The sequence below is a fragment of the Rhodococcus sp. KRD197 genome, from assembly GCF_017168235.1.
Taxonomy (GTDB): Bacteria; Actinomycetota; Actinomycetes; order Mycobacteriales; family Mycobacteriaceae; genus Rhodococcoides.
Map to the genome: position 1 here is coordinate 524,824 of NZ_JABFAO010000011.1, position 57,671 is coordinate 582,494.

49 protein-coding genes and 3 pseudogenes (2 of these 52 only partly in view) are annotated in these 57,671 nt (G+C 65.5%); 17 read left to right on the top strand and 35 right to left on the bottom strand.

Going from position 1 to position 57,671, the window contains the following annotated elements; genetic code table 11:
* Nucleotides 1–572, bottom strand: the beginning of a protein-coding gene (gene gatA / locus J1M86_RS18265) for an Asp-tRNA(Asn)/Glu-tRNA(Gln) amidotransferase subunit GatA (protein ID WP_206510874.1). The gene continues 901 nt to the left of window position 1, outside the view; 572 of the gene's 1,473 nt are visible here — the first part of the coding sequence; it begins with the start codon at nucleotides 570–572; its stop codon lies off the left edge, out of view.
* The gene (gene gatC, locus J1M86_RS18270; RefSeq protein ID WP_075840239.1) at nucleotides 569–868 is read right to left on the bottom strand and encodes an Asp-tRNA(Asn)/Glu-tRNA(Gln) amidotransferase subunit GatC; all 300 of its coding nucleotides are present in this window, start codon (nucleotides 866–868) and stop codon (nucleotides 569–571) included. Before gatC ends, gatA begins: the two co-directional genes overlap by 4 nt.
* Before the next feature lie 274 nt (nucleotides 869–1,142).
* On the opposite strand from gatC, the gene J1M86_RS18275 reads away from it, so the two are divergent.
* On the top strand, nucleotides 1,143–1,793 hold the full coding sequence (locus tag J1M86_RS18275; protein WP_206510875.1) for an amino acid-binding protein: 651 nt from the start codon (nucleotides 1,143–1,145) through the stop codon (nucleotides 1,791–1,793).
* Nucleotide 1,794: 1 nt separating this feature from the next.
* On the opposite strand, the gene ligA is transcribed toward J1M86_RS18275, so the two are convergent.
* The 8 genes from ligA to J1M86_RS18315 form a co-directional block, all read right to left on the bottom strand.
* Nucleotides 1,795–3,930, bottom strand: coding sequence for an NAD-dependent DNA ligase LigA (gene ligA / locus J1M86_RS18280; protein ID WP_206511116.1), 2,136 nt, complete (start codon nucleotides 3,928–3,930; stop codon nucleotides 1,795–1,797).
* A 144-nt stretch (nucleotides 3,931–4,074) separates the two neighbouring features.
* Nucleotides 4,075–5,094: a methionine synthase gene (locus J1M86_RS18285; RefSeq protein ID WP_206510876.1), complete on the bottom strand. Its 1,020-nt coding sequence runs from the start codon at nucleotides 5,092–5,094 to the stop codon at nucleotides 4,075–4,077.
* On the bottom strand, nucleotides 5,091–6,179 hold the full coding sequence (gene mnmA, locus J1M86_RS18290; protein ID WP_206510877.1) for a tRNA 2-thiouridine(34) synthase MnmA: 1,089 nt from the start codon (nucleotides 6,177–6,179) through the stop codon (nucleotides 5,091–5,093). Before mnmA ends, J1M86_RS18285 begins: the two co-directional genes overlap by 4 nt.
* The gene (locus J1M86_RS18295) at nucleotides 6,179–7,417 is read right to left on the bottom strand and encodes a cysteine desulfurase family protein (protein ID WP_206510878.1); all 1,239 of its coding nucleotides are present in this window, start codon (nucleotides 7,415–7,417) and stop codon (nucleotides 6,179–6,181) included. The genes mnmA and J1M86_RS18295 overlap by 1 nt, the downstream gene beginning before the upstream one ends.
* Before the next feature lie 76 nt (nucleotides 7,418–7,493).
* A complete protein-coding gene (locus tag J1M86_RS18300; protein WP_241260198.1) occupies nucleotides 7,494–8,354 on the bottom strand; it encodes a 1-acyl-sn-glycerol-3-phosphate acyltransferase in 861 nt (286 codons plus the stop codon).
* A gap of 50 nt (nucleotides 8,355–8,404) precedes the next feature.
* Nucleotides 8,405–9,244, bottom strand: a complete 840-nt coding sequence (locus tag J1M86_RS18305; protein ID WP_206511117.1) for a GNAT family N-acetyltransferase — start codon at nucleotides 9,242–9,244, stop codon at nucleotides 8,405–8,407.
* 147 nt (nucleotides 9,245–9,391) lie between these two features.
* Entirely contained in the window at nucleotides 9,392–10,348 is a 957-nt protein-coding gene (locus J1M86_RS18310) for an electron transfer flavoprotein subunit alpha/FixB family protein (RefSeq protein ID WP_206510879.1), read from the bottom strand.
* 44 nt (nucleotides 10,349–10,392) lie between these two features.
* Complete coding sequence (locus J1M86_RS18315) at nucleotides 10,393–11,193, bottom strand: electron transfer flavoprotein subunit beta/FixA family protein (protein WP_206510880.1); 801 nt, start codon at nucleotides 11,191–11,193, stop codon at nucleotides 10,393–10,395.
* 305 nt (nucleotides 11,194–11,498) lie between these two features.
* On the opposite strand from J1M86_RS18315, the gene J1M86_RS18320 reads away from it, so the two are divergent.
* From J1M86_RS18320 to J1M86_RS18330, 3 genes are read left to right on the top strand one after another with little or no spacing between them, the layout of a single operon-like run.
* A complete protein-coding gene (locus tag J1M86_RS18320; protein WP_241260346.1) occupies nucleotides 11,499–12,254 on the top strand; it encodes a class I SAM-dependent methyltransferase in 756 nt (251 codons plus the stop codon).
* Between the two features lie 32 nt (nucleotides 12,255–12,286).
* Nucleotides 12,287–13,798 (top strand): glycoside hydrolase family 57 protein, encoded by a 1,512-nt coding sequence (locus J1M86_RS18325; protein ID WP_206511118.1) that lies wholly within the window; start codon nucleotides 12,287–12,289, stop codon nucleotides 13,796–13,798.
* A complete protein-coding gene (locus tag J1M86_RS18330) occupies nucleotides 13,799–15,046 on the top strand; it encodes a glycosyltransferase family 4 protein (protein WP_075840163.1) in 1,248 nt (415 codons plus the stop codon). It begins immediately after the preceding gene.
* Here J1M86_RS18330 and J1M86_RS18335 read toward each other — a convergent pair.
* Entirely contained in the window at nucleotides 15,029–15,805 is a 777-nt protein-coding gene (locus J1M86_RS18335) for an acyltransferase (RefSeq protein WP_075840164.1), read from the bottom strand. The genes J1M86_RS18330 and J1M86_RS18335 overlap by 18 nt on opposite strands.
* A gap of 172 nt (nucleotides 15,806–15,977) precedes the next feature.
* Between J1M86_RS18335 and J1M86_RS18340 the strand changes: the two genes are divergently transcribed.
* Entirely contained in the window at nucleotides 15,978–17,288 is a 1,311-nt protein-coding gene (locus J1M86_RS18340) for a PQQ-binding-like beta-propeller repeat protein (RefSeq protein WP_206510882.1), read from the top strand.
* Here J1M86_RS18340 and J1M86_RS18345 read toward each other — a convergent pair.
* The 5 genes from J1M86_RS18345 to J1M86_RS18365 are packed head-to-tail and all read right to left on the bottom strand — an operon-like array spanning nucleotide 17,272 to nucleotide 22,122.
* Nucleotides 17,272–18,453 (bottom strand): class I SAM-dependent methyltransferase, encoded by a 1,182-nt coding sequence (locus J1M86_RS18345; protein WP_206510883.1) that lies wholly within the window; start codon nucleotides 18,451–18,453, stop codon nucleotides 17,272–17,274. The genes J1M86_RS18340 and J1M86_RS18345 overlap by 17 nt on opposite strands.
* 30 nt (nucleotides 18,454–18,483) lie before the next feature.
* Nucleotides 18,484–19,527, bottom strand: a complete 1,044-nt coding sequence (locus tag J1M86_RS18350; RefSeq protein WP_241260199.1) for a class I SAM-dependent methyltransferase — start codon at nucleotides 19,525–19,527, stop codon at nucleotides 18,484–18,486.
* A 55-nt stretch (nucleotides 19,528–19,582) separates the two neighbouring features.
* Complete coding sequence (locus J1M86_RS18355; RefSeq protein WP_206510884.1) at nucleotides 19,583–20,362, bottom strand: enoyl-CoA hydratase/isomerase family protein; 780 nt, start codon at nucleotides 20,360–20,362, stop codon at nucleotides 19,583–19,585.
* A 25-nt stretch (nucleotides 20,363–20,387) separates the two neighbouring features.
* Entirely contained in the window at nucleotides 20,388–21,245 is an 858-nt protein-coding gene (locus J1M86_RS18360) for an NUDIX hydrolase (protein ID WP_075840166.1), read from the bottom strand.
* 34 nt (nucleotides 21,246–21,279) lie between these two features.
* The gene (locus J1M86_RS18365) at nucleotides 21,280–22,122 is read right to left on the bottom strand and encodes an ABC transporter ATP-binding protein (RefSeq protein ID WP_206510885.1); all 843 of its coding nucleotides are present in this window, start codon (nucleotides 22,120–22,122) and stop codon (nucleotides 21,280–21,282) included.
* A 31-nt stretch (nucleotides 22,123–22,153) separates the two neighbouring features.
* On the opposite strand from J1M86_RS18365, the gene glgX reads away from it, so the two are divergent.
* Nucleotides 22,154–24,292, top strand: coding sequence for a glycogen debranching protein GlgX (gene glgX, locus J1M86_RS18370; protein WP_307786674.1), 2,139 nt, complete (start codon nucleotides 22,154–22,156; stop codon nucleotides 24,290–24,292).
* 95 nt (nucleotides 24,293–24,387) lie between these two features.
* On the opposite strand, the gene J1M86_RS18375 is transcribed toward glgX, so the two are convergent.
* From J1M86_RS18375 to J1M86_RS26455, 3 genes and pseudogenes are all read right to left on the bottom strand, one after another.
* Entirely contained in the window at nucleotides 24,388–25,146 is a 759-nt protein-coding gene (locus J1M86_RS18375) for a peptidyl-tRNA hydrolase (protein WP_075840167.1), read from the bottom strand.
* On the bottom strand, nucleotides 25,143–26,360 hold the full coding sequence (gene serB, locus J1M86_RS18380) for a phosphoserine phosphatase SerB (RefSeq protein WP_241260200.1): 1,218 nt from the start codon (nucleotides 26,358–26,360) through the stop codon (nucleotides 25,143–25,145). The genes J1M86_RS18375 and serB overlap by 4 nt, the downstream gene beginning before the upstream one ends.
* 139 nt (nucleotides 26,361–26,499) lie before the next feature.
* A pseudogene (locus J1M86_RS26455) lies at nucleotides 26,500–26,682 on the bottom strand (cytochrome ubiquinol oxidase subunit I); the annotation flags it as partial.
* 135 nt (nucleotides 26,683–26,817) lie between these two features.
* Here J1M86_RS26455 and J1M86_RS18390 point away from each other — a divergent pair.
* The 4 genes and pseudogenes from J1M86_RS18390 to J1M86_RS18405 form a co-directional block, all read left to right on the top strand.
* Nucleotides 26,818–27,525 (top strand): annotated as a pseudogene (locus J1M86_RS18390) (HNH endonuclease); the annotation flags it as partial.
* Nucleotides 27,526–27,752: 227 nt separating this feature from the next.
* Complete coding sequence (locus tag J1M86_RS18395) at nucleotides 27,753–29,060, top strand: DEAD/DEAH box helicase (RefSeq protein ID WP_206510888.1); 1,308 nt, start codon at nucleotides 27,753–27,755, stop codon at nucleotides 29,058–29,060.
* Between the two features lie 111 nt (nucleotides 29,061–29,171).
* Complete coding sequence (locus J1M86_RS18400; protein ID WP_241260201.1) at nucleotides 29,172–31,079, top strand: ABC transporter ATP-binding protein; 1,908 nt, start codon at nucleotides 29,172–29,174, stop codon at nucleotides 31,077–31,079.
* Nucleotides 31,076–31,807, top strand: a complete 732-nt coding sequence (locus J1M86_RS18405) for an energy-coupling factor transporter transmembrane protein EcfT (RefSeq protein WP_075837316.1) — start codon at nucleotides 31,076–31,078, stop codon at nucleotides 31,805–31,807. Before J1M86_RS18400 ends, J1M86_RS18405 begins: the two co-directional genes overlap by 4 nt.
* Before the next feature lies 1 nt (nucleotide 31,808).
* Here J1M86_RS18405 and J1M86_RS18410 read toward each other — a convergent pair whose 3' ends face one another.
* From J1M86_RS18410 to J1M86_RS18435, 6 genes are all read right to left on the bottom strand, one after another.
* A complete protein-coding gene (locus J1M86_RS18410; RefSeq protein ID WP_206510889.1) occupies nucleotides 31,809–33,458 on the bottom strand; it encodes a VWA domain-containing protein in 1,650 nt (549 codons plus the stop codon).
* Nucleotides 33,459–33,516: 58 nt separating this feature from the next.
* On the bottom strand, nucleotides 33,517–35,160 hold the full coding sequence (locus J1M86_RS18415) for a VWA domain-containing protein (protein ID WP_206510890.1): 1,644 nt from the start codon (nucleotides 35,158–35,160) through the stop codon (nucleotides 33,517–33,519).
* A gap of 72 nt (nucleotides 35,161–35,232) precedes the next feature.
* The gene (locus J1M86_RS18420; protein WP_075837318.1) at nucleotides 35,233–35,667 is read right to left on the bottom strand and encodes an SRPBCC family protein; all 435 of its coding nucleotides are present in this window, start codon (nucleotides 35,665–35,667) and stop codon (nucleotides 35,233–35,235) included.
* 172 nt (nucleotides 35,668–35,839) lie between these two features.
* Nucleotides 35,840–37,504: a cation acetate symporter gene (locus tag J1M86_RS18425; RefSeq protein ID WP_075837319.1), complete on the bottom strand. Its 1,665-nt coding sequence runs from the start codon at nucleotides 37,502–37,504 to the stop codon at nucleotides 35,840–35,842.
* Nucleotides 37,501–37,800 carry a DUF485 domain-containing protein gene (locus tag J1M86_RS18430; RefSeq protein WP_083667171.1) on the bottom strand — a complete coding sequence of 100 codons (300 nt, stop codon included), beginning with the start codon at nucleotides 37,798–37,800 and terminating at the stop codon, nucleotides 37,501–37,503. Before J1M86_RS18430 ends, J1M86_RS18425 begins: the two co-directional genes overlap by 4 nt.
* A 238-nt stretch (nucleotides 37,801–38,038) precedes the next feature.
* Nucleotides 38,039–39,781 (bottom strand): cation acetate symporter, encoded by a 1,743-nt coding sequence (locus J1M86_RS18435; RefSeq protein WP_206510891.1) that lies wholly within the window; start codon nucleotides 39,779–39,781, stop codon nucleotides 38,039–38,041.
* Nucleotides 39,782–39,867: 86 nt separating this feature from the next.
* On the opposite strand from J1M86_RS18435, the gene J1M86_RS18440 reads away from it, so the two are divergent.
* The gene (locus J1M86_RS18440; protein ID WP_075837322.1) at nucleotides 39,868–40,530 is read left to right on the top strand and encodes a GAP family protein; all 663 of its coding nucleotides are present in this window, start codon (nucleotides 39,868–39,870) and stop codon (nucleotides 40,528–40,530) included.
* Here J1M86_RS18440 and J1M86_RS18445 read toward each other — a convergent pair.
* The 8 genes from J1M86_RS18445 to J1M86_RS18480 are packed head-to-tail and all read right to left on the bottom strand — an operon-like array spanning nucleotide 40,527 to nucleotide 49,549.
* Nucleotides 40,527–40,904, bottom strand: a complete 378-nt coding sequence (locus J1M86_RS18445; protein WP_075837323.1) for a hypothetical protein — start codon at nucleotides 40,902–40,904, stop codon at nucleotides 40,527–40,529. The genes J1M86_RS18440 and J1M86_RS18445 overlap by 4 nt on opposite strands.
* Nucleotides 40,889–41,695, bottom strand: coding sequence for a LytTR family DNA-binding domain-containing protein (locus J1M86_RS18450; RefSeq protein ID WP_206510892.1), 807 nt, complete (start codon nucleotides 41,693–41,695; stop codon nucleotides 40,889–40,891). The genes J1M86_RS18445 and J1M86_RS18450 overlap by 16 nt, the downstream gene beginning before the upstream one ends.
* A 31-nt stretch (nucleotides 41,696–41,726) precedes the next feature.
* The gene (locus tag J1M86_RS18455) at nucleotides 41,727–42,884 is read right to left on the bottom strand and encodes a sensor histidine kinase (protein WP_206511121.1); all 1,158 of its coding nucleotides are present in this window, start codon (nucleotides 42,882–42,884) and stop codon (nucleotides 41,727–41,729) included.
* 56 nt (nucleotides 42,885–42,940) lie between these two features.
* Nucleotides 42,941–44,125, bottom strand: coding sequence for a lipase family protein (locus J1M86_RS18460; RefSeq protein WP_206510893.1), 1,185 nt, complete (start codon nucleotides 44,123–44,125; stop codon nucleotides 42,941–42,943).
* On the bottom strand, nucleotides 44,122–45,759 hold the full coding sequence (locus J1M86_RS18465) for a Na+/H+ antiporter (protein WP_206510894.1): 1,638 nt from the start codon (nucleotides 45,757–45,759) through the stop codon (nucleotides 44,122–44,124). The genes J1M86_RS18460 and J1M86_RS18465 overlap by 4 nt, the downstream gene beginning before the upstream one ends.
* A 29-nt stretch (nucleotides 45,760–45,788) precedes the next feature.
* Complete coding sequence (locus J1M86_RS18470) at nucleotides 45,789–45,977, bottom strand: antitoxin (protein WP_075837324.1); 189 nt, start codon at nucleotides 45,975–45,977, stop codon at nucleotides 45,789–45,791.
* Nucleotides 45,977–48,421 carry an HAD-IC family P-type ATPase gene (locus tag J1M86_RS18475; protein WP_206510895.1) on the bottom strand — a complete coding sequence of 815 codons (2,445 nt, stop codon included), beginning with the start codon at nucleotides 48,419–48,421 and terminating at the stop codon, nucleotides 45,977–45,979. The genes J1M86_RS18470 and J1M86_RS18475 overlap by 1 nt, the downstream gene beginning before the upstream one ends.
* A 24-nt stretch (nucleotides 48,422–48,445) precedes the next feature.
* Nucleotides 48,446–49,549, bottom strand: coding sequence for an MBL fold metallo-hydrolase (locus J1M86_RS18480; protein WP_206510896.1), 1,104 nt, complete (start codon nucleotides 49,547–49,549; stop codon nucleotides 48,446–48,448).
* A 127-nt stretch (nucleotides 49,550–49,676) separates the two neighbouring features.
* Between J1M86_RS18480 and htpG the strand changes: the two genes are divergently transcribed.
* Nucleotides 49,677–51,602 carry a molecular chaperone HtpG gene (gene htpG / locus J1M86_RS18485; protein ID WP_075837326.1) on the top strand — a complete coding sequence of 642 codons (1,926 nt, stop codon included), beginning with the start codon at nucleotides 49,677–49,679 and terminating at the stop codon, nucleotides 51,600–51,602.
* 91 nt (nucleotides 51,603–51,693) lie between these two features.
* A complete protein-coding gene (locus J1M86_RS18490) occupies nucleotides 51,694–52,494 on the top strand; it encodes a crotonase/enoyl-CoA hydratase family protein (RefSeq protein WP_075837327.1) in 801 nt (266 codons plus the stop codon).
* Nucleotides 52,495–52,567: 73 nt separating this feature from the next.
* Here J1M86_RS18490 and J1M86_RS18495 read toward each other — a convergent pair whose 3' ends face one another.
* A complete protein-coding gene (locus J1M86_RS18495; protein ID WP_206510897.1) occupies nucleotides 52,568–53,299 on the bottom strand; it encodes an enoyl-CoA hydratase in 732 nt (243 codons plus the stop codon).
* 56 nt (nucleotides 53,300–53,355) lie between these two features.
* On the opposite strand from J1M86_RS18495, the gene J1M86_RS18500 reads away from it, so the two are divergent.
* The 4 genes and pseudogenes from J1M86_RS18500 to J1M86_RS18515 all read left to right on the top strand — a co-directional run bounded on the left by J1M86_RS18500 (nucleotide 53,356) and on the right by J1M86_RS18515 (nucleotide 57,382).
* Entirely contained in the window at nucleotides 53,356–54,435 is a 1,080-nt protein-coding gene (locus tag J1M86_RS18500; protein WP_206510898.1) for an NAD(P)-binding domain-containing protein, read from the top strand.
* 156 nt (nucleotides 54,436–54,591) lie between these two features.
* A complete protein-coding gene (locus tag J1M86_RS18505) occupies nucleotides 54,592–55,422 on the top strand; it encodes a mycofactocin-coupled SDR family oxidoreductase (RefSeq protein ID WP_075837328.1) in 831 nt (276 codons plus the stop codon).
* 16 nt (nucleotides 55,423–55,438) lie between these two features.
* A pseudogene (locus J1M86_RS18510) lies at nucleotides 55,439–56,392 on the top strand (AAA family ATPase); the annotation flags it as partial.
* A 69-nt stretch (nucleotides 56,393–56,461) separates the two neighbouring features.
* Nucleotides 56,462–57,382, top strand: coding sequence for a VWA domain-containing protein (locus J1M86_RS18515; RefSeq protein WP_206510899.1), 921 nt, complete (start codon nucleotides 56,462–56,464; stop codon nucleotides 57,380–57,382).
* A gap of 5 nt (nucleotides 57,383–57,387) precedes the next feature.
* Here the strand turns inward: J1M86_RS18515 and J1M86_RS18520 are convergent, their stop codons facing one another.
* Nucleotides 57,388–57,671, bottom strand: the final stretch of a protein-coding gene (locus J1M86_RS18520) for a uroporphyrinogen-III synthase (protein WP_075837330.1). It continues 538 nt past the right edge of the window; only the last 284 of its 822 coding nucleotides appear in the window; its start codon lies beyond the right edge, outside the window — the gene reads right to left on this strand; its stop codon occupies nucleotides 57,388–57,390.

Genomic DNA, 57,671 nt, shown 5'->3' on the forward strand with positions numbered 1-57,671 from the left:
ACGGTTCCTGTCAGAGCAGCGGGCTGTCTGATGGATCCACCGGTATCGGTGCCGATCGCCAGGGGTGCCTGCCGAGAGGCGAGAGCCGCGGCACTACCGCCACCCGAGCCACCCGGTATGCGCGTGGTGTCCCAGGGGTTCTTGGTCGGCCCGTAGGCGGAGTTCTCCGTCGAGGAGCCCATCGCGAACTCGTCCATATTGGTCTTGCCCAGCAACGGAATTCCTGCCGACCGGAGCTTCGAGGTGACCGCCGCATCGTAGGGCGAGATCCACCCCTCGAGCATCTTCGACGCACAGGTGGTGGGCATATCGGTCGTGGTGAACACGTCCTTCAATGCCAGTGGCACCCCTGCCAGTGCCGACGCGGGAGGCTCCCCCGCCGACAGTGCATCGTCGACTTCCTTCGCAGCAACCAGCGCGTTCGCGCCGGACACGTGCAGGAAGGCGTGATACTCACCGTCGACCTGATCGATACGGTCCAGATGCGCCTGGGTGACCTCCACCGCAGACACCTCGCGGGCATGAATACGCCCCGCGAGTTCGGAGGCGTCGAGGGCAGTCAGGTCGGTCATTCGCTCTCTCCCAAAATCTGTGGCACTGCGAAGCGGTCGTCCTCGGCGTTCGGTGCACCCGATAGCGCCTGCAACGGCGTCAGACCGGGCACGATCACGTCCGGGCGCGTTACGTTCGCGATAGCACCGGGGTTAGCGGTCGGAGGCACCTCGTCTGCAGCGACCTCAGCGACTGCCTTCACATGGTGAAGAATCGAATCGAGCTGGCCGGCGAACTCGTCCAACTCGGCTTCGCTCAGAGCCAGCCGGGACAGCCGGGCGAGGTGAGCAACCTCGTCGCGGGAAATATCAGGCACCGCGTAGACCCCTTTCACACATGTATCGAAGCTGCCGCACAGACACGCGACCACGTAATCGTAGTAGCCAACCGGCGCGCCGACTCATCCAGCGGTCGCCGCGCCGTCGGAAGGTGTCCGAAAGATCACCGCCGGAGCCGTCCGTGTCGAGAAGGGGAGCAGACAATGCAAGGATGACTCGCGGTGCTCGCGCATGCGGGTGTGCGCGAAACTCACGCACCCCGATGCCGTCGGTGCCCACGATGTCCGCACTGTGTGATCGAAAGGGAGCGTCATGTCGTACCTGCTCCGCGTTCAACTCCCCGATCGCCCCGGAAGCCTCGGGGCGCTCGCCGTTGCTCTCGGCTCGGTCGGTGCAGACATCCTGTCGCTCGACGTCATCGAACGCGGCCCCGACTTCGCCGTCGACGACCTGGTGGTCGACGTTCCCCCGGGCGCTCTACCCGATACCCTCATCACCGCCGCCGAACGCCTGACCGATGTGCGAGTGGATTCCATTCGGCCGTACACCGGAGTTCTCGACACCCATCGCGAACTCGAGCTGATCGATCGGGTCGCCGCCGCGTTGGACGATCGTCTGCAGGTACTCGTCGACGGCGCGCCCCGGGTGCTCCGAGTGGGATGGTCCATCGTGGTGGCCTCGGGCAGGCACGGCGCGTATCGCGTCGTCGGCAGCTCCGGGGCTCCGGAGACGCACGCAGCCGACATGCCATGGATGCCACTTGCTCACCCCGCGGCGCTGGACTCCGAGGCCGACTGGGTCCCGCAGGTGTGGCGCGACATGGACACCAAGATCGCGGCTGCACCACTCGGTTCGACCGGCACCGTATTGGTCCTCGGCCGCCCCGGTGGTCCGGGGTTCCGCCCGTCGGAAGTGGCGCGGTTGGGCTACCTCGCCGGGATCGTCGCGACCGTGCTCGGGTGACCTAGTCTTTTCGGTTTTCCGTTGCTGGGTTCTCCGTTTCGGCGTCCTCGGTCGTGTCCGGCGGGCGTACTGCGTCCGGCCCCTCGGTCAGCAACAGCGTGAACCCCTCCTCGTCGAGAACGGGAACGCCGAGTTCGAGTGCCTTGTCGTGCTTGCTACCCGGAGACTCGCCGACGACGACGAACGCTGTCTTCTTCGACACCGATCCGGCCGCCTTGCCCCCGCGCGCGAGAATCGCCTCTTTGGCCCCGTCACGCGAGTATTCGACGAGTGAGCCGGTGACGACGATGGACATGCCCTCGAGGTTGCGGACGATCGATTCGTCGCGCTCGTCCTCCATCCGAACGCCCGCGGTCCGCCACTTCTCCACGATGGTTCGGTGCCACGGCACCGAAAACCACTCCGAGACCGCCTTGGCGATGGTGCCGCCGACGCCGTCCACCGCCGCGAGCTCTTCCTCGGTGGCAGTCTCGATACGCTCGAGACTGCCGAACTCGGTGGCCAGAGCGCGAGCGGCAGACGGTCCGACGTGCCGGATCGACAGGCTCACCAGGACCCGCCACAGTGGCCGGTCCTTGGCCTTGTCGAGGTTGGCAAGCAGTCGACGGCCATTTGCGGACAACGAACCCGCCTTGGTCCGAAATATCGACGTCTTCAGCAGGTCTTCCTCGGTGAGCGAGAAGATATCGCCCTCGTCGACGATGGCCTCGGCTTCGAGCAGGTCGGTCGCCGCCTCGTATCCGAGACCCTCGATGTCGAAACGACCGCGCTCTGCCACGAAGAACACCCGCTCGCGGCGCTGTGCCGGGCAGAATTCCGAGTTGGGGCAACGTAGGTCCGCGTCGCCCTCTTTCGCGGGCGCGAGCGGGGTGCCGCATTCGGGACACCTGTCGGGCATGACGAACTCGGTCTCGTCACCGGTTCGGGCGGCGACGACTGGGCCGAGTACCTCGGGAATGACCTCGCCTGCTTTGCGAATGGTGACCGTGTCCCCGATCAGCACACCCTTGCGCTTGACCTCGGACCCGTTGTGCAATGTCGCCAATGCCACCGTGGACCCGGCCACCAATACCGGTTGCATGTAGGCGAATGGGGTGACGCGGCCTGTTCGACCCACGCTGACCCGGATATCGAGCAGTTTCGTCGTGACTTCCTCGGGCGGATACTTGTACGCGATCGCCCAACGAGGCGCGCGCGAGGTGGTTCCGAGCCTGCGATGCAGCGACATCTCGTCGACCTTGACGACAAGCCCGTCGATTTCGTGTTCGACGTCGTGCCGATGATCGTCCCAGTATGCGACCCGCTCGACGACGGCATCGATGCCCTCGACGCGGGCGGTGTGCGCCGAGACCGGCAGCCCCCATGCCTTCAACGCTTCGTAGGCGTGCAGTTGCGAATCGGGCGAGAAGCCCTCCATGCGACCGAATCCGTGACAGATCATGCCCAGCCTACGACGAGAGGTCACTGCGGGATTCTTCTGTCGCAGGGACCCTGCGGCCGAATTGCGCGGATTCGCGAACGGCGGCTTCCCCTCCTCGACGAGCGAAGCATTGAGAGCGGCGAAATCTTCGAGCCGGAAGAACACCTCTCCGCGCACCTCCAACAGGCTCGGCGTCGGATGCTCGGCACTCTCGGCCAACACTTCCGGAATATCGTCGATGGTGCGGGCATTGAGAGTGACGTCCTCACCCGTGCGGCCGTCGCCGCGCGTCGCACCCCGCACCAACTTCCCGTTTTCGTACACGAGATTGAGGGCAACGCCGTCGATCTTGACCTCGCACAGGTAATGCAGATCGGGGCCGGTCTCGGACTCCACGCGTTTGGCCCACGCTCGCAGTTCGTCCTGATCGAATACGTTGTCCAGACTCAACATCCGCTCGAGATGATCGACCGCAGTGAACTCGGTGGCGAACCCGCCGCCGACGAGCTGCGTGGGCGAATCCGCGGCGCGGAGCTCGGGATGCGCCTCCTCGAGATCGTTCAGTTCACCGAGCAGTGCATCGAACTCGCCGTCCGAGACAACAGGTGAGTCGCGAACGTAGTAGCGGAACTGATGCCCGCGAACTTCCTCGGCCAACTCTTGCCAGCGCTCACGATCCCTGCCCGAGGCGGGTGTGCCGGCAGCCCTCGCCGACACGGCGGCACCCGGCGCGCCCGCTTCCTCGGAACCCGGGAGTTCAGTTGTTTCGTCCACGCCAGAAGGTTATCCGACGCGACCGACACCTCCGGCGCGACAACACCGGCCCCGGCCCTGATGCCGACGTCCTCGGCGATGAGGCGCTCAGAGCGAGTCGGGAGCGTCCTGGAAGACCTCGGCGATCGCGGAGGCCAATTCGAGTGCCGTGCGCGCCCACGGCACCGATGCGCCGGCCAACCCGCAGGACGGCGTGACGGAGCACTGTGTAGCCAGCACAGATCGCGGAAACCCGAGCCGATCGACGAGCGAGACTGCCGGTGCCGCCAGCTCGCGCCAGGTCGGTACTCGATCCGGCTCGACGGCGGGCACGAGGCCCAACATCAGTGTCTTGCCCGCTTGCAAGAACTCCCCGACGTCGTCGAGATCACTCGCCCGAAGCAGCGCAGGGTCGATAGCTGCAGCCTCGGCGAGACTGCGACGGAACATCTTCAGCGGAGCGTCGACGGCGCAGCAGTGGATCGCAGCGGGGGCACCGACGTTGCGGAGCACCGTGTCGAGCAGGTCCAGTGCTTCGGGTTCGGGTACTGCGCGGACAGGATCGAGCCGAGTGACCCCGGACAACGAGCCCGCGAGCACCGCAGGCAGGCTCGGCTCGTCGAACTGAACGACTACCTCGACGCCGAGCCGCGCGGTGATCTCCGCGCAGTGCTGGCGTACTCCTTCGGCGAGCGATTCGGCGAAGCCGCGAACCGCGCCTCGATCGGTCAGAATGCGGTGTCCGCCACGCAATTCGACTTGCGCCGCCATGGTGAAGACTCCGGCCGCCTGCACCTTGAACAGACTGCGCGTCCCAGCGTGACCGCCTGTCTCCCAAAGCTCTTCGAGCACATCGAGATCCTCGCGCAGCAAGTCTGTTGCTCGACGACTCGACAACGTTCTGCGCGGTGAGACGCGATATCCCGACGTCCGAACATCGAGTTCGACATCGGCCATCAAAGCGCCGGTCCGCCCGATCAGGTCCGCACCGAGCCCTCTGGCCGGCAGCTCGACGAGGTGCGGCAGAACAGGTAGCTCCCCGAGAACGATTGACACGGACTCACGGATATCCGTGCCCGGCCAGGAACCCAAGCCTGTCGAGAGGGCGCCGAAGACGCTCGCGCTCACGTGTTCTCGGAACGAGTGCCCGCGATGGTCGCACTTCCGATGACGATGTCACCGAGTACGTCCCTCCGGTACAGCACTGCGGCCTGACCTTTCGCGACCCCGGCGAGTGGGGTCCGCAGCTGGATATCCATACCACCCTCGGTTGCCTCGGCGACAGCCTCCGACATACCGCCGTGTGCCCGCACCTGAACCACGCACTCGATCGGCCCGACGGGCGCTGAGCCCTCGGTCCAGATCGCTCGGTCACCAGTTATTCCCCACACATCCAGACGTGTTGCGGAACCGACGATGACATTGCCACTGTCTGGTTCGATTGCCGTCACGTAACGCGGCTTGCCGTCGATCGTCGGTCCTTCGACGCCGAGCCCCTTCCGCTGACCGATCGTGAAGCCGTGCACCCCTTCGTGATCGGCGAGTTCCGCGCCGGTGTCCGCATCGACGACCTTGCCCGGGCGAATACCGATCTTGGCGCCGAGAAACGCGCGAGTGTCACCGGAGGGAATGAAGCAGATGTCGTGACTGTCGGGCTTGTCCGCGACCGCGAGACCTCGCTCAGCGGCTTCGGCTCGAATCTCGGACTTGGGTGTGTCGCCGATCGGGAACATCGCCCGGGACAACTGCGCGGGCGTCAGGACGGCGAGCACATAGGACTGGTCCTTGTCGGCATCGACTGCCCGACGCAGGACACCATCGTGCAACTGGGCATAGTGCCCGGTGGCGACGGCGTCGAATCCCAGAGCCAGCGCACGGTCCGCGAGTGCGGAGAATTTGATCTTCTCGTTGCATCGCAGGCACGGATTCGGTGTTTCACCGGCGGCATAGGACTCGATGAAGTCGTCGATGACGTCTTCCTTGAACCGATCGGCGAAATCCCACACATAGAACGGGATGCCGAGGACGTCGGCGGCACGGCGTGCATCCCCGGCGTCCTCCTTCGAGCAGCAGCCCCGCGAACCGGTACGCAGCGTCCCGGGCTCGGTGGACAGCGCAAGGTGTACACCGACGACATCATGACCGTCGTCGACGGCACGAGCCGCCGCAACAGCCGAATCCACTCCACCGCTCATGGCAGCCAAAATACGCATCAGCGTTGTCCTCCCCGAGCTCCTACGCTCGCCAATCCCGCAGCGCGGGCTCGTTCGATCACGTGCGGCAACGCTGCCAGCAGTGCGTCCACATCCGATTCGGAGGAATCCGACCCCAGCGAAAACCGCAACGAGCCCCGGGCGGTGAACGGATCCGCACCCATCGCGATCAACACGTGACTCGCGCTGGCCACACCTGCGGTGCACGCGGACCCCGTAGAACATTCTATTCCCGCGGCGTCGAGCAACATCAACAGGGAATCACCCTCGCAGCCGGGGAAGGTGAAGTGCGCGTTTCCTGCGAGCCGGTCGGCGCCGTCCGGGCCGTTGACGATCACGTCGGGGTCGAGCGCCCGCACACCTGCGATCATCTTCTCGCGCAAGCGGGTGAGCTGGGTGTGTCGTTCCGCGAGTCCGTCGACAGTATCGGTGAGGGCGGCGGCCATGGCGACGATCGACGCCGTGTCGTGCGTGCCCGACCGCACGTCGCGCTCGTGTCCGCCGCCGTGCAGCAACGGTACGCACGAGACGGTTCGGCCCAGGAGAAGCGCTCCGACGCCCTGCGGGCCGCCGAACTTGTGAGCTGCGATGCTCATGGCTGACAGCCCGCTGGAGGCGAAGTCGAGGGGTAGGTGCGGCACTGCCTGAATGGCGTCACTATGCATGGGAACGCCGTAGTCGCGGGCGACCACCGCGAGTTCGCGGATCGGCATGATGGTTCCGACCTCGTTGTTCGCCCACATCACCGTGACCAGTGCGGTCTCGTCGGCATGGAGGGCGAGTTCGGCGCGCAGGGCGTCCGGATGCACCCGACCTTCGGAGTCGACCGGCAACCAGGTGATGCGGGCGCCCTCGTTCTCGGCCAGCCACTCGACCGCATCCAGCACCGCATGGTGTTCCACCGCGCTGGCGACGATCCGCGTGCGCGCTGGATCGGCGTTCCGACGAGCTGCGAAAATCCCTTTCACCGCGAGGTTGTCACTCTCGGTGCCGCCTGAGGTGAAGATCACTTCGGACGGGCGCGCCCCGAGGTGCGCCGCGATCGATTCGCGAGATTCTTCGACGCGACGCCTCGCAGCGCGGCCGGACCCGTGTAGCGAGGACGCGTTGCCGACAGTCGCGAAGACTGCGGTCATGGCCTCGATCGCGGCGGGCGACATGGGCGTCGTTGCAGCGTGGTCGAGGTAGACGGGCGCACTCGCGTGTTGGTTGGCAGACGAACTGCGGGCTGAAGGCATAACGCTCTTCAGGATAGCCGGTCGGCGCCGGTATCCCGTCCCTGCGCGATACCGGCACCCACCCCAGCAAGCCTTGTCAGCGTCCGATGTGCAGTTCTGGTGCGCGAACGGCGTCGTCGAGTGCAACGGCATGCATGGACGGGTCGTGTGTTTCTCCGGCCCGCGCCGAGAGTTCACATCGACTCGCCAGATCGCGGCGGTCGTTGCCGGGCGGCTCGGGTGCAGGCAGTTCGACCTGTGCGGTGATTCCTTTGAGCCGGAAGATTCGGCTGATCGACTGTCCGATTGTTTCGTCGCCGACGAAGCAGGTGGCGGTGGTGAGGCCGTCGTCTGCGTCGGTGTACCGCAGCCGGACGGGCTGTACCCATGTTTCGGTGTCGATGGCCGCCTGGAACATCGCAGGCCGGAACGATCCGTATGCCCGTCCGCACCATGTCGTCGCCTCTGGAAACGCGACCACGGCGGAGCCGCTGTCGAGACGTCGACTCACCTGTTCCACGGTTCCGGGCAAGGCCCGTAGGTTTGCGCGATCGATCGGAAGCACCTTCATCGCGCGGGCGAGCAGTCCGAGAACGGGCCAGTCGATGAGGTCGCCGCGCGCGACAAAGGTCGCCGGACGCAGGGCGGTGAGGACGAGCACATCGGTCCACGAGACGTGAGCGGCGACGAACAGCGCGCCCGCGTCGGTTCGGGAACGTTCACGGTCGGATCGCAAGTCCGATACGCGCAGATCGATGCCGACCGCGAACAACAGGAGCCTCGCACCGAATCTCGTCACTCCGTGACGGGCACGCGGTGAGGCCAATCCGACGAGGATCAGAATCGGGAGCAGGCCGAATGCGATGATCGCGACGAGTATGCGCAGCAGCACCGTCACGCGCATCACGGTTGCCGAGTCACGGCCGATGCATCCGGTTCCGCAGGGGCTCGAAGGCATCCACGCGTGATCCGTTCGTGGTTCGACCGGTGCGAGGTCTTTCGACGGACTCATGCGCCCGCTTTCGTCTCGTAGGTGGTGGCTGCGCTTCGCAGTCGGTCGAGGTATCTGGTGTTGGCCTCGTGCAAACCGAGTAGCGCGACGAAGTCCGCAACACCGAACGCCGGGTCATGCGCCGGCTCTCCGCAGATCTGGGCGCCCAGTCTGAGGTAGCCCCGCAGGAGCGGCGGCATGGTCGTACGTGCGGGGGCAGCAATCTCGTCGAGGGTTCGACCGTCGACAATCACCGGGTTGTACGGCACAGCTCGTCGGTCGAGTGCAGATCCGTGTCTGTTGAGGAGTTGGTCGCGGACTCCCCGGACGTTCGCCCCGGCGGGTTCGTCGGGTGCGGACTGCATGGGAACCGATACACATCCCATCACCCATTCCAGTCCGGTGACTTCGAGGTAGTGCAGAATTCCGGCCCACATCAGTCCGAGGACGGATCCGGAGCGGTGATCGGGATGGACGACGGCTCGGCCCATCTCGACCACTCTGGAGGCAGCGGGGTCCAGCGCGCGGAGATCGAATTCGGTTGCGGTGTAGTAGCCGCCGGCGGCGATTGCGGCGTCGGGCGGGAGCATGCGGTAGCAACCGACGAAGACGTCGGTCTTGTTGTCGCGGACGAGCAGGTGGTCGCAGAACTCGTCGAAGCGGTCGGCGTCGAGGCCGTCGGTGTCCTCTTCGATGGCGAACCCTGGTTCGGAGGCGAACACGTCGTACCGGAGTCGCTGCGCGGCGCGGCGGTGGTCTCGGTCGGTGGAGAGCACGAGCGAATACCGATCGGTGGCAGGAGGGGAGCCTGCGGAACGACCGGCTTCGGCTGGGTTGATTACCGTTCGAGACGTCATGACTGAACTGGTCATGACGTGTGTCTAACGAATCAGAACGGCCTCAGTGCGTCGGGAGGGTAACGCCGCCGCAGATGTTGTGTGAACGGCTGCGGCAAGCAACAGGCCCCCACATCCGACGGATGTGGGGGCCTGGGAGCTGTGTGATCAGCCCTTGTGCTTCTTGACGGACTCGGTCAGCTGCGGTGCGACGTTGAACAGGTCGCCCACGATGCCGTAGTCGGCGATCTCGAAGATGGGTGCTTCCTCGTCCTTGTTGACCGCGACGATGGTCTTCGAGGTCTGCATCCCTGCGCGGTGCTGGATGGCACCGGAGATGCCCAGTGCGATGTACAGCTGCGGTGAGACGGTCTTGCCGGTCTGGCCGACCTGGAACTGGCCCGGATAGTAGCCCGAGTCGACGGCTGCGCGCGATGCGCCGACTGCTGCACCGAGCGAATCGGCCAGGTCTTCGACGACGCTGAACTTGTCTGCGCTGCCGACTCCGCGACCACCGGACACGACGACGCTGGCTTCGGTGAGTTCCGGGCGGTCGCCTCCGACGATCGGATCACGCGAGGTGATCTTCACGACGGCTTCTTCCTGGGCTGGGACCTCGACGCTCTCGCGTGTGCCTGCTCCGGCCTTGGGCTCGGCCTCGACCGCACCGGGGCGAAGCGAGATGACGGGAACATCGCCATTGGCCTTGGCCTCGACGGTGAACGCACCACCGAAGATGGAGTAGGTGGCGCTGCCGTCAGCGGCGATGGCGACGACGTCGTTGTGGTAGCCGGAGCCGAGGCGAGCTGCGAGACGACCCGCAACCTCTTTGCCCTCGATGCTTGCGGCGGTCATGATTGCGGCTGGGCTGACCGATTCTGCAAGGCCTGCCAGTACGTCGATCTTGGGGGTGACGAGGAATCCGTCGATGTCGTCGGACTCTGCGGCGTAGATCTTCTCGGCGCCGGCCTCGGTCAGCGCGTCGGCGACCTTGTCGGTGGTGCCGGACGGGCCGGTGACGACTGCCGACGGCTCGCCGAGGGCGCGAGCGGCGGTGATCAGCTCGGCGCTGACCTTCTTCAGAGTTCCGTCGACGTGCTCCACGAGCACGAGTACTTCTGCCATGTCTTGCTCTCCTTGAGTGGTCTCGAGTGGCTCGGGTGCTTGGATCAGATGATCTTTTGGCCGACGAGGTAGCTGGCGATCTTCTGGCCGCCGTCGCCTTCGTCGGTGACCCGCTCGCCCGCAGTCTTGGGAGGCTTCGGCGTGGACGACGTCACGGTCGTTCCCGCGTTCTCGACACCGACGATGCCGTCTTCGACACCGATATCCGAAAGGGTGATCGTCTGCACCGTCTTCTTCTTCGCGGCCATGATGCCCTTGAAGGAGGGGAAGCGCGGTTCGTTGATCTTCTCGGTGACGCTCACGATGGCGGGAAGCGTTGCTTCGAGGCCGAAGATGCCCTCGTCCGTCTCGCGCTCACCGGAGACCTTGCCGTCGGCGACAGTCACCTTGCGCATCTGCGTGAGCGCGGGGATCTGCAGGTACTCGGCGATGATGGCCGGTACGGCGCCGGTGCGTCCGTCGGTTGCTTCGTTGCCGGCGATGATGAGGTCGGCCGGCTCGTCGTTCTCGAACGCGACGTTCCCGAGCGCTGCCGCGAGTGCGTAGCCCGTCTGGATTGCGTCGGAGCCGTGCATCGACGGGTCGTTCAGGTGTACTGCACTGTCCGCGCCCATGGACAGGGCTTTGCGGATGGCGTCGGTCGCGCGGTCGGGGCCTGCGGACAGAACCTTCACCTCGCCGCCCTGTGCTTCCTTGATGAGCAGGGCTTCCTCGACGGCGCGCTCGTTGATCTCGTCGAGCACTGCGTCGGCTGCCTCGCGGTCGAGGGTGAAGTCACCGTCGGTGAGCTTGCGCTCGGACCACGTGTCGGGAACCTGCTTGATCAAAACAACGATGTTCGTCATGGGTCTGCGTCGACCTCCTGGTCATGGTTCGCTTCAATCGGGGCGTACTAATGGGTTCTTGCTGTTCTAGGCCTTGTCGTAGATTACCCCATGTTTAGTTACTGGCGGGTAACTTACGACACTTCCGGTTCGACCATACATCCGACCCACTCCGACCCCACCGCACAGCCGATGGTTCTTTCACCCCGTGAGGCACTACCCTCTCGTCGGTGAGCGATTCATCGAACGCAACGCCGACCCCCACAGCGCCACGGACCGTCGAAGCGTCACCGACCCCCGCGACAGCGGATGCCCCTGCGCTTGCGCTGACCGGGGAGCGGACGGTGCCGGGTATCGCCGAGGAGAACTACTGGTTCCGTCGGCACGAAGTCGCCTACGAAGCCCTGGCGAAGCGCTGCATCGATCGCGTCGTTCTCGAGGCGGGATCCGGAGAAGGCTACGGCGCCAACATGATCGCCGATGTGGCGTCCGTGGTGGTCGGACTGGACTACGACCTGTCCGCGGCCACGCACGTCAGTACCCGGTACCCCAGGGTCCGCATGCTGCGCGGCAATCTTGCTCGACTCCCGCTACGGGATGCATCGGTCGATGTCGTCGTCAATTTCCAGGTGATCGAGCATCTGTGGGACCAGGCGCAGTTCTTGAGCGAGTGCTTCCGAGTCCTGACTCCGGGCGGCGCACTGTTGATCAGCACCCCCAATCGGATCACCTTCTCCCCCGGCCGTGATACGCCGTTGAACCCGTTCCACACCCGAGAACTCGATGCCGGTGAGCTGATCGAACTGCTGGTCGAAGCGGGCTTCACCGTGGAAACGATGACGGGTGTCCATCACGGTCGAGCGCTCCGCGAGTTGGACGCGAAACACGGCGGATCGTTCATCGACGCACAGATCGAGCGGTCGCTCGCCGGTGAGCCGTGGCCGCAGGACCTGACCGAGGATGTCGCGTCCGTCGGGGTGGCCGACTTCGAGGTGGACCCCTCCGACATCGACGCCAGCCTCGACCTGGTGGCGATCGCGATCAAACCGGCAGCGGCCGGGACGTCTCCGGTGAGCGGGTGAGCACACCGGTACCCTCCGTGACCGAACCGGGGATGTTCTCCCTGGTTCTGCACTCCCACCTCCCCTGGCTCGCCAACCACGGCCGCTGGCCGGTGGGTGAGGAATGGCTCTACCAATCGTGGGCCGGTTCGTACCTGCCGCTGACGACGATGCTGAGCACTCTCGCCGACGAGGGCCGAACCAATCTTCTTTCGCTCGGAATCACCCCGGTACTGGCAGCACAGTTGGACGATCCGCACTGCTTGTCCGGCATGCATCACTGGCTCGGCAACTGGCAGTTGCGTGCACACGAGGCTCGGGATCGGGAGTTGGCGAGGCGCGAACACCGCGCTGCCGCGGGATCGCTCGAGACCTTCGAAAAGCATTGGCGGCACGGCGGTTCAGCTCTGTTCCGCAGTCTGATCGATGCCCGAGCCATCGAATTGCTGGGTGGCCCTCTCGCACATCCGTTTCAGCCGTTGATGGACCCGCGGTTGCGCGAATTCTCCTTGGCGGAAGGACTTTCCGACGCCGAGGCTCGTTGGGGCACACGACCGACTGGAATCTGGGCCCCGGAGTGCGCGTACGCGCCGGGTATGGAGAAAGGTTATGCCGCAGCAGGAGTCACCCACTTCATGGTCGACGGGCCGGCGCTGCGCGGAGACACCACGTTGGCAAGGCCGGTGTACGACTCCGACGTTCTGGCTTTCGGTCGCGACCTGAAGGTCAGTTACCGGGTGTGGTCACCGAAATCCGGCTATCCGGGGCATGCTGCCTATCGCGATTTCCACACCTACGATCACGCCACCGGCCTCAAACATGCACGCGTGACCGGACGGGCAGTGGCGTCACAGGACAAGGCCCCGTACGACCCCGAGGCGGCATCAGCGGCAATCGACAAGCACGTCGTGGACTTCGTGGACTCCGTCAGGCGACGTCTACGCGAGGAGTCGAGCAGAATCGGCCGTCCCGCGCTCGTCGTGGCCGCGTTCGACACCGAATTGTTCGGTCACTGGTGGTTCGAGGGCCCGATCTGGCTCGAACGTGTCCTTCGTGCTCTACCGGAAGCCGGCATCGATGTCGGCACACTTGCCGACGCCCGGTCGAGGGGATATGTCGGCGCTCCAGTCGAGCTCGAGCGGTCCTCGTGGGGATCGGGTAAGGACTGGCGGGTGTGGGCCGGCGACGCAGTACAGGACCTGGTGGCGCTCAACGAAGAGGTGGTCGACACTGCTCTGAGCACCGTGGATGCCGGGCGCGGCGCGACCTCGAACGGACGACCAGAATTACGCAACCCGGTCAACGATCAGATTTTGCGTGAGACACTTCTGGCTATCGCCAGCGACTGGGCATTCATGGTCAGCAAGGATTCCGCCGCCGAGTACGCCCGTCGGCGCGCGCACATCCACGCGCACGCTCTGCGCGAGATCGCCGACACGGCGACACGGGGGCATGACGTTCGCGCCGCCGAACTCGCAGCGCAGTGGAATCGGGCAGACGGGTTGTTCCCGGCCCTCGACGCCCGGCGACTGCGTAGGGATCGGCCGCAAGGAGGGGAACGATAAGTGAAGATTCTGATGGTGTCGTGGGAGTACCCGCCGGTGGTGGTGGGCGGCCTCGGTCGCCATGTGCATCACCTCGCCACCGAACTCGTGCGAAGTGGCCACGAGGTCGTGGTTCTCTCTCGCCGTCCCACCGGAACCGACGCCTCGACCCATCCGACGCTCCATCGCATCGAGGACGGTGTTCTCGTCGTCGCGGTCGCAGAGGATCCCCCGCACTTCGTGTTCGGCGAGGACATGCTCGCCTGGACACTCGCCATGGGCCACGCCATGGTGCGGGCAGGAATTGCGCTGGGCAAGCCCGGACTGGGCGAGGGTTGGCACCCCGAGGTCGTCCACGCACACGATTGGCTCGTCGCGCACCCTGCGATCGCGCTGGCCGAGCACTTCGACGTCCCCCTGGTCTCGACCATTCACGCCACCGAGGCCGGCCGCCACAGCGGCTGGATCTCCGGTCCGGTCAATCGGCAGGTCCACTCCATCGAATGGTGGCTCGCCAACGACTCCGATGCCGTCATCACATGTTCGGCCTCCATGAAAGACGAGGTCACCCGACTGTTCGGGATTCGCGACGCGGCGGTGACCGTCATTCGCAACGGAATCGACATTCGCACGTGGACCTTCCGACGCCGACAGCCGCGCCACGAACCGGCGAAACTGCTCTACGTCGGCCGCCTCGAGTACGAAAAGGGCATTCAGGATGCCATCGCTGCACTGCCACGCATCCGTCGCAGTCATCCGGGAACGACGCTTCACATTGCCGGCGAAGGCACCCAGTACGCCTGGCTCGCTCAGCTTGCCCGCACCCACCGCGTCGCTCGGGCGGTCTCGTTCATGGGCACGCTCGATCACGCCGAACTGTTGGGTTGGCTCCACGGCGCCGACGCCATCGTCCTACCGAGCCGCTACGAACCTTTCGGGATCATCGCCCTCGAAGCCGCCGCAGCGGGCATTCCGCTCGTGGCGTCCACGGCCGGTGGCCTCGGAGAGGCCATCGTCGACTCGGTGACTGGGCTGTCCTTCGAGCCGGCCGACGTCGCAGGGCTGGCGTCCTCGGTTCGGCAGGTCCTCGACAACGTCGATGCCGCCCAAGAGCGCGCCGAAGCTGCGCGTGCCCGACTCACGGTCGACTTCGACTGGAAGCACGTTGCCGACGCCACCGCGCAGGTCTACCTCTCGGCCAAACGCAAGGTCCGGTTTCCCCTGGGCCGTCCGACCATCATCGAGCGAGCCCTACCCGAACGAAGCTGATTCGCCACGAGTCTGCTCGGCAGCTTTGAGCGCTTTCTTCCGCTCGATGTCTTCGAGCGCCGCGATGTACTCGGCGCGTTCCGCGGCCCCGGCCTCCCAGTCGGCTTTCCTGTTGCGCACGACCTTCGCGGGCGCCCCGACGGCGATGCTGTAGTCGGGCACGACGCCTTTGACGACTGCGTGCGCACCGAGCACACAACCGCGCCCCACGCTGGTCTCGCGCAACACGGTGACCTTGGTGGCGATCCAGGTGTCCGGCCCGATCCGCACGGGCCCCTTGACGATGCCCTGGTCCTTGATGGGGATGTTCACATCATCCATTCGATGGTCGAAGTCGCAGATATAGCACCAGTCGGCTACGAGCGTCGACGCGCCGATCTCGATGTCGAGGTAGGTGTTGACGACGTTGTCCTTACCGAAGACAACCTTGTCGCCGATGCGTAGCGAACCCTCGTGACACCGGATCGCGTTCCCGTCGCCGATGTGAACCCAGCGGCCGATCTCGAGCCTCGACAACTCCGGGGTGGAGTGAATCTCGACGTTCTTGCCCAAAAACAGCATCCCCCGCAGAATCACGTGCGGGTTGGCAGCCTTGAACCGCGCCAACCTGGCGTAACGAACCAGATACCAGGGGGTGTAGGCCTTGTTCCGCAGCACCCATCGGAGCGAGTCGAGGGTGAGAAACCGAGCTTGATCGGTGTCCCGTCGTCTCGATCCACGCCACCGTGAACGGAGTGGGGCATTCCACATGCTCGTCATAGACAGTCACCCTAGTTTCGCGAGCGCGGTGAACCAACTTCCCCTCCGGCCGCTGCTGCGCGCCCCGCGGGCACCGGGATAGTCTCTTGCGGCAGGGGACATCCGCGAGCGCGGGGCTCCCGGCGAACTGCTACGACCCTGAACTGCCACTTCCGACGAAGGAGAACACCACGTGCTTGGCGGCAGAGCTGGCCTCGCCCGCACAGCGACGCTGGCTACCGTAGCTGTGCTGACAGTCGCCGCGTGCAGCAGCGGAAGCGATACCGTCGAGGCGCTCGACTCCAGCGGCTGGCCGGCCGCGCATGCGGATGCCCGAAACAGCAACTCGACCGAACACAGCGGTCTCGAAAACGCCACCTTCGATTGGTCGCGTCCGCTGGGCGGCCCCGTGGTGTCACCGGTGTCGATAGCCTCGACCGGACAGATGTTCGTTTCCACCTACACCGACGCCGGATGCAATCTGTTCTCCTTCGAGATCGACTCCGGTAGGAAACGGTGGTGCAACCGGTCCGGGCCGTCGGTGGCGACCGCAACGCCGCTCGTCGATTCTGTCGCCAACACCTACATCGGCGACGACGGAGGGTTCTCGTCGTTCAACGATCACGGCCAGCTTCGTTGGCGAACACCGGTGTACGGAGTGCCTCGCTCGGCGCAGTTCCTCGGTGACGGCAGCGTGCTGGCCGTTACTCAACTCGGCCAGGTCAACATCCTCGACACTCAGACCGGCCGAACCACCGTGCCGATTCACGACTTGATCAGCCCGCCCGAATTCCTCGAAGCGCCGAACACCGACTTCCTGCCACCCGACACAGGCCTCGAGGCCTGCGCGACCGGTTCGTCGCAGTGCCCGGTCGCGGCCGCACCCGCAGTGGACCTGGACGCCTCGAACATCTATCTGGTTCTCTGGCGCGCGGGAGCTATTGCACCTCAACTTGTTTCGCTGCACTACGACGCCGATGCCACCCCCGCCGTCACCGAACGGTGGTCCTCCGAGTTGCTTCCAGCGGCGGTCACGTCGAGCCCAGTGCTTTCCGCTGACGGCGAATCGGTCTATCTCGCGGATGTCGACGGTCGGTTGAGCGCGTACAACACCTCCGACGGCACCGCCAAGTGGACCTACGGCGCCGGCTTCGGGGCATCGGGGACGCCATCGGTCTCCTCGAACGGATCCATCGTCCCCACCGGAGGCGATGCCGGATTGCGCAGCCTACGCGACGAGGGAGACCGCGCAACGCTGGAGTGGGAACGAAACGACCTGCAGCAGTTGGGGACTCCGGTACACACTGCGGACGACACAATCGTGACAGTCACTGGCCGCGGCAACGACTTGGTGATCTCGACGGTCGACGCGAACACCGGCGACACCGTCGCGGATCGCCCGCTGCCCGGGGCCACGGGCTTCACCGTGGGGACGTCGATCGGCCCGGACGGTCAGGTCGTTACCTCGACCTACCTCGGGGAGATCTTCACCTATTCGTCCTGAAATCCCCGGGTTCACGGGCCGCGCACACGAATGCGACCGCGGACCGTTCGATGCGCGTGATGATCACCGACAGCGCGAGGTTGCCGCGCAATTTGAGTCGGGGGCGCAGCACTGCCGGATCGACGTCGACCCCGCGCACCAGGATTTCGACGGAACCGCAATCGAGCGCCGTCAGCGCCTGACGGAGCACCTTTTCGGAATATTTGATGCGGTCGAGCACGCGAAACCCGTTCACGCCCGCCGGCACCGAGTCACCCGTGAGGTACGCAATCCGAGGATCGAGTTGCCACAGTCCGTGTTTGGCGGCGTAGTGCCGAACCAGCCCGGCCCTGACGACGGCCCCGTCCGGATCGATCAACCATGCGCCGGGAGCGGCGGCTTCGATATCGTCCGGATCGGCGTCGGTGATGTCGTAGCCGGAACCATCCGCGGCCAGGACCGTTGCCCGCCTGCGGACTGGTGGCCGCGCCAGTCCAGGTGACCACAGGCACGCCTCCCGAACACCGCCGCTCACCGAGACCACCTCGACCTCGCCGTCCCACCCCAGACGGTCGTAGTCCAGTCCGGGCGCGCACTTGACCACGAGGTCGCGGCCGGCATAGACATCGAGCAACGCGGAAAGCGGTGGCTCGAGCGCTTCGGGATCGTGTGTCCGCCGGCCACCTGCACGCCGGCCGGGATCGGCGAGCACGACCGTCCCCCGCGTGGTGGGGGTCAGCGCATCGGCACGGAACACGCCCGCGGCGGGAACATTGTGCTGCGCCATCAGTACGCGAATCGGATCGAGATCACTACCGAGTACCGCGCCCGGCGTGGCGACCAGCGCGGCCAGTTCGGTACCGATCGAGCAGGTCACATCGTGCACGTCCCGACCGGCAAGTCGCTGCGCTCGGCGCTGCGCCACCACCGACGGTGTCGCCTGCTGGACGGCGTCGTCGGTGAGCAACCAACCCTCGGCATCGGAGATCTTTGCTCGGGCCCTACGCCTGAGCGTCGTGGTCTCGATCAACACGCCCACTCTGTCCCCGTGTCTACCCCGCACGAGGGCGACGTCGGTGAGCATCGACGCTTTGGTCAGTGGCAGTCGCTCCGTCTCCCGCAACGCAGCGACGCCGACATCGCTGCGGAGGTAGTCGATGTCGGCGCCGGAAAAGGCATAACCCATGTCGGAGGCGTGTAGTCCGGCGGAGTCGGCTCAGCTGGACTTTCTGCCGGTGATCATGACGTTGTAGAAGAAGCCGCGGGGTACGACGTGCCCCAACACGTTCTCGTCGACCCAGCTCAGCGACTTCCACCCGCCGAAAGCGAACTTCGCCCAGTTCCAGCCCAGTTTCTCGGCGGGGACGGCAGCTTCGAACGTTCGAACCGGCCACCCCAACAGTGCCGCCGCGAACTCCTCGGTCTGCGCCTGCACATCGACGGCACCGGCGCTGCGCGCAATGTCTTCGAGATCGGCGGGATCGAAGGTGTGAAGGTCGACCACTGCCTCCAGCGCAGCCGCACGCGAGGACTCGTCGAGTTCTTCCTGCGGCTTGCGCCAGCTCGCCAGGAACGGAAGCTTGGTGACGCGAGTCGTCGCCTCCCAGGTCAATCGTCCGAGCCAGCGGGCGTAGAAGTTACCGACAGTGGTGGGCTCCCCCGCGAAGACGAAACGCCCGCCGGGCTTGAGCACTCGGAGCACCTCACGGAGTGAGAGCTCGACGTCGGGAATGTGATGCAACACCGCGTGTCCGACGACCAGATCGAACGTGTTGTCCTCGTAAGGGATGGTCTCGGCATCGGCCACCCGACCGTCCACATCGAGCTTCAGGTGCTCCGCATTGCGCAGCGCGACCTTCACCATGCCCGGCGACAGGTCGGTGACAGACCCCTTCTCCGCTACACCGGCCTGCATCAGGTTCAGCAAGAAGAACCCGGTGCCGCAGCCGAGCTCGAGGGCCCGACCGTACGGCAGTGCCTCCTGCGCCTCGTCCTGCCCGAGCACAGCGCGATCGAAGCGGCCGCGGGCGTAGTCGATGCAGCGCTCATCGTAAGAGATGGACCACTTGTCGTCGTACGTTTCCGCTTCCCAGTCGTGGTAGAGGACCTGAGCCAGTTTGGTGTCGCTTCGTGCCGCCTCGACCTGCTCGGCCGTGGCATGCGGGTTGGGCGCGGGGTCGCTCGAGGCATCCGACACCACGTGCAGACCGGAGTCGGCGCGGCCGGTGGCAGAAGTACCGTCGTGGGGGCTTGCAGTCATGAGGGCAGCCTACTATCCAGTAGAGAATGAACAAGTTCTAGTTCTTGCTTAACGGTCACTCGCCGGTGAACTCGGCCTTTCCCGGTCCATTGGCGATGAACGATTCCATACCGATCGTGCGATCAGAGGTCGCGAACAGCGCGGCGAACTGCTGAGCCTCGATCCTCAGACCCGTGTGCAGATCGGTGTCCAGCCCCGAATCGATTGATGCCTTCGCTGCTGCCAGAGCTCGCGAGGCACCCGTAGTGAACTGCGATGCCCAGGCGCGGGCGGCGTTGTACACCTCGTCGGGTGCGACCACCTCGTCGACCAGACCGATGCGCAGGGCTTCGTCGGCGCCCACGAAACGGCCGGTGAACACCATGTCCTTGGCCCTGCTCGGCCCGATCAAACGAGCCAGTCGCTGTGTCCCACCGCCGCCGGGGATGACGCCCAGCAGCACCTCGGGGACACCGAGCTTGACGTTGTCGCCCACGATCCGGCGATCGGCACCGAGCGCAACCTCCAACCCGCCACCGAGTGCATATCCGGTCACGGCCGCGACGACGGGCTTCGGGATCTCGGCCAACGAACCCAGCGCGGACTGCAGCTCGCCAGCGATGGCGGCCATCTGAGCCGCCGACAGCTCTGCCATCTCCTTGATGTCCGCACCGGCAGCGAACACCTTCTCGCCGCCGTAGACGATGACCGCCTTGACGGAGGAATCGACACTCGCTGCCCGCGCCGCAGCTCGTATTTCCTCCTGCAGCTGACGGTTCAGAGCATTCATGGGAGGGCGGTCCAGCCGAATCGTGCCGATGCCGTCTGATACCTCGAGAGTCACGAACTCAGCCATGCTTCACACGCTACCGGTGTGGGCCCTACCGCCCGGTCCACGGGTGCGCGCTGCCTTCGTAGTACCCCTGCTGCCCTGGGAAGTCGACCCGCAATTCTCCGTCGACGCGGTACAGATCAGGCTGGATCGGTGCGATCTGGGGACGTGCCGCGAGCACATCCGCCACCGATTCGAATTCGAGTAGGCCGGACAGCTGACTCCACGTCGGCGGAAGCAGGATCGTCTGCCCGCCGCGCCAGTCTTCGAGCGCAGCGGAGACGGACCGCCAGCCCACCGATGCTGCTTCGCTGCACGCCCCGTCCGCGTCCTGTCCGCTCGGCGCAGCGGCCACGAAGAACCTCGTGTCGTACCGCCGCTTCTCGCCCACCGGAGTGATCCAGTTCGACCACGGCCTGAGCAGATCCGCCCGCAGCACCAGACCGTTGCGAACCAGAAACTCACCGAAGGTCTGCTCGCGCCGCTCGAGCCGTCCTCTATCAGTGGAATAGCCGGAGGTGTCGGAGACGACCGAGTCCGTCGTCGGACCGGCAAGCAAGATTCCGCATTCCTCGAACATCTCGCGTGCGGCCGCGCATACAAGCGCCATCGCCTTGCGTTCGTCGACACCGAACTGCACAGCCCACCATGCAGCATCCGGTCCGGCCCACGCGAGATCGGCGTCGGCGTCGGAAAGGTCGACGCCGCCGCCAGGGAAGACCGTCATGCCGCCGGCGAAGGCCATCCCGCCCACCCGTTCGAGCAAGAAGACCTCGATGCCCTCGGACTGCCCGGCGGGTTCGCTGTCACGAACGAGGATCACCGTCGAGGCATCACGCACCGGAAGGGAGCCGTCGGTCGTCCCCGACGCCGGGCCGTCGGTCGGGGGAAGTGGTGTGGGGGTCATCTTCGAAAACTACAACGACCGCCGCGGGCGATGATCAGCGGCGGTGCTGACCGGCTGCCCTGGTGCGTCGCGCGAAGAAGCGACCGTCGACTCGATCGAGTGTGATCGACTGGCTGAATGCCTCGGTGAGGTTCTCCGCGGTGATCACGTCATCGACGAGTCCCTGCGCGACGACACCACCCTCCTTGAGCAACAACGCGTGGCTGAATCCCGGCGGGATCTCCTCCACGTGATGGGTGATCAGGACCGTCGCCGGAGCGTCGGGGTCGGCGGCCAGGTCGGCCAACCGGGCGACGAGTTCCTCGCGCCCGCCGAGATCGAGTCCGGCCGCCGGCTCGTCGAGCAGCAGCAACTCCGGATCGGTCATCAGCGCGCGTGCAATGAGCACGCGTTTGCGCTCCCCCTCGGAAAGCGTTCCGTACGTTCGCTGCGCCAGGTGCTCGGCACCGAGACTTTCGAGCATGTCGACAGCACGCTCGGTGTCGATCTCGTCGTAGCGCTCACGCCACCGTCCGAGCACGCTGTACCCCGCCGAAACCACCAGGTCGATCACTGTTTCGTCAGCGGGAATGCGATGAGCGAGCGCAGACGAGGAGAGCCCGATCCGCGTCTTCAGATCGGCGACGTTGGACTTGCCCATCACTTCGCCCAGCACATGTGCGACGCCGGATGTCGGATGCACCTCGGCCGCAGCGATCCGCATCAACGATGTCTTTCCGGCGCCGTTCGGCCCCAGCACCACCCACCGTTCGTCCAACTCGACCTGCCAGGTCACCGGTCCGACGAGGGTTACCCCGCCTCGCCTGATGAGAACGTCTTTGAAATCGATGAGCAGATCGGGATCCGGTTCAGACACGGTCCCTATCTTGTCGCACATGAGGCCACCGAACACGGCAAGATCTCCATGCGTGTCGTCCAATTCACATCACAACGCCCTCGGGGAACTCCCCGCGCCCGGTTCACCCTTTCCACTGGGAGCCACAGCCACCGAGAGTGGAATCCAATTTGCAGTCCACTCCCCCGAGGCAGACGGACTCGAGATCTGTCTGATCGACCCGGATGGAGGTGAGCGCCGCGTCGAACTGGGCAGTCGCACCTACGGGATCTGGCACGGTGTGATCAGAGATGTCGACGCCGGCGCGACATACGGGATAAGAGCGCACGGGCCGTGGAATCCGAGCCGCGGGCTCCGATTCAACTCGCACAAGCTTCTTCTCGACCCCGCAACGCGCCAGATCTCGGGACAGCTGGGGGCGGCGGCAGCTCTGCTGTCCTACGAGGACGACCCGTTCGGACACGCGAGCACTGTCGACTCGCTCGGACACGTTCCGCTCTCGGTCGTCACCGCGTCGGCCAACCGGCCGCCCAGCCCCAGGCCGGAGGTGCCGTGGGATCAGACCGTACTCTACGAAATGCACGTCGGTGCCTATACGGCGCGTCATCCGGGCGTACCGCCGGAACATCGCGGAACCTATCTCGGCCTCACCGCCCCCGCGGTCCTCGAACATCTACGACGCATCGGTGTCACCACAATCGAACTACTCCCGGTGCAGGCGATGCTGACGGAACCGGATGTGCGGTCCCGGGGCATGCGCAACCACTGGGGATACTCGACGGGAGCCTTCTTCGCACCCGACCCGCGATTCGCCTCGACGCCCGGCGCCGAGATCACCGAGTTCAGAACGATGGTCGACGCCGTACATGCGGCGGGCATCGAGATCGTGCTCGACGTCGTGTACAACCACACATGCGAATCCTCCGTCGCCGGCCCGTCGATCAGTTGGCGCGGACTCGATGCGCCCGGCTACTACTTGCTCGACGGACGAGGTCAGGACGTCGACCTGACCGGCTGCGGGAACACCGTCGACTCCGCCTCGCCTGCAGTGGTGCGCATGGTGTGCGACAGCCTCCGATACTGGGTGACCGAGATGGGCGTCGATGGATTCCGCTTCGATCTGGCAAGCGCGCTCGGACGCCCCGGCGGTTGGCGCTTCGATGCTCGCGCACCGCTACTCACAGCGATCACCACCGATCCTGTTCTGTCCCGAACGAAACTGATCGCCGAGCCATGGGACGCCACCGGCGCCGGCTACGAAGTGGGCGGCTTCGGGAGTATGTGGTCGGAATGGAACGATCGTTATCGCGATACGATCCGCCGATTCTGGGCCGGCCAGAGCGGTGTGCGCGAGCTCGCGTCGAGGCTCGCCGGTTCCGAGGACATCTATGGCGGCGGCAGCCGAAAGCCCTGGGCGTCGGTCAATTTCATCAGTGCCCACGACGGATTCACCGTCCGCGACCTCGTGTCCTACGCAGCGAAGCACAACGAGGTCAACGGTGAGGAGAATCGGGACGGAACCAACCACAACATCTCGGTCAACCACGGCGCAGAGGGCCCGACGAACGATCCGGCGATCTTGTCCGCACGCGCTCGTCACGTTCGCGCGCTGCTGGCCACGCTGGCGCTGTCCACCGGAACACCGATGCTCTTGGCCGGAGACGAATTGGGCCATACACAGGGCGGCAACAACAACGCCTACTGCGTTCCCGAGGACACACCCGCCGCTCTTGCTTGGGCAATCGACTGGTCGACGGCCGATGACGATCTCGTCGCCTTCGTCTCGCGTCTTCTGCGTGTCCGCCGAGGCGCTCCGGCGCTGCGCCAGCAGGAATTCTTCATCGGACGCGACACACCCAGCGGCCGTCCGGATCTGGTGTGGTTCGATGCGGCCGGTCACGAGCTGAGCATCGAAGCCTGGAACGACGATTCGGTCCGCACGCTGCAGGCGTGGGTCGATGGCGGCGACATTCGCTCCTTCGAGCCGGAAGGACTACCGGTAGCCGATGTCAGCGCATTGCTGATCGTGCACTCCGGCGGCCCAATCGAACTCACACTCGCGTGTCCGGCCTGGGCCGCGTCGCAGTTCGTTCCCATCTTCGATTCCTCCACCGTCGACGGTGCACCCTCGAGCACGTCGACGGTGCAGGCCGGGTCGGTGATCCCGTTGTCAGGGCCCACAGTGATGGTCCTGCGCAGCGAGGGAACATGAATACTGGCCCTGCTTCCGATATCCACTGACGCGCGCGTGGACCCGTCAGGCTCGGAGCGGTTCGCGCAGCCGAGAATCCAACTATCCGATCGAAATCACGGCGCCGGTTGCGCGATCACGGTCATCGAGCCCGGTGCTACCTCGGTGAACCCTGCGTCGCGGACGGCGACAGCCCGCCCGGTGTCGACGAGTGCGCGGGCATGCTTCCACTGTTTCGGGTCGGCCTCGCGGACCGAGCAGACGAACCCTTCCGACGCCCAGCTTCGGCACTGGTCCACCGTCATCACACCGGCGAGCAGCATGGCCGCGTGTCCGACCTGTGCAGCCGCCTTCCCGACAGTCATCTCCAGCGCAGCGTCGATCCACAGCACAGGCCGTCCGGGAATCGGCAGTGGCGGAGCATCGTGCTCGAGATCGGTCCCGCCGATCTGTAGCCGCTTGATCCGCGAATCCACGTCGCCGACTCGTCCGGGCACGAACGCACGAGCCTGCGCCTGTCCCACCTCGACGGTGATGCCCGGAACGTTCTGCGCTGCATCCCAGTGCGCACCCCTCGCGCGCCTGGCAACTTTGCGGATGCGGGCGAGAGTCCAGTCACGGACGGCGCCCTCCCATTCTCCGCCGGGACCGACACGCTCGTCCAGACACAGGGCGACCACGGCCGATGCCGCAGCTTCGAGCAGTTGGCTTCTCGGCGGTGGAGTTGCCTTGGGAACATGCAGCACCATCGGCATGGCGAGCACGTCCGCAGGGTCGGGTGGATCGCCGCGCCCGCCGTATCCCCGGGCGAGTATCGAATGGCGTTCCGCGAACGTATCCTCCTGGCTCTGCCCTTCCGGCGGAGCGTCGGTCACAGGATCGGGACGCGACGGACCCCGCCGTCGACGGCATCGGCGGCCTCGATCTCGCCGCGCGTGACACCGAGCATGAACAGAACGGCGTCGAGGTAGGGATGCGAGATGGCGGTGTCCGCGATCTCGCGCAGCGCCGGCTTCGCGTTGAATGCGACACCCAGCCCGGCAGCGGTCAACATGTCGATGTCGTTGGCGCCGTCTCCGACAGCAACGGTCTGTTCCATCGGTACACCAGCCTGCGTCGCGAACTCACGCAACGCGCTCGCTTTGGCGGCACGGTCGACGATATCGCCCACGACCCGGCCGGTGAGCTTCCCGTCGACTATCTCGAGAGTGTTCGCTTTGACGAAATCCAGTTCGAGTTCGTGTGCCAGACCTTCGATGACCTGACGGAAACCGCCCGAGACGACGCCGCAGTGGTAGCCGAGCCGCCGAAGCGTGCGGATCGTGGTTCTGGCACCGGGCGTCAGTTCGAGCGCCTCGCCGACTTCCTCGATCACCGACGCATCCAGCCCGGCCAATGCCTGAACGCGTTGATGCAGAGATTCGGCGAAGTCGATCTCACCGCGCATCGCGGATTCGGTGACCGCGCGCACCTCTTCCTCACGGCCGGCCTTGGCCGCGAGCATCTCGATCACCTCACCCTGAACAAGGGTGGAGTCCACGTCGAACACGATGAGCCGCTTCGAGCGACGCGAAATCCCATCTCGTTCGACCGCGACATCGACGCCGACTCCGGCAGCGATCTCGGACAGACCGGTACGCAGAAGCCGATCGGCATCGGGCGAGGTGTTGGTTGCGGTGACCTGAAGTTCGAGTCCGGTTACCGGGTAGTCCGCGATGCCCCGGATGGAGTCGATGTTGGCGCCCTGTCTGGCAAGTTCGCGGGAGATGGAGCTGAACGCACGGGCGGTGACTGGCCGTCCGAGCACGACGACAACGTGAGTCGCGAGCATTCGCTTGCCGACCGGGTCCGCACCGATCTCCACATCGACGTGTACGCCGACCGTCGTCATCGCCTCTTCGAGCTCTTCCTGGAGCACTTCGGCGTCGTTGGGGCAGGTCAGTAGTACACCCAATGTGAGGCGACCTCTGATCACGACCTGTTCCACGTCGAGAAGACTCACCTGATGCCGCGACAGCGCAGCGAACAGAACCGAGGTGACCCCCGGTTTGTCCGGGCCCGTCACCGTGACGAGTACAGCGGTATCCATCGACGGCACTAGTTCTCCCTTCGCGCTCGACACCGCCCGGGGGCGCGTCGTGTTCGGCGTGGTCTAGATCATGAATTGTCGCAAGCCAAGAGCCCCGCCCGTGTAGTCGGGAGGGGCTCTTCGATCACTGCGTGTTGATTTACTTCGGGTCTGGATCCCCGGAGCCTTCGTGGTCGCTGGTGGCGATGGGTGCCCTGCGTGCCTGTTCGAGGACTTCGGTGCTCTCGCCGCCATGTGTGCCGGGACCGACGTGGGCTTCGGCGCGCATCCGGTCGACCATGTGCGGGTAATGCAACTCGAACGCCGGACGCTCGGAACGGATAACCGACTCGTCGGACTACTGCACGGCTGCCTACGACACCGCACCAAATACGACGAACACATCGCCTGGGCACACCGAACGGAACAACAACCCACCGCCGCTTGACAAATTACGGCCCTGGGATGTCTGACCTCGATGGAACGAGCCGTGGGCATGTGGGCGACGCTGCGGCGCGATGCCGACACCATCATCAATGCAGGTGGAGAGACCCGTACCCGCGACCAGATCATGGCCGACCTCGTATTCGAACGGATAACGGGAGTCTCCGCCGCTGCAGGTTCACCGGTCACCGTCAACGTTGTGTTGCCGGACACCGCACTATTGAGCGGCAACGCCGGGTCCGCGCACCTGCAGGGCTACGGCGATATTCCCTCCGATGTCGCCCAGAAACTGGTACGTGAGGCACTCGACAGTGAGACGCGCGTCGCACTTCGCAGGCTCTATGCCAACCCTGAGACCGGGGCGCTCACCGCGATGGAATCGAAATCGCGGACCTTCCCGACGGCACTCGCGCGCCTGATCGATGTTCGCGACCGGACATGCCGCACCCCGTGGTGCGACGCACCCATCCGGCACCACGACCACATCGTGCCGCACGCTGCCGGTGGCAGGACAACAGCCGAAAACGGGGCAGGCCTCTGTGCCGCATGCAATTACGCGAAGGAAGGCGAAGGCTGGAAAGCAAGACCGGAACGCACCGGTCGCCGCGAGCTTCACAAGTACGGGGTTATGACACCTACCGGGCACACCTACATATCCACAGCGTCAGGGGTGTCGGTTATCGAGCATTACACCTCACAGATCGAGAACGGCATCGTCTTCGACATCGGTGTGGTGGCGTGACGATGCCGATGACTCGGTTACACTTGTCGACGACGCGCGTAGCTGCTCGTCAGACGTCGTGGAATGCTTCTACTTCCGCCCGGCTCCGGCCGCGTAGTCCATGTGCACCCTGCACAGGCTTTTCTTACGGCGATCGAAACTGCCCACCGGCAGTCTCGCCACCCTTTGCATCTGACGGCCATCGGCCATGGGTGCAACACCCTGCCCGAAAGGCACATCTCATCGTTATGACTACTTTTGCTTCGCTCGGCGTACCGCACGCACTCGCCGATGTCCTCTCCGCACAGGGCAAGTCCGAACCGTTTCCCATCCAGGCCGACACCCTTCCCGACACACTCGCGGGACGTGACGTGCTCGGACGTGGAAAGACCGGAAGCGGCAAGACCCTCGCCTTCTCCATCCCGATGGTGGCCCGCCTCGCCGGACAGCTGCCCGGCAACCGCAAGCCCGGCCGTCCGCGCGGACTGATCCTGGCTCCCACCCGCGAACTGGCCACCCAGATCGCCGTCGCCATCGAACCGTTGGCGGCCGCATACAAGCTCAGGGTCACCACCATCTTCGGTGGCGTCTCGCAGAACCGCCAGGTCTCCGCACTCAACGGTGGCGTCGACATCGTCGTCGCCTGCCCCGGCCGTCTCGAAGACCTGATGAAGCAGCGCCACGTCACCCTCGACGGCGTGCAGATCACTGTCCTCGACGAGGCCGACCACATGGCCGACCTCGGCTTCCTCCCCGTCGTGACACGAATCCTCGCTGCCACCCCGCCGAAGGGTCAGCGCCTGCTGTTCTCGGCGACGCTGGACAACGGTGTCGACAAGCTGGTCAAGCGTTTCCTCACCGACCAGGTCACTCACTCCGTCGACGAGGTCAACTCACACGTCGAAGCCATGACACACAGTGTGTTCGAGGTCGACGGTGTCGAGGCGAAGAAGAAGCTGGTGCAGCAGCTCGCATCGGGCACGGGTCGCCGAATCCTGTTCATGCGTACCAAGCATCAGGCGCGCAAGCTCGCCAAGCAGCTCACCGAAGCGGGAATTCCGTCGGTCGACCTGCACGGCAACCTGTCTCAGGCTGCGCGCGATCGCAACCTGTTGGCGTTCTCCTCGGGTGCAGCTCGGGTCCTCGTCGCCACCGACGTCGCCGCGCGCGGCGTCCACGTCGACGACGTCCAGCTGGTCGTGCACGTCGATCCGCCCGCCGAGCACAAGGCTTACCTGCACCGCTCGGGCCGTACGGCACGCGCCGGGAGCGCCGGAGACGTCGTCACCGTCGTACTTCCGGAGCAGCGCCGAGACACCGCAGTCCTGCTACGCAAGGCCGACATCAAGGTCACACCCGTTCGGGTCACCTCGACGTCACCTCAGGTCGCCGAACTCGTCGGCGAGCAGGCCCGCTACGTCGAGCCCGTCAAGGTCGCACCGCAGCAGCAGCCGCGGCAAGGAAGCCCACGCAACGGTTCGCCGCGCCAGCACGCCGCCGGCGGCGGACGTCGGCGTCGTCCCGCCGGTCCTGCCACCAGCCAGCGGTCGCGCTAGGGACCGACGAGGTTGCGCAAGTCCTTGGCTCTGACGCCCGCCGAAACGGCGACAGCAGCGGTGATGAGCAGCATCGCGGTGGCGCTGTCGGTCGTTGCCATGGTCGTTCCGATGGCATCGGCCCTGCAGATCGTCGCCGCCGTCCCGTTGGCAGTGGTGATCCAGCGTCACCGCACACGTGCGCTGGTCGCGGCTGCCGCCGCCGGGATCCTCGTCGCATTCGTCGCCGCAGGTACCACCACGGCCTTCACGGTGGCCACGTCGGCGTTGCTCGGCGGCATCGTGGGGCGGGCGAAACGCAAGAAACAGGGGCTGCTCTCGGTCCTTGCGACGGCTACCATCATCGGCCCGTCGCTGGGCCTGTTCACGGTGGGGATGCTGTTCGTTCTGACGCCGCTGCGCGAGCTGTTCCTGCGAACCATCGAGAACACCATCGAAGGTGTTGCACGCATGATGTCGCGCGCCGAGATGCTCGTGACGCCCGCAGATGTGCTGCGCTCGAGCGTCGGCGCCGTACTGGACAACTGGTGGTGGTGGATTCTCGGCACGATGTCGTTCAGCATCATCTTCGGCGCCCTGTTCACGTGGTTGATCCTCGGCGCCGTCCTCGATCGCCTCGCTACCATTCCGGTAGTCGAGCACCTGCCCGCGGCGGGTGACGGTGTGGTCAAGCCCCTTCCGCTCCGATTGACCGGCGTCGGCTTCCGCTACGACAACGCCCGCGCGGCCGCGCTCGAGAACATCGACCTCACCATCGACATCGGTGAATTCGTAGCCGTGGTGGGACACAACGGTTCAGGCAAGTCCACCCTCGCCCGCATCCTGGCCGGAACCCTGCCCACATCGGGAACCGTCGAACGTCCGGGTATCGCGGGCCTCGGACTCGAAGGCGGCACCGCCGTTGTGCTGCAGCGCCCCGAAAGCCAGGTGCTCGGCAGTCGGGTCGCGGACGACGTGGTGTGGGGACTCGCACCGGGCGTAGACCTCGATGTCGAGAAGTTGCTCGCCGAGGTCGGACTCGCTGGAATGGGCACACGCGAGACATCGTCGCTGTCCGGTGGCGAACTTCAACGCCTTGCTGTCGCCTCGGCCCTCGCTCGCCGACCTACACTGCTGATCGCCGACGAGGCAACAGCCATGATCGACGCCGAAGGCCGGAGGTCGCTGGTCGCGCTGCTCGCTGCACTGCCGAAGCGGCACCGGATGTCAGTTGTGCTTGTGACACATCAGGATGCGGAAACAACGGCAGCCGATCGAGTGATCCATCTGCACGACGGCATGCAGGTGGAACACACACCGGAGTGGATGCGCGGACCGTACCAGGACTCCGACGCCATCGAATTCCGTACCGGCAAACCGTTGCTCGAACTGCGCGGTGTGGAACACACCTACAATCGCCGCACCCCCTGGGCGCAACGCGCACTCGACGGCATCGACCTGCAAATCCACCGGGGCGACGGCATCCTGATGCTCGGTGGAAACGGGTCCGGGAAGTCCACCCTCGCATGGATAATGGCCGGCCTGACCAAGCCGACCGCAGGGACAGCCACCATCGACGGCACAGACATGAGCGACAAAGTCGGCGCTGTCGGGCTCGCCTTCCAACATTCGCGGCTACAGCTTCAAAGACGCACAGTCGCCGAGGACATCGAAGCAGCCGGAGGTCCCGAGGTGGGGTCGGCGAAGGTCGCTCGGGCAATGGACGCCGTCGGCCTGGACCGGATGCTCGCCGGCCGCGAGATCGACTCGCTCAGCGGCGGCCAGATGCGACGCGTCGTCATCGCCGGTCTCGTGGTAAACAGCCGACCACTTCTGGTCCTCGACGAACCACTCGCCGGGCTGGATCCGCCCGGCCGCAGCGAGATCATCGACGTCCTCGGTTCACTGCGCAGTCAGGGCATCGCGATTGTCGTGATCTCCCACGACGTCGACGGTATGGACCGGATCTGCGACAGAACCATCACCCTTGACAGCGGCCGCATCGTGTCGGAACTGTCGACGAGAGGAGTGCCCTCGTGACCACAGTGGTACTCCGGCAGGTGCCGGGAAATTCACCTATCCACCGACTCTGGGCCGGCACGAAACTGATCGCCGTCCTGCTTATCAGCATCACCATCGTGGTGGCACCGTCGTGGCCCGCGATCGGGGTGATCGTCGGCCTGCTTCTCGTCACCGCGGTGATCGCACGAGTACCGCCGGGCGCGGTACCACGACCACCCCTGTGGATCTGGGGCCTGTTCCTGTTGGGGGCGTTGCTCAACCTGCCCATCGGCCTCGACGCCGTACTACTGTTCGCTCGCTCGACCGTCTTCGCGTTCGTCCTGCTCGGGGCCTCGGTGATGATCGGGTGGACCACATCGATGAGCGACATCGCCCCTGCCGTCGCGGTTCTCGGGTCCCCGCTGAAGAAGTTGAGGGTGCCGGTCGACGAGTGGGCGGCGACGGTGGCACTGTGCCTGCGCTCGCTGCCACTGCTCATCGAGGAGATGCGCACGATGAACGCGGCACGCAAACTGCGACCGAAGTCCGTCCTCAACAGCGCGTCCGACAACTCCATCGTCGACCTCATCACGGCGACGATGTCCATCGCGATCAGGCGGGCCACAGAGATGGGTGCGGCGATCACCGCCCGCGGGGGAACCGGCAAGATCACCGCCTACCCGCGCGGACCCTCTTTCGCCGACGCGATCGCGATTGCCATCGTGATCGCGTGCTGCGCAGCGGGAATCGTTCTGACCTTCGTGTGAGTCACTCTCCGCCGATGCGCTGGGTACGGCTGTTGAGTGCCTTGACGAAGACGTCCGGAATATCGCGGGGATCCTCTGCGATGTAGCTGGTTCCGCCGGTGGCCGCCGCGATTGCCTGCAGCGCTACCGGATCGGCGTCGGTGGTGACTCCCACGGTCACGATCACCACGGGCCGCACCGGGTCCTGCTCTCGTTGAAGAGTGTCGACCAACTCGTCCAGGCTCGGGCTGCCCTCGTCCTCGTTCGAGCCGTCGGTCAACAGAATAACGCTGTTGACGAAGTTGGGATCGTATCCCTCCTTCACCCTGCGGAACGCGGCGAGAGTCGTGTCGTACAGGCCTGTTCCGCCGCCGACCAGCGAAGGCAGCGACCGAACAGCCGAGAGAATCGCTTCCCGCTGAGGCAGACCGTTGACGACGTTGCTGACCGGGCCGAGTGGCACCAGTTCTCGATAGTCCTGGTCACCACCGCCCAACCCGATCGAGAACGCCCACAAACCCATCTCCGTGCGATCACTGAAGAGTGCGTTCGCCCCGAGGCTGGCATCGACAGTCAGCGCTATTCGAGTCGAATCCCCCGAAGCCGCGGCCATCGACCCGGAAACATCCTCGACGACCAGCGTGCGCAGCGGCAGCGCCAGCACCGACCAGTCACGCAGCGTGCTCTCGATGGCCAACGGGTTCTTCAACTCGAGCGAGGCGGCCGATCCGACACCTCGGCCGTCGGCCAGCGGAACTGCGCTCGATGGCCGAAAACCGGCCTCGGACAGGCTTTCTGCTGCAGCGACGGTGGACAATACCGATGCGAGCGCAGCTCCCGCGTCCCTCGCCGTGCCGTAACGCGGCCCAGCCTCGGCCGTCACCGCCAGGGGATAGTTCAGGAAGTAGCTGCCCGTCGGGGGAACAACCGCGTGCAACGGTGTCGACGGATTCTGCGCGTTATAGGTCACCACGCTCTGCTCTGTGGCCACGCTCGTACCACCGTCGACCGCTACCTGCTCGACCAGGTCGGCGGTACCGTGCGGCTGATCAGCGATCCGGCCGAAGTCCTGCGCCATCGGCACGAGAGCTGCCGCCACCGCCTCGGCATCGGACAGGCCGACTTCGGACTCCGCGAGAGCCCCGAGAATCGATGCCAGGGAGGCGCTGCTGTCCAGTGGGTCGCCGATGCGCTGCTCGGGGGTCTGCAGGACGCTCAGCCACGTGGCAGGCGCGGGTGCGTCACCGTCGCGGGTCACCACCACGGGCAGGGTGTTGGCTACGGACGACTTGGCCACCTCCGGCAAAGCGCCCGTCGAGCGGAGTGTCTTGAGCAGCCACAGGGTCGAGTCGGGGATCCACAGATCGGGACGCTCGGCTTCGGAGTTGGCAAGTTCGGTCGCGGTGTCGGTGGGCGCCTCGGCGCGCACCTCGAACTCCGCGCACCCACGCTCGGCTACGTCGGTGGCAGCCAGAGCATCCGAGACCACCGGCGCGAGCGTCGGATCGACCGCCACCGAGATCCGCTCGACCGTCTCACATCCGGACCCGCCTGCGCCGACTGCGGTGACCGCGAAGTAGCCACCCGCCACCACGACGACCGCCGCGGCAGCCACCGCGCCCCACATGAGGACCGGACTTCTCCGCGCCCCAGCTCCATGCCGCCCCGACATTGCCCCAACTCCCCCGGTCGATACTTGCTTAAATGCAGGGTCAAACCTAGCCCTCGAATCAGCGCCCTGCCCTGGCTTTGAGCGCATTGACGAACACGTTGGGTATTTCGGCCGGGTTTCTCGCCAGATAGCTCGATCCGCCGGTGGCCGCGGAAATCTGCTGCAGAACCGCGGCGTCGGCGTCCTCGGTGATGCCGATCGTGACGATGACTACCGGTGCCGTCGGATCCTGCTCCGCGCGGAGCGTCTCGAGCAACTCGTCGAGCGAGATGCTGTCCGGATCCTCGTTGGAGCCGTCGGTGAAGACGATGACACTGTTGATGTAGTCGGGGTCGTATCCCTCTTTCACCTGCCGGAACGCCGCCAGCGTAGCGTCGTACAGCCCGGTTCCGCCGCCGACGAGGCCGGGCAGCACCCGCATCTGCTGCATCAGCACCTCGCGCTGCGAAATGCCGTCCACGTCCTCGTCGAGACGCCGAATCGGTGCCAGTTCGCGATAGTCCTGATCCCCGCCGCCCAGACCGATCGAGAATGCCCACAGCCCCATCGCGGCGTTGTCCGGGAACAGGCCGATGCCCGTCTGGTTGGCCTGCACGGTCAATTCGATCCGAGTATCGGCCCCAGCGTTGTAGCCCATCGATCCGGATACGTCCTCGATGACCAGGGCACGCGAGGGCATCGCGAGCACCTGATAGCGACGCAGCACGGTTTCTGCCGTCTGCTGATCGGCGATGCCCAGCGAGGCGACCTCGCCCACGCCTCGTTCAGCACCCGCCTCGCTACTGGTGAGGGGCGCCATGTCCGGTGCCCTGAACCCCGCCTCGGACAGGGTCGCCAGACCCGTTTCCGAACCCAGGGCATCGGCGAGAGCCAGGCCGGCAGCCTTCGCGCCCTCCTGCCGGTCGCTGTCGGGCTCGGTGACGGCCAGCGGGAAGTCGAGGAAGAAACTCCCGGTGGGAGGGACAGTCGCCTGCAGATCGGCGCCGGAGACCTGGTGGCGCACGAGTGTCTGCTCCGAGACGACAGCGACGCCGCCGTCCTCGATCACCTCGTCGAGCCGGGATGCGGCGTCGGACTCGTTCTTGACTTCGGCCTGCGCCTGGGCAATGGGCACCAGGGCTGCCTCTACCGAATCCACCGCCTCGTCATCGGTTCCCGCTTCCGAGAGGGCGCCGAGGATCGGGGCGTCGGAGGTGGTATTGGTCAGCGGGTTGCCGATGCGCAAGCCCTTCAGTTGCAGCGCCGTCAGCCAGGAATCGAAGAACGGCACCTCGTCGGTCCGCGCCGCGATGACCGCGGGCGTCGTTGCCACCGACTTGCTCGCAAGATCGACCAGTGAGCCCGTCGCACGTACCGTCTTACCCACCCACAGCGAGGAATCGGGGATCCACAGCGACGGGGGCTGCGACCCCATCGAGACAGCAGCGGACGCCTCACCCGAGGCGGTGGCAGTGACCTCGATGCTCGCGCAACCCAGGTCCTCTGCGGGCACGTCGGCGACGACCTGCGTCACCACCTCTGCGATGGCCGGGTCGGCCGCGAGCGTGTAGGTGGAGGTGTCTGCGCACCCAGAACCGAATGCTTTCTGTGCGGCGAAGACACCGCCGACGATGACCACGATCGCCACAACGGCGATGACAACGTACTTGAGCAGCCCTGTCGAGCTGGACGCCGTCTGCGGCGCACTGTGTCTACCGGGCATGTGTGGAACCTCTCCGTGGTGAGCGCGAGACCGAAGAGGTCGGACTCAGGCTGTGCGGCGGCGCGGCAAAATCTAGGCGTACAGCGACTCGAACGTCTTCATCGAGTTCTCGATGTCGCCTTTCAAAGCACGTGCGACGCCGGATCCGATGGGCCCGAAAAGCGGCGCGCCACCGAGGTCGACGTCGAGGGTGACGTCCGCGCCGCCACTCTTTCCCGCAGCGACGGTCAGCTTCAGACCGATCTTGACGCCGCCTTTGCCGTTGCCCTTGAGTTCGAGCTTCTTGGGCGGGTCGTACTTCTCGATGGTCCAGCGAACGCGGTTGCGCATCCCCTTCACACTCGCCACCGACTCGAGGGTGACGCCGTCGGCGAGTTGTTCGGGCAGGTCGCAGCGCCAGGCCTCGTGGATCGACAACCACTTGTCGTAGTCGGCAAGGTCGGACGCGTGCGTCCATGCCACATCGGGTTCGAGGGGGACATTGACGGTTACCTTCAGCTTGGCCACGGAAGGGATCGTAACCACCGGCGTCAAGCGATCGGTGTGAGGTACGACTCGTCAACAGCACAGCACGTGTGATATCTCCCGATCTCGACGAGTGTGATAGTGACGGCAACCAACGCTGAGAGGGCGGCCGACACAATGTCGGCCGCCCTCTGAGCGCTATCGGAAAACTTGATCAGTGCGCGGTTGCTTTCTCGGCTCCGATGCCGGTCAGCGAACGCACCTCCATCTCGGCCTGCTTGGCCCTGCTCTCGGAATCCTTCGACAACAAGGTGCCGACGATGCCGAGAACGAACGCCAGCGGGATAGCGACGATGCCGGGGTTGGACAACGGGAACCAGGCGAAGTCCGAGTTGGGGAGCATCGACGTGGGCGAACCCGATACTGCCGGCGAGAAGACGATCAGGATGAGCGTCGAGATGAGGCCGCCGTACATGCTGCACAGTGCGCCGGTGGTGTTGAAACGGCGCCAGAACAGCGAGTACACGATGGTCGGCAGGTTCGCGGCGGCAGCGACGGCGAAGGCGAGAGCCACGAGGAAGGCGATGTTCTGCCCGTTCGCCAGGATGCCCAGGCCGATGGCCAGCACACCGATCACGATTGCGGTGATTCGCGAGACCCGGACCTGCTTGATCTCGTCGACATCGCCCTTCTTGATGACGTTGGCGTAGATGTCGTGAGCGAACGACGCCGAGGCCGTGATGGTGAGACCGGCTACGACCGCGAGGATCGTTGCGAAAGCCACCGCGGAGATCACACCGAGCAGCACGACGCCGCCGAGTTCGAAGGCGAGAAGCGGTGCTGCGGAGTTCTGCCCGCCGGCGGAGGCGAGGATTCGGTCGGGTCCGACGATTGCTGCGGCGCCGTAGCCGAGGACGAGAGTGAACAGGTAGAAGGCACCGATGAGCGCGATGGCCCAGACGACGCTGCGACGGGCTTCCTTCGCGGTGGGCACCGTGTAGAAGCGCATGAGAACGTGCGGCAGACCCGCTGTTCCGAGCACCAGGGCGATACCGAGGGAAAGGAAGTTCAGCTTGGAGAGGTCGCTGCCGCCGTATTGCGCTCCCGGTTCGATGACATTGCGTGCATTGACGACCTCGTCGGAGGAACCGGCGATCATGGCCTGCGCGGAACCGAGCAGGTCGGAGAAGTTGCCACTGAACTTGACGAGCACCAGGATTGTCATGAACAGGGCGCCGGCGATCAGTAGGACGGCCTTGATGATCTGCACCCAGGTGGTGCCCTTCATGCCACCGACGAGGACGTAGGTGATCATGAGCACGCCGACGATGGCGATGACGATCGACTGACCGGTGCGGTCGGTGATGTCGAGGAGCAGTGCGACGAGGCCGCCGGCTCCTGCCATCTGCGCGAGGAGGTAGAACAGCGAGACCGTCAGCGTCGAGATTGCGGCCGCGGTACGAACCGGCCGTTGCTTGAGCCGGAAGCTGAGCACATCTGCCATGGTGAATTTACCTGTGTTGCGGAGCAATTCGGCGACCAACAGCAGCGCGACGAGCCAGGCAACGAGGAAGCCGATGGAATAGAGGAAGCCGTCGTATCCGTATACGGCGATAGCTCCGGCGATGCCGAGGAAGCTGGCGGCCGAGAGGTAGTCACCGGCAATGGCGACGCCGTTCTGCGGTCCCGAGAAGCCACCGCCTGCGGTGAAGAACTCGGACGCGGTCGCATTCTTCTTGCTGGCGCGGATCACGACGAACATCGTCACCGCGACGAACGCGACGAAGATCGCAATGTTGATGAGTGGTTCGCCGACTGTGGTGTCGACGGCTTGTGCGAGATTCGCAGTAGTGGAGCCTGCGGAATGACCCAGTATCATAGCTTGGCCTCCTGAGATTCCAGCATCTCGGCGCGGAGAGCGGCTGCACGCGGATCGAGTTCACGGTTGGCGAATCTGACGTAGATGCCCGTGATGGCGAACGTGGTGACGAACTGGCCGAGCCCGAGCAAGAGGCCGAGGTTGATGTTGCCGAACACCTCGATGGACATGAAGTCCGACGCGTAAGTGCTCAGCAGGACGTACATGACGTACCAGGTCAGGAAGAACCCGGTCATCGGAAAGACGAAGCTGCGCAGCCGTCGTCGAAGTTCCTGAAATTCCGGGCTCGCTTGCATGTCGATGAACGCCTGCGCGTCCGGTGGCGGAGATGTATCCGGTCGTGTCACCTTCGTAGCTCCCTCTTTGCGCTTATCGTCACGGAATGTGACCGAACAACTGCAAGGAACGCTAGTGAGAGGTGAATCACAAAGATATGCAGTGGCACCGCTCACACGCCCAGCTGCGCGAGTGTGCGCCGAGCGGTCATCTCACCACGACGAGTGGGCGGGAGATCCAACCGGTTCAGGAGGGGCGCTACAGCTCCTGTTCGCGGTCTCGGCCCACGCCCAGGCGCTCCGGCGCGTGCAGTCGAGTGAAGATAGTCCCGACATCGGCGGGAACCGACGCCGCGGTGAGCTTGCTGACGAAAAACATCAACCCGAATGCCAGCGGAACGGACACCGCCGCCGGGTAGCCCAGGATCGTCGACGCCCATCCGCTGAGCCACGTTTCGGACACTCCGAACACCGACAACGACGCGGCGACGATCGACACCGAACCACCGCCGATCAACCCGGCAGCTGCGCCCGCCGCCGTCAACCCGCGCCACCAGATACCGAGCACGAGCAGCGGACAGAGCGTCGACGCCGCCACCGCGAATACCAATCCGACGGTCCGCGACAGGTCGAGCGAGGCGACCCCGACCGACAACGCGAGAGGCACGGCACCGCCGAGCACCGCCGCGATCCGGAAGTCCCGCACCCGGCCCCGCAGCACATCGGTGCTGAGCACTCCGGCGATGCTCACCAGCAAGCCGGAGGAGGTGGACAGAAACGCCGCGATCGCCCCCGCCGCGACGAGCGCCGCCAGGAGCTGACCGGGCAACCCGGACAACACCGAACCCGGCAACAGCAGCACCGCGGCGTCCGAGGTACCGGTGATGAGTAACTGCGGCACATACAACCTGGCGAACACGCCGAGCAGTGTCGGAAACAGATAGAACAGTGCGAGTAGACCGAGGACCGTGAGCGAGGTCAGACGCGCGGCCCGACCGTCGGGATTGGTGTAGAAGCGCACCAGTACGTGGGGCAAGCCGAGCGTGCCGAGAAACGTCGCCAGAATCAACGAATACACCTGGTAGAGCGGATGCATGCCGCCGAGACCCCAACCCGGCTCCGCCCAGTCGCTGTCGGTGGTGGGCGCGCCCGCCACCACCGGCACCGGCGACCCGGCATCGAGAATCAGCGAGGTTCCCTCGGCGAGCTGGTGCGTGCCGTCACCCAGGACCAGCCGGCCGTCGACGCTGACTCCGTCGACCATTCCCGTCGCCGTGACTTCGATCGGAACCTCGACCTGAACCGACACGTCGGTGGTGATGTCCACCGTGGTCACACTGTCTACTGTGGGCGGCGCCGGGCCCCCTACTGCACGATCGTCGGCGAAGAAGTGCATCGCGAGAACGATCGCTGGGACCGCCACCGCGGTGAGCTTGAGCCAGTACTGGAAAGCTTGAACGAAGGTGATCGAGCGCATCCCACCGCCGACCACGTTGGCGATCACGATGAGTCCCACCACGGCGGCGCCCACCCACCCCGGAACACCGAGCAGGATGTTGAGCGTGAGCCCTGCGCCCTGAAACTGCGGCACCAGGTACAGCGCGCAGATGACCACGACGACGAGCATTGCGAGCTTGCGTAGCCTGCGTGAACCCAACCGGAACTCGGCGAAGTCCGGGACTGTGTAGGCGCCGCTGCGGCGCAGCGGCGCTGCCACGAACAGCAGCAGACCCAGGTAACCGGCGGTGAAGCCGATCGGATACCACAACGCGTCGGCACCGTACTTCGCTATCAGACCGGCGACACCGAGAAATGATGCGGCCGAAAGGTATTCGCCCGAAATGGCGGCGGCATTCCAGCGCGGTCCGACGGTGCGCGAGGCCACGAGGAAGTCCGAGGTCGTACGGGCGAAGCGCACCCCGTAGATCCCGATGGCGACGGTCGCGACTGCCGCGAGCAGAAGGGCGATCACCGTGACCACCGGAATGGATTGACCGTTCACTCGACGCGTATCTCCTGGTCTCGCACGAAGCCGGACTCCCGCTCATCGTGGCACAATTCGAACATGCGCCTACCGAGGATCAGCTGATGTCCATATCGGGGGCCATCACTGCCGTCCTCCCATTGGCGGTGGGAGCAGTGTTCGCGCACTTGCCCATCACCGCGATGGCAGCCGGCCTGTCCACGTTGAACACCGGCCGTGTGCTCGCTCGGTTCACTGCCGGATGGCTGGCCGGCGTCGCGGCCGTCACTGCGGCCGGACTGTTGCTCGTGGACACCGCTGTCCTGGTCTCGGACTCGTCTGCTTGGGTGCGGTGGTTGAACCTGATTCTCGGTGTCGGTTTGATGGCGCTCGGAGCCCGTAGGCTCGTTGGACGTCTCCGGAGCGGTCCGGCCTCCGAAGAACCGGGTTGGGTCCAGACGGCGCGCGCACTCACCGGCGGTAGAGCTTTCGCGACCGCGTTCCTTCTCGGCTCGGTGAATCCGAAGAGCGCAATCATCGCGCTGTCGGCGGTGGCGGGCATCGTCGACGCGACTTCCGTCGTGGCCGTGCAGATCACGGCTGCGGTGGTTTTCGTGGCGGTGTCCAGCCTCGGCGTCGCCGCGCCTGCACTCGCGCTCCTCGTCTTCCGCGACCGTGCACGCAAGCCTTTGGATGCCTTCGTCGGCGGGTTCGTCAGGCACAGCGACATCGTGTTGACCGTGATTCTGATTGCCCTGGGCCTCTATGTGACACTCGGCGCTTTCTAGTCGTCCATCAACTCGGTGAACTCGTGTTCGTTGCGCTCGGCCTTGCGTATGTACACCCAGCCGACGCCGAGTAGCAACGGGTAGACGACGATGCCGAGAATCAACCACGGCAACCGGATTCCGAACACCGTGGCCTGAGAGTAGGCGGGAACCAGCAGCCCGACGAGTGGGATCGCAAAGAGAATGCACAACGTCAGAGCGGCGAGTCGAACCGATAGCCACAGTTGCGCTCGCACAAGACTGCGCACCAACACGTCGCCGACTTCGGTCTGCTCCTGCACTTCTACGCGCGTGCGGACCATCCGAGCACCGCGCCGCTCGGCGAGAATCACCCGCTGGCGCTGGGGCCTCGGACCGGTCACCGACTCGACCATGTCTGCAATGGGCCTCGGACCAGCCGGTCCTTGAGTTCCCGGGTGTGCCTTCGGCTCACCGGCAACTCGACGGCGGGCAACTCCCCGTCCGCGCGCAGGCACACCACCAGGCCCGATCCGACGCTTCTGATACCGGTCACCAACGACAACGACACCAGGTAAGAGCGGTGCACCCGCAGGAAACCGACGCCCGCCCATCGGCTTTCCAGCGCCGAGATCGGAATCCGCACGAGATGAGACCCGTTTGTGGTGTGCAGTCTGGCGTAGTCCCCCTCGGCCTCGACCCACCCGACGGAGGATCGCTGCACCAGCGTGGTGGTACCACCGAGCTCGACCGGAATGATCTCCTCCCCGCCTGCCGAGTCCTGGGCCTCGGCTCTGCGGCCGGCGACGATACGGCCGAGCGACTCGGCCAGCCGCTCCTCACGCAACGGTTTGAGCAGGTAATCGACGGCCCCCAGATCGAACGCGGCCACAGCTCGATCGTCGTGCGCCGTCACGAACACCACGGCAGGCGGACGCGCGAAATTGGCGAGAATTCCCGCCAGTTCCATACCGTCGAGACCGGGCATGTTGATGTCGAGGAACACTGCATCGATCGCTGGCGAGGACGGCCCCGGTTGCTGCTGCAACCGTCGGAGCGCGGTGGTCGCATCCGAGGCGGTGTTCACTTCGGTGACGGAATCCTGCCTGTTGAGCAGGTATGCGATCTCGTCGAGTGCCGGCTTCTCGTCGTCGACGGCGAGCACGACGAGGCCGGTGGGAGCTGGCGGGTCAGCAGACGGTGTCATGGGCGACCTCATCCTCTCATTCACGCTTGGGTCATGCGCGAATACCTGCTTTGAACTTCGGCACCCGCATGCTCACTTTCGTACCGGCACCAGGGGCGGTATCGACGACGAGGCCGAAGTCGTTGCCGAACGCCGCGCGCAGCCGGTCGTCGACGTTCGACAAACCGATATGGGCCGCTTCCTCCGCGTTCAGTGATCCCGAGCGCAATACCTCCGGGTCCATGCCCACGCCGTCGTCCTCGACACTGATGAGACAGTCGGTGCCCTCGTCCGCGGCAACGATGGTGATCGTCCCGCCCCCTGATCTACCGGAGAGGCCGTGCTGCACTGCATTCTCCACGAGTGGTTGCAACGCCAGGAACGGCAGCGCGACGCCCAAGACCTCGGGCGCCACCTGCAGGGTCACTTGCAGGGAGTCGCCGAACCGGGCCCGCTCGAGCGTCAGGTAGCGATCGATATTGCGCAGTTCGTCGGCCAGCACCGTGAACTCTCCTGCGGTGCGGAACGAGTATCGGGTGAAGTCGGCGAACTCGAGCACCAGCTCGCGGGCCCGGTCCGGGTCGGTCCGCACGAACGACGCGATGGTTCCGAGCGCGTTGTAGATGAAATGGGGGCTGATCTGTGCCCGCAACGCCCGCACCTCGGCACGATCCAAACGGGCTCGGGAGGCATCGAGTTCGGCGAGCTCGATCTGACCGCACGCGTACCGCGCGACCTCGGTGATGGCACCGAGCATGCCGGGACCGGGAACGTGCGTCGTGACGGCCCCGAACACACCGACGACACCGACGCCCTCGATCATCAACGGTTGCGCGATCAAGGCCCGCACCGAGTCGTCTGCACCGAGCGGGTGGGCCAGCAGTACCCGTCGTTCTCCATCGATCGCCCGTCGCGCGGTCAGCCGGAACTGCTCGATCAGTTCCTCGTGCTGCCCGTTCCAGGTCAGCAGTGTTGCGTCGGCGTCGCTCACCCCGAGGGCGTCGGCACCCATCAATGCCCGCAGATGCGGCGCTGCCTCGGCCGCGGACTGTGCGTCCAGGCCCGTGCGCAGCGGTCGAGCCGCCAGCGACGCGGTGTGCAGCGTCGCGTGCACCGCGCGTTCCTCGGGCGTCGTCAAGGCTCTGCGTCCGCGAAGACTGATGACGGCGATCGCCACGATTGCGACGGCCATGATCACCGCAAACCACATGAGGGCATAGGTCACGGCGATTGTCTCCGGCAGGCGCGGCCGCTACGCATCATCGCTCACCCTCCCTGACATGTGTTGCGCGTGGGCAGTCCCGCGAATCGTTCGCCGATCCACCGGACACCGTCCGACGTCGCGAGCTGATCCGAGTGCCCCTGCTCCGGTGCCCGAGAAAACTCGACGATGTCACCCATCGAGCATGCCCGGGCGACGGCATCCTGTGTCCATTTCGGATCGATCAACTGGTCGCGTCCTCCGACGATCACCAGCAGCGGCACCGTGGTCGACCTTCGTGGCAGCGATACCGACCGCAACCAGTCCGCCATCTCGACGCGCGCGGCCTCGGTTGCCGGCGCCGCGTCGGCGGGAGTCAAGCGCGTCGCCGCCTCGGCTTTTTGTACACCGAGCAGATCCGTGCACGCAGTGAGCGCGCGTCTTTCGGCCTCCAGTGCGCCACGGACGTACGCCGACCTGGTGACCTCGGGGCGCTCGAACTGCAGACCGTCCACGAGAAAGGGAGTCAACAACATCTGTGGGAGCGTCATCGAACTGCCCGCATCGAACATCGGCGACAGGTTCAGCACCGGCGACAACGCGGCGCTGCCGACGAGGTCGAGTCCGTCGCCGTAGTCGCCGCGCTCGGCAGCCGCCCACACTGCCTGTCCTCCTTGCGAATTGCCGATCGCTGCCCACCGGGTGCCGGCGGACGGGACGACGTTTCTCGCCGCGCGCACCGCGTCGATCACGTTGTGGGCCGCGGCATCGGGATCGAGATACGGGTGTGAGCCGGGCGTTCCGATTCCCTCGTAATCGGTGACAGCGACCACCATTCCACGTTCGAGGAAGGGCGCCACCGTCCCGATGGTGCCGAGCAGGTTGGGGTAGAGCGATGGCGCGCATTCGTCGGTGACGCCGGTGGTTCCGTGCGCAACGGAGACGATCGGCCAACCCCCCTCGGGCGGATCACCTTTCGGGATGAACACGACCCCGGACACCTCGGTGCCCGCATCGCCGGCACCCGAGGTGGATCGATACACCACGTGAACGGCCTCGGCCCCGAAGTAGCGCACAGCGAAGTCCGTGTGCCCCATCGTCATCTGCGAGACGAGCGATCCACGTTCCTCGCCCACCGGCGCTGGCGCCCAAGTCGTGATCGCCGCAGGAACGGCCTGGGACACAGGCTCGGCGCTGCAGGCCCCAAGGGTTCCCACCAGCGCCAACGCGAGTACTACCTTCCGCATCATTGCCTCCAGCGTTCGAGTCGAGCCTCGGCCGCCGCCTCTTCGACATCCAAGCCGTCGAGGACGGCACGCAGAACCTCGTCGTCGAGGTCACCGTCATCTCTGGCCTTGACCAGGGCAGCCCGCTGCGCGACGAGGACGTTGCGACGCAACGTGTCGAACATCGTTCCGGCAGCGGCGAACCGCTCCTCACGGTCCTCGGTCTCGTCGGCGTCCAACCGGGCGCGGACCGACCGTCGGACGCGCTCGAGAACTGCCTCCACCGCCTCTCGATCCGCTCCCGGTAGGCCGGCATATGCGGTTTCGGTCAGATACTGCTCGGCCGCCGACCGAGAGATCGCCCGCGCCAACGCCTGCTGTTTCTCCGTCTGCTGCTGCTCGAGCGGGTCCGCGACGTCGAGCCTTCGGATCAGCATCGGCAGCGTCAAACCCTGGATCAGCAGTGTCCCCACGGCGACGACGAATGCAACGGCTTGAATGACTGCACGGCCGGGGAACGCCTCACCTGTAACGGTCACCAGTGGCACACCGGAGGCGGCAGCGAGTGTCACCACCCCCCGCATACCCGCCCACGACAGCACGAGATTCTGGCGCCAGGTCAACCCGACAGCGTCGGTGTCCTCGGTTCTGCGGCGGCGCAGCAGGGCGCGAAGCGCAGTCCGGCCGCCGGTGTTGACGAAGATCCAGGTCGGACGCACGAGGATCACGACGCCGAGAATCAGCACCGAGTAGGCGAAGACATGCAGCACCGGCAGTCCGTCGCTCTCGACCTGCTCGATGACCGATTTCAGTTGCAGGCCCATGTAGGCGAAGACGAACGCCTCGAGCACCAGGTCCATCAGCGGCCAGACCTGACGTTCCTGAATACGTGTGGTCACCGCAACGTCTGCGGTGACCCGCCCGAGGACGAAGCCCGCGGTGACCACGGCCAGTACACCGGAGGCGTGAATTTCCTCGGCCGCAAGGTATGCCGCGAAGGGAAGAACCAGGCCGAGAACGGTTTCGAGTGCGGAGTCCGAGATTCGGGCCCGCACGAACCGGACGATGCGAGCGAGTATCAATCCGACGAGTACGCCCCCGACGATCTCGTAGGCGAAAAACAGTACGGGCGAGTCGATCTCGATTCGCTTGCCCGTCACCGATGCCACCGCGAGGGTGAACAGGGTCAACGCGGCCGCGTCGTTGACGAGGCTTTCACCGGTGAGGATCGACATCATGCGGGCGGGCAGACCGAGTTTGCGACCGACGGCCACCGCAGCCACGGCGTCGGGAGGTGCGACGACGGCGCCGAGGACCAGCGCGGCACCGAGGGTGAACTCGGGCACGAGCCAGTCCGCGAACCATCCGACCACGAAAGTCGTCACCACCACCATGACGACGCCGAGGCGCAGAATGTGGCGGAGGTTCTTTCGGAAGCTGACGAACGAGAAATCCAGGGCCGCCGAGTAGAGCAGCGGGGGAAGTACCACCCCGAGGATGAGTTCGGGCGAGAGCGTCACCTGTGGGACGCCCGGAATGAACGACGCGACCGACCCGACCGTCACGAGAACCAGCGGGACCTGCAGGTTCAGACGCTTCGCGAAGCCGGCCACCGCGACAGCGGCGATGACGACGAGAAGCAGTGTCGGTCCGTCCACAGCTAGATCATGCCGCGTCGCCGTCCGACCTACTTGTCGGGTATCGCCTTCTTGACGGCATCCTGCACCTTGTCGACCTTGTCGGCGTACTTGCCGCCGGTCTTGTCATCGACGAAGTCGCCCGCCTTCTCGACGGCGTCCTCGATCTTGTCCGAGTTCTCGGCGGCAGCCTGCTTGCCCTTGTCGACGAGACCCTTGAGGTTGTCCGAAAATCCCATCATCGCTCCATCTCGTAGGCGGTTGAATCCGGCTCACCAGAGCGTACCCGGCTCCGGAGCTCGGCTCTCTTCTGCAGCGCGCCGTTGATCAGCCAGGCGGCCTCGACGGCGACGATCCCGACCGCGCCCACGACGAACGCAGTGGTGGTGAGTGCGACGTTGGACGGATCGAGCTTGAAGAACGTGCGGCAGAACGGAATCGTGAACAGCACCAAATACCCGAGAACGGACCCGGCGATCAACGCGATCTTCCACCACACGTAGGGCCGTGCGACGAGCGCGAGAACCCACACCGCGATCACGATCAGCGTGATCAATGCGGTCGTACTGGCCTGGGTCACCTGCGTCTCGGTGGCGTTCGGCCCCTCGTACGCGATGAGGTAGGAGGTGAACGTCGCGACACCGATGACGATTCCCGACGGCACCGCCAGGCGCATGACCCGCGGCACGAAACCGCTTCGAGCTCGCTCGTGGTTGGGCGCGAGGGACAGGATGAAGGCCGGGATGCCGATGGTGAACCAGGCGGCGATGGTCACGTGGCGCGGCAGGAAGGGATACGGCAGCGGTTCGGTGTCGAAAAGCTGTGAGAGCACACCGGATGCGCCGATCAGGAACGCCAGCAACACCGAGTACACGGTCTTGGTCAGGAACAGGTTGGAGACGCGCTCGATGTTGCCGATGACGCGTCGACCTTCGCCGACCACGTACGGAAGCGTCGCAAACTTGTTGTCCAGCAGCACGATCTGCGCGACCGCACGAGTCGCGGGGCTGCCCGAACCCATGGCGACGCCGATATCGGCGTCTTTGAGGGCGAGCACGTCGTTGACACCGTCGCCGGTCATCGCGACAGTGTGACCGCGTCCTTGCAGCGCACCGACCATTCGGCGCTTCTGATCGGGCCGCACTCGCCCGAACGTCGTGGACTTTTCGACGATGTCGGCCAGGCCGTCCTCGTCGTCCTCCGGCAATTCGCGGGCGTCGATCGGCTGACCCGGCAGGCCCAGTGACGCCGCCACCGCGCCGACGGAGACGGCGTTGTCGCCGGAGATGACCTTGACCGTCACCGACTGGCTCGCGAAGTATTCGAGCGTCTCGCGGGCGTCGGCGCGCACTTTCTGTTCAAGGACCACCAGTGCGCGCGGTGTCACGACACCGGGGGCGTCGTTGTCGTCGACGGGGAGATCGCTGCTGGCGAGGAGCAGCACGCGCAAACCGGCCGAGCCGACCTGTTCGGCCGCACGGGCGATATCCGATTCGGGATCGAGCAGAACGTCGGACGCGCCGAGCAACCAGTTTCCGTGCTCGCCGTAGGACAGCCCACTCCACTTCTTGGCCGAGGAGAACGGCGCGACGGCGCTCTGAGTCCAACCCGGATCATCATCGAAGGCTTCGGCGATGGCAAGGACGCTGGCGTTCGGTCGCGGATCGTCGTGGGCCAGTGCGGCAAGCACGGACCCCAGCAGTCCTGCTTCTCCTTCGGAGACGACGCGCAGCTCCTTCAGGCGCATCCCGTTCTCGGTGAGGGTGCCGGTCTTGTCGGCGCAGACGACGTCGACTCGGGCGAGCCCCTCGATGGCGGGCAGTTCCTGCACGAGGCACTGGCGGTGGCCGAGTCGGACGATGCCGACCGCGAACGCGATGGACGTCATCAGCACCAGCCCCTCGGGGACCATCGGCACCAGTGCCGCGACCATTCCGCTCAGGGCCGGGCCGAGCGACTGGCCGCTGGAGAAGAGCTGGTTGTAAATGATCAGCGCGCCCGCGGGCACCATCAGATACGTGATGAACTTCAAGATCTTGTCGATGCCGCTGCGCAGCTCGGAGTGCACCAGCGTGAACTTGCTGGCCTCCTCGGCGAGCCGTGCGGCATAGGCCTCGCGGCCGACCTTGGTCGCCCGGTAGGCCCCGCTGCCGGCGACCACGAAACTGCCGGACAGCACCTGCGCGTCCACTGTCTTGTGCACCGCGTCGGCTTCTCCGGTCAACAGCGATTCGTCGATCTCGAGGCTCGCGCCCTCCACGACCTCGCCGTCGACGACGATCTGGTCTCCCGGGCCGAGTTCGATGATGTCGCCGAGTACCACTTCGTCGGGGGCTACCGCGCGGGCGGTGCCGTCGCGGCGCACCACCGGCTTGCTCTGCCCGACGATCGCGAGCTTGTCGAGCGTTCGCTTGGCGCGGATCTCCTGGATGATGCCGATACCGCTGTTGGCGATGATCAGGAGCCCGAACATGCCGTCGATGACAGACCCCGTCGCCAGCACGATGACAAGCAACACGCCGAGAATTGCGTTGATGCGGGTGAACACGTTGCCTCGGACGATGTCGCGCACCGACCGGCTGGCACGAGCGGGGACGTCGTTGGACTTCCCCTCGGACCGGAGGCGTACGACGTCCTTTTCGGAAAGCCCACCCTCGTGGGGTGCGTCCGTCTCGATCGACATGGCGGTAAGCCTAGGCGCAAACGCTCAGCCGAGTCGTGCCCACCACCGATCGCCTGCGAAGCCGTGTGAGACGTCGAGACGCTGCCCGGGAATGGGCACCGCCGTCGTGACCGATGCCTGTTCGGCCGCGGCTTCGAGTCGCAGAATCGGCTCGGACCACGGGTGGAATGCCAGGTTGAAAGTGGCCCAGTGCACCGGCACCAGAACACCACCGCCCAGATCGCCGTGCGCGCGCACGGCCTCCTCAGGGTTCATGTGAATGTCCGCCCAGCGCGGATCGTAGGCGCCGACCGGCAGCAGAGTCAGGTCGAAGGGCCCGTATTTTGCCCCGATCTCGGCGAACTTGACGGTGTAGCCGGTGTCACCGCCGAAGAACACGCGGTGTTTCGGTCCGGCGAAAGCCCAGGACGCCCACTGCGTCAGGTCGCGCCGCAGTCCTCGTCCGGAGAAGTGGCGCGCCTCGGTGCAGGTGATGGTGATACCGGCAATCTCGGTCTGCTCGTCCCAGTCGAGTTCGATGATGCGATCCTCGGGGACCTTCCAGTGCCGCAGGTGCGCGCCGATGCCGATCGGCACCACGAACGGAGCATTCTGCAGACCGGCGAGCCGCTGAATGGTCGCCTTGTCGAGATGGTCGTAGTGATCGTGGGAAATGACGATCGCATCGACCTTCGGCAGCCCATCCAGCGAGATCGGGGTGGGGTGGAGTCTGGCCGGGCCGACGGTCTTCGAGGGCGAGACGCGGTGGCTCCAGACCGGATCGGCGAGCACTCGGCGGCCGTCGATCTCCACGAGGACCGAGGAGTGGCCGTACCAGGTCACTGCCGACTCGCCCGCGTCGACGGGCGCCACCGGAGGCGCCAGTGGGATGGGCTGCTGCGGTCGGCCCGTGGCACCGCGCCGCATCAACGAGAGCAGAATCGACTCCCCGTCGCTGGCGCTGAAACTCGCACTCGGCTCCGTGTTGTGGAACCGTCGGCCGCGATAGCGCGGCGAACCGGCCGCGTACGGCGCGATGGACTGCGTGCGAGCACCGATTTGCGACGGCAGGCCCCAGGCCGCCCGGGCCAACCAGGTGGCGCCGGCGAAGGCCGCGGCTACCGGCACGATCTTGTTGTTCTTCACCATTTCCACATTAGGTGAGCGGGGCGCCGTGCGTCGGCTCGTGCGGACGCGGGCACAATCGAGTTGCGTCCCGACGCCCTTTGTAAAATAACTGCGACGGTTTTGCTCTAGAAGGAGATCGCACACACTCATGACCACCGAACAGCGGGAATTCCAGGCCGAGACGCGCCAGCTCTTGGACCTGATGGTTCACTCCATCTATTCCAACAAGGACAGCTTTCTCCGCGAGCTGGTGTCCAACTCGTCGGACGCCCTCGACAAGCTGCGGCTCGAGTCGTACCGAGACAAGGATCTCGACGTCGACGTCTCCGACCTCCACATCGAATTCGAGATCGACAAACAAGCACGCACCCTCACCATCCGTGACAACGGCATCGGTATGACGCGCGAGGAGGTCATCGACCTCATCGGCACGCTGGCCAAGTCCGGCACGGCCGAGGTGCGCAAGAAGCTCAAGGAAGCGAAGGACGCGGCGGCGTCCGAGGAACTCATCGGTCAGTTCGGCATCGGCTTCTACTCCACCTTCATGGTGGCGGACAAGGTCACGCTGCTCACCCGCAAGGCGGGCGAGAGCACGGCGACGCGATGGGAGTCCACGGGCGAGGGCACCTACGAGATCTCCGACGTCGACGGCGCGGCGCAGGGCACCTCGGTGACACTGCACCTCAAACCGACCGACGAGGAGGACCACCTCTACGACTACGCGTCGGAATCGAAGATCAAGCAGCTCGTCAAGAAGTACTCCGATTTCATCTCGTGGCCCATCCGGATCGACGTCGAGAAGAGGGTGAAAGCGGAGGAGGAAGGCGCCGAGGACACCGTCACCATCGAGACCGAGACGATCAACTCGCAGAAGGCGCTGTGGACCCGCCCCAAGGACGAAGTGTCCGAGGAGGAGTACAAGGAGTTCTACAAGCACGTCAGCCACGCCTGGGACGAGCCGCTCGAGGTCATCCCGTTCCGGGCCGAGGGCACTTTCGAATACCAGGCGCTGCTGTTCATTCCCTCGCAGGCGCCGTTCGACCTGTTCATGCGCGAGGGCAAGACCGGCGTGCACCTGTACGTCAAGCGTGTGTTCATCATGGACGACTGCGAAGAACTCATGCCGGAGTACTTGCGCTTCGTCAAGGGCGTTGTCGACGCGCAGGACCTCTCGCTGAACGTCTCACGCGAGATTCTGCAGCAGGACAGGCAGATCCGCGCGATCCGTCGCCGCCTGACTCGCAAGGTGCTCTCGACGATCAAGGAAATGCAGAGCGAGCACGCCGAGAAGTACAGCACGCTGTGGTCGCAGTTCGGCACGGTCCTCAAGGAGGGCCTGATCTCCGACGCCGACAACCGCGAAACCCTTTTGGGCATTTCGTCGTTCGCGTCCACGTACTCGGAGGAGGGCGTGACCACCCTCGCCGAGTACGTCGACCGGATGAAGGACGGCCAGGAGCAGATCTACTACATGACGGGCGAATCTCGTCAGCAGATCGAGAGCTCACCGCACATGGAGGCGTTCAAGGCTCGCGGCCTCGAGGTCCTGCTGCTGACCGATTCGGTCGATGAGGTGTGGGTCGGCAACGTCCCGGACTTCGACGGCAAGCCCTTCCAGTCCATCTCCAAGGGCGAGGTCGACCTCGACACCGAGGAGGAGAAGAAGGAAGCCGAGGGCAAGCGCGAGGAGCAGGACAAGGAGTTCGAGGACCTGCTGAAGTGGATGAGTGAAACGCTGTCCGAGGACGTGAAGGAAGTACGCCTGTCCTCGCGGCTGACCACCTCACCCGCGTGTGTCGTCGGCGACGAGTTCAGCTTCTCCCCGCAGCTCGAGAAGATGTACAAGGCGTCGGGACAGTTCATCCCCACCTCCAAGCGCATCCTCGAACTCAACCCGAATCATGAGTTGGTGACGGGGCTGAAGAAGGCGCGCGAGGATCGCAGCGAGGATGCCTCGCTGGCCGAGACAGCCGAATTGCTCTATGCAACTGCTCTTCTCGCCGAGGGCACCGAGCTCAAGGATCCAGCGAAGTTCTCGCGCCTGCTCGCGGATCGGCTGACCAGGACCGTGTAGGCAGCTTCGCTGCACGTGCGTGGAAATACATAGTGGGGCACGTATTTCCGCTCACATGCGCCGGAGGCGCACAACGAGAAGGAGTGCAACAATGACCGAACCAGTGCTGGTCGAACGCCGGGGCGACGTCGTCGTGTGGACGTTGAACAACCCAGAGGCCCGCAATCCGATCTCCGAGGCCGAGACCATAGACGCGCTCGAAGCGGCTGTGGCCGAGGTCGATCGAGACGACAGCGTGCGGGTCGCCGTACTGACCGGCGCTGGTTCGGCATTCTCCTCCGGGGGCAATGTCAAGCACATGCGCGACAAAGAGGGCATGTTCGCCGGCACCCCCGCCGAACTGAGAGAGGGTTATCGACGCGGCATCCAACGCATCCCGAAAGCCCTGTACCACTGCGCAGTTCCGACCATCGCTGCGGTCAACGGGCCGGCCGTCGGCGCGGGCTGCGACCTGGCGCTGATGTGCGATCTTCGCATCGCCTCGACGACGGCGAAGTTCGCCGAGAGCTTCGTCAAGGTCGGCATCATTCCCGGCGACGGTGGCGCGTGGCTACTCCCTCGGGCAGTCGGCATGGCGCGAGCGAGTGAGATGGCATTCACCGGCGAAGCGATCGACGCGGCGACAGCCCTGGAGTGGGGTCTGGTCTCACAGGTCGTCGAACCGAGCGAGCTGCTCGGCGCGGCACACACATTGGCGTCGAGAGTCGCCGCGAACCCGCCGCAGGTGCTGCGGATGACCAAGAAGCTGCTGCGCGAGGGCCAGCACCAGTCTCTGGAGAGCCTGCTGGAGCTGTCCGCGGCGTACCAGGCGATCGCACACACCACCTCGGACCACACCGAGGCCGTCGACGCGATGCTGGCGAAACGAAGCCCCGAGTTCGGCGGGCGCTGACAGGCGCTGACGCACATGTGAGCGGAAATACGTGCCCCACTATGCATTTCCACTCACATGCGGCGAAGCCGCCTCACCGACCCGTGAACTTCGGCTTCCGCTTCTCGTTCCGCGCCCGCCGAGCTTCCTTCATGTCCTCACTCGTCCAGGCCGCACCGAAGGCCGACCACTGCTCCGGCGTCGGCTCGTCGCGGGTGCCGTCGTCGTTGAAGACGAGTTTGAGGTGCCGCAGCGCGAGCGGCGCGAGTTCGGTGATCGAGGACGCCCATTGCTGCGCGATCGCCAGATCGCCGCGTTTGTTGGCCAGACCGCTGGCGTAGGCCCGGTCGGCGTCGAGCCGCTCGCCGCCCAGCAGGATGGTGCGGGCGACGCTCCCGCCCGCAAGGGACGCGAGCCGCTTGATGGTCCAGTTGTTGACGGCGATGCCCAGGCGGGTCGACGGGATTTCGAAAAATGCGCCATCGGCGACGACGCGTAGGTCGCTGGCGATGGCAAGTTGGGTTCCGGCCCCGACAGCCGGGCCGTTGACGGCTGCGACGACGGGGATGGGAGCCGCCTCGATGGCCCTGAGCATGGACTCGAGCGCCTCGGGGAACTCCTCCGGGAACTGATCCCCCTCGAGGTCCGCGCCGGCGCAGAAGCTCGAGCCCTGCCCGGTGATCACGATGACGCGCGCGTCGGCGGCGACTGCACTGACGATCGCGTCGCGCAGCGCGACGCACAGCGCCGTGTCGAGAGCGTTGCGACGTTCGGGTCGCTGTAGTTCCAAGGTCACGACGTCGCCGTCACGGGTCTGTTCGATCATGTCGCTAGAGGTTACCCATCGCCCAGCGCACCGCAGTCCCGCGGGCTGATGTACTGGTGGATGTGATCTTCACTGATGTGGCAGTAATCGGTGCCGGGCAGGCAGGCCTGTCGGCCGGCTATCACCTCCGGAAGGCTGGGCGCTCTCCCGGCGACGGGTTCGTGATGCTCGACCGGTCCCCCGGCCCGGGCGGTGCCTGGCAGTACCGGTGGCCGTCACTGACGCTGAGGACGGTCAACGGCGTTCACGATCTACCCGGGATGGCGTTCGCCGACACCCTCACGGGCGCTTCTCCCGACAAAGTCACCGCTGCCGAGGCCGTGCCGCGCTACTACCGCGCGTACGAGGAAAAGTTCGACCTACAGGTCCAGCGCCCGGTGACGGTCACCGTGGTGTGTGACCGCGAGCCGAGGTTTCGGGTGGAGGCGGGCGAGACCGTCCTGTCAGCACGCGGACTGATCAACGCGACGGGGACCTGGGAGAAGCCGTTCATCCCGCATTACCAGGGCGCCGAGACGTTCCGCGGGCAACAACTGCACACCAAGGACTATTCGACGCCGGACGCGTTCACCGGCAAGCACGTCGTTGTCGTTGGCGGCGGCATCTCCGCTGTGCAGCTGCTCGACGAGATCTCCCAGGTCACCTCGACCACGTGGGTCACCCGTCGCGAACCCGTCTTTCGCGATTCCGAGTTCGGGCCCGAGGCCGGCCGCGCTGCCGTCGCGATGGTCGAGGAGCGTGTTCGGAGTGGGTTGCCGCCGGGTTCGGTCGTATCGGTCACCGGATTGTTGCTGACCGACTCGTTGCGGGCCGCGCGCGATCGCGGTGCATTGCAGCGGCTGCCGATGTTCTCGCAGATCGTCCCGGACGGCGTCGCCTGGGCCGACGGATCGACAGTGCGCGCCGATGTGATCCTGTGGGCGACGGGGTTTCGGAGCGCGCTCGATCACTTGGCGCCGCTGCGCCTGCGCGGACACGGCGGCGGCATCGTCATGGACGGAAGGCTCGCGACTCGGGTGGCGGCGGACCACCGCGTGCACCTGCTCGGGTACGGGCCGTCGGCGAGCACGATCGGCGCCAACCGTGCCGGGCGGGCGGCAGTGAGCGAGCTGCTGGAAACCCTGAGGATCCGGTAACGATTTCAAGCATTTCACCCAATCCTGCACCCGGTGTCGGTTACCTTTCTTGATATCTCCTACACATGAGATGGCCTGCCGTGGACGCGTTGCCTCGCAGGGTGATGCGCTGCGCGAGCGCTGTTCTCGCCACACGAGGAACAAGGAAGTTCGCTCATGGGAAAGCTCGACGGAAAAGTAGCATTCATCACCGGAGCCGCGCGCGGACAGGGACGCAGTCACGCCCTGAAATTGGCGCAGGAAGGTGCCGACATCATCGCCGTCGATCTGTGCCGACAGGTCGACAGCGTCGTCTACCCGCTCGCCACCGAGGCCGATCTCGCCGAAACGGTAGCGCAGGTCGAAGCGCTCGACCGCCGGATCGTTGCCTCGACGGCCGACGTACGCGACACCGCCCAGCTGACGAAGGCCGTCGACGACGGGGTGGCCGAACTCGGCCGTCTCGACATCGTCCTCGCCAACGCAGGCATCGCGAGTTTCGCACCGATCGAGGAACTCACCGACGAGGCCTGGGACGACATGATCGGCATCAACCTCACGGGTGTGTTCAAGACGGTGCGCGCCGCAGTGCCCCATCTCAAGGCCGGCGGCCGAGGCGGCGCCATCGTCCTGACCAGTTCGACGGCAGGCATCAAGGGACTGGCGAACCTGGCGCACTACGTGGCCGCCAAACACGGCGTCGTCGGATTGGTCAAGACGCTGGCAAACGAATTGGCGCCGTTCTCGATTCGGGTCAACTCTGTTCATCCCACCGCCGTCGATACCGATATGATCCACAACACCGCGACCTACTCGATGTTCATGCCGGACAAGCCGAGTCCCACCCGCGCGGACGCCGCCGAGGCGTTCAAGACACTCAACGCGCTTCCCATCGAATGGGTCGAGTCCATCGACATCTCCAACGCCATCGCGTTCCTGGTCTCCGACGAGGCCCGGTACATCACCGGCGTGCAGCTACCCGTCGACGCAGGTTCGGTGATCAAATGACCGTCGACACGCTTCCCGCCTGCTGCACCAACACATGACAGCGGTGCTGTCGATCGCCGACGTACGCCGTCGGGTCGCGGCCCGCGTCGTCGGTAGGGATCGCGAACTCGACTTACTACTAGCGGCGGTCGCAGCCGGGCGGGACCTGCTGATCGAGGGTCCGCCGGGCACCAGCAAGAGCACGCTGCTCGGCGCCATCACCGCCGAGTGGGGTATTCCCATGCTCTTCGTCGAAGGAAACGCCGATCTCACTCCGGCTCGTATCGTCGGGCATCACAACCCTTCTCGCGTGCTTCGGGAGGATTACAGCGAGGACAACTTCGTCCCGGGGCCCCTAGTCGAGGCGATGCGCAGCGGCGGATTTCTGTACGTCGAAGAGTTCAACCGCGCCCCCGAGGACACGTTGAACACGCTGTTGACCGCTATGGCCGAGCGGCGCATCGCGATACCCCGCGTCGGGACGGTGACGGCCGCGCCGACCTTTCGAGTGATCGCGTCGATGAATCCATACGACAACGTCGGCACCAGCCGGTTGTCCACCAGCGTGCACGACCGGCTGTGCCGCCTCGCCGTCGGCTATCAGGATGCCGAAGCCGAACGGGGCATCGTCGCGCTTCGAACCGAATCGGACTCGGCGCGGGTGATCGCCGATGCGGTCACGATCACGCGGGCCACTCGCGAACATGAGGACATCACCCAAGGCAGCAGCGTTCGCGGCGCGATAGACCTCACTCTGGTGGCCGCCCGGCTCGCCGAACTACGCGAGGTCACCATCCCCGTCGTCGCCGATATCGACCCGCCGCGCGATCTTCCCGAGGACTACCAGCGGGTGATGCTCGACGCCGTGCTCGTCGCCCTGTCCGGGCGCATCCACGTCGACGAGACGTCCGATGCCACCCCCGAGCGGATCCTGCACGAGATCTGGGAGGACCACTTCGTCCTTCGACCGGCCGCCGCTGCGCCTGGTTGAAGAGCCGTCGTCGCCGATTCTCCGGTCCGAAAGCCGGGCAGCACGACGGCGTCGCGCACGCTGAAACCGTTGCGCCGCAAACCCAAGACACTCACCGAAGCACCCATCCTGTTCGAGCCGGGTGGCGGCGGTTCGGTTCTGATCGGCGGCGACCGCAGCAGGTCCGGCCCGGCAGGTGGCGAGCACAATCCGTCGGCAACCGGGTTCACCGATGAGTGCGCTGCGGTGATCTCGCTCCGCGATACCGCCGAGGAGGATTCGGCAGCCGACGCCGCCACACGGGCCCGCGCCCGGGCGATCGCAGCGCGCATGGCGCTACGGCGACCCCGCCGCGATCCCCGGGCACGCCGCGGTGTCGGCGCCCTGACCTCCCTGCGATACCGAGACGGATCCGACGAGATCGACTTGGACCGGACCATCGACGTGCTCGCGGCCAACCCGATGCCCGAGGACGCCGACATCGTCGTACGCGAACGCGTCCTGAGCAAGAGGTCCGTGGTACTCGTCGTCGACATCTCAGGGTCGATGAAAGGTGAACGCGTCCGCACTGCGGCAGCCGCCGTCGGCGCGCTCGCGGGGGAACTTGCCCGCGACGATCTCGCGGTTCTCGCCTTCTGGTCGGATGCTGCGGTTCTGGCCCACTTCGGCGACTCGACGACCCCGCTCGGACTTCTCGACACGGTGCTGAGCATCCCCGCGCGCGGGTTGACCAACGTGCACTTCGCCCTCGACACGGCCGCCGGTCTACTGCGCGGGGTGTCCTCGCCCGATCGACGGGTGCTGCTGCTCTCCGATTGCGTGCACAACGCCGGTCCCGATCCGCGAGGCGTCGCCGCAACGATTCCCCGACTCGACGTGCTGCTCGACATCTCCGGTGAGCAGGACCTCGAGCTGGGACGCGACCTCGCACGACTCGGACGTGGCCGCATCAGGACGGTCCGCACCTACCGCGACGTCGGGCCGGCGTTGACGTCGTTCTTTCAGAGGTGAGAAGGTCAGTCGCCCAACTCGTCGACGACGAATTTCGCCAGCGAACCCAGCCGAGCCCGCTCCGGCATCCGCGTCGGCACACCCAAGGCATCGAGTGGCGCCGAGGTGACCGGCCCGACACAGATGGCGGCGACCGGGCCACGCAGGGCCTCGAGGAACTCGTCGAGCAAGCCGTTGTCCTTGGCGGTCGACAGAAGCGAGGCGACGGCAGGAGCGCTGGTGAAGGTGACTGCGTCGACCTCGTGGTCGAGGATCCTGGCCAGCAGATCGATCAACGGCTGCTGATCGG

Bases quoted from the DNA above. Each gene is read 5' to 3' on its own strand.
- J1M86_RS18445 (WP_075837323.1), bottom strand. From the start codon at position 40,904: ATGGTCGAGTCGGTGACCGGTCCGAGGCCCCAGCGCCAGCGGGTGATT.
- J1M86_RS18360 (WP_075840166.1), bottom strand. From the start codon at position 21,245: ATGACCCCCACACCACTTCCCCCGACCGACGGCCCGGCGTCGGGGACG.
- J1M86_RS18395 (WP_206510888.1), top strand. From the start codon at position 27,753: ATGACTACTTTTGCTTCGCTCGGCGTACCGCACGCACTCGCCGATGTC.
- J1M86_RS18400 (WP_241260201.1), top strand. From the start codon at position 29,172: ATGGCATCGGCCCTGCAGATCGTCGCCGCCGTCCCGTTGGCAGTGGTG.
- J1M86_RS18315 (WP_206510880.1), bottom strand. From the start codon at position 11,193: ATGACGAACATCGTTGTTTTGATCAAGCAGGTTCCCGACACGTGGTCC.
- J1M86_RS18430 (WP_083667171.1), bottom strand. From the start codon at position 37,800: ATGCAAGCGAGCCCGGAATTTCAGGAACTTCGACGACGGCTGCGCAGC.
- J1M86_RS18475 (WP_206510895.1), bottom strand. From the start codon at position 48,421: ATGTCGATCGAGACGGACGCACCCCACGAGGGTGGGCTTTCCGAAAAG.
- J1M86_RS18505 (WP_075837328.1), top strand. From the start codon at position 54,592: ATGGGAAAGCTCGACGGAAAAGTAGCATTCATCACCGGAGCCGCGCGC.
- J1M86_RS18425 (WP_075837319.1), bottom strand. From the start codon at position 37,504: ATGATACTGGGTCATTCCGCAGGCTCCACTACTGCGAATCTCGCACAA.
- J1M86_RS18295 (WP_206510878.1), bottom strand. From the start codon at position 7,417: ATGCCTTCAGCCCGCAGTTCGTCTGCCAACCAACACGCGAGTGCGCCC.
- J1M86_RS18450 (WP_206510892.1), bottom strand. From the start codon at position 41,695: ATGACACCGTCTGCTGACCCGCCAGCTCCCACCGGCCTCGTCGTGCTC.
- J1M86_RS18495 (WP_206510897.1), bottom strand. From the start codon at position 53,299: ATGATCGAACAGACCCGTGACGGCGACGTCGTGACCTTGGAACTACAG.
- J1M86_RS18305 (WP_206511117.1), bottom strand. From the start codon at position 9,244: ATGACGTCTCGAACGGTAATCAACCCAGCCGAAGCCGGTCGTTCCGCA.
- htpG (WP_075837326.1), top strand. From the start codon at position 49,677: ATGACCACCGAACAGCGGGAATTCCAGGCCGAGACGCGCCAGCTCTTG.
- J1M86_RS18300 (WP_241260198.1), bottom strand. From the start codon at position 8,354: ATGCCTTCGAGCCCCTGCGGAACCGGATGCATCGGCCGTGACTCGGCA.
- J1M86_RS18455 (WP_206511121.1), bottom strand. From the start codon at position 42,884: ATGTGGTTTGCGGTGATCATGGCCGTCGCAATCGTGGCGATCGCCGTC.
- J1M86_RS18415 (WP_206510890.1), bottom strand. From the start codon at position 35,160: ATGCCCGGTAGACACAGTGCGCCGCAGACGGCGTCCAGCTCGACAGGG.
- J1M86_RS18480 (WP_206510896.1), bottom strand. From the start codon at position 49,549: ATGGTGAAGAACAACAAGATCGTGCCGGTAGCCGCGGCCTTCGCCGGC.
- serB (WP_241260200.1), bottom strand. From the start codon at position 26,360: ATGGATACCGCTGTACTCGTCACGGTGACGGGCCCGGACAAACCGGGG.
- J1M86_RS18470 (WP_075837324.1), bottom strand. From the start codon at position 45,977: ATGGGATTTTCGGACAACCTCAAGGGTCTCGTCGACAAGGGCAAGCAG.
- J1M86_RS18355 (WP_206510884.1), bottom strand. From the start codon at position 20,362: ATGGCTGAGTTCGTGACTCTCGAGGTATCAGACGGCATCGGCACGATT.
- J1M86_RS18325 (WP_206511118.1), top strand. From the start codon at position 12,287: ATGTTCTCCCTGGTTCTGCACTCCCACCTCCCCTGGCTCGCCAACCAC.
- J1M86_RS18365 (WP_206510885.1), bottom strand. From the start codon at position 22,122: ATGTGCGACAAGATAGGGACCGTGTCTGAACCGGATCCCGATCTGCTC.
- J1M86_RS18410 (WP_206510889.1), bottom strand. From the start codon at position 33,458: ATGTCGGGGCGGCATGGAGCTGGGGCGCGGAGAAGTCCGGTCCTCATG.
- J1M86_RS18490 (WP_075837327.1), top strand. From the start codon at position 51,694: ATGACCGAACCAGTGCTGGTCGAACGCCGGGGCGACGTCGTCGTGTGG.
- J1M86_RS18345 (WP_206510883.1), bottom strand. From the start codon at position 18,453: ATGGGTTATGCCTTTTCCGGCGCCGACATCGACTACCTCCGCAGCGAT.
- J1M86_RS18350 (WP_241260199.1), bottom strand. From the start codon at position 19,527: ATGACTGCAAGCCCCCACGACGGTACTTCTGCCACCGGCCGCGCCGAC.
- mnmA (WP_206510877.1), bottom strand. From the start codon at position 6,179: ATGCGTATTTTGGCTGCCATGAGCGGTGGAGTGGATTCGGCTGTTGCG.
- J1M86_RS18335 (WP_075840164.1), bottom strand. From the start codon at position 15,805: ATGACGAGCATGTGGAATGCCCCACTCCGTTCACGGTGGCGTGGATCG.
- J1M86_RS18460 (WP_206510893.1), bottom strand. From the start codon at position 44,125: ATGATGCGGAAGGTAGTACTCGCGTTGGCGCTGGTGGGAACCCTTGGG.
- J1M86_RS18310 (WP_206510879.1), bottom strand. From the start codon at position 10,348: ATGGCAGAAGTACTCGTGCTCGTGGAGCACGTCGACGGAACTCTGAAG.
- J1M86_RS18275 (WP_206510875.1), top strand. From the start codon at position 1,143: ATGTCGTACCTGCTCCGCGTTCAACTCCCCGATCGCCCCGGAAGCCTC.
- J1M86_RS18440 (WP_075837322.1), top strand. From the start codon at position 39,868: ATGTCCATATCGGGGGCCATCACTGCCGTCCTCCCATTGGCGGTGGGA.